Origin of the sequence: Pseudomonas sp. Irchel 3E13 (genome assembly GCF_900187455.1) — a bacterium.
GTDB lineage: Bacteria > Pseudomonadota > Gammaproteobacteria > Pseudomonadales > Pseudomonadaceae > Aquipseudomonas.
Map to the genome: position 1 here is coordinate 457,668 of NZ_FYDX01000001.1, position 55,994 is coordinate 513,661.

Below are 55,994 nucleotides of genomic sequence, written 5' to 3' on the forward strand. Positions count from 1 at the left end.
CGCCTGCCGGGCTACATGAACCTGCCTTCGGATGCGCAGACCGACCTCGCCACCTACCTCAAGCAGACCACGCCGAGCGCGGTGCTGCCCGACCAGGTCAACTACTACAAGAACACCCCGAAATTCTTCGTCAGCCTGATGAAGAGCTTCTGGGGAGACAAGGCGACCAAGGAAAACGACTGGGGCTTCGACTGGCTGCCGAAGTGGGATGACAGCTACGACGTCATCAACTTCACCAACCGCATGTACGAAGGCAAGGTCAACGGCTACATCGCCCAGGGCTTCAACCCGGTGGCGGCGTTCCCGGACAAGAACAAGGCCCAGGAAGCCCTGGCCAAGCTCAAGTTCCTGGTGATCATCGACCCGCTGGCGACCGAGACGTCGAGCTTCTGGAAGAACCACGGCGAAGAGCACAACGTCGACACTGCGGCGATCCAGACCGAAGTGTTCCGCCTGCCCTCCTCCTGCTTCGCCGAGGAAGACGGTTCGATCGTCAACTCCTCGCGCTGGCTGCAATGGCACTGGGCGGGCGCCGCGCCACCCGGCGAGGCCTGGCACGACGGCAAGATCCTCGGCCACCTGTTCATGAAGCTGCGCGAGCTCTACCTGAAGGAAGGCGGCGCCAACCCTGCGCCGCTGCTCAACATGGCCTGGGACTACGCCGACCCGCTGGACCCCAAGCCCGAGGAAGTGGCCAAGGAATCCAACGGCCGCGCGCTGGTCGACCTGTTCGACGACAAGGGCGCGCTGATCCTGCGCAAGGGCCAGTTGCTCAACGACTTCGGCCAACTGCGCGATGACGGCAGCACCGTGTGCTTCAACTGGATCTTCGCCGGCTGCTGGACCGAGCAAGGCAACCAGATGGCCCGTCGCGACAACACCGATTCCGGCCTGGGCAACACGCCGGGCTGGGCCTGGGCCTGGCCGCAAAACCGCCGCGTGCTGTACAACCGCGCCTCGGCCGACCCTGCCGGCAACCCGTGGGATCCGAAGCGCAAGCTGATCGGCTGGGACGGCACGCGCTGGAGCGGCGTCGATGTCCCGGACTTCGCCCCGACCATTGCCCCCGGCACTGGCACCTGCCCGTTCATCATGCTGCCCGAAGGCGTGGGCCGGCTGTTCTCGGTGGGCGCGCTCAACGACGGGCCGTTCCCCGAGCACTACGAGCCGACCGAAAGCCCGCTGGCGAGCAACCCGCTGCACCCGACCGTGACCTACAGCCCGACCGCGCGGATCTACGACCACGACCGCTCACGGATGGGCAAGCGCGAGCAGTTCCCATACGTCGCCACCACCTACTCGATCACCGAGTTGTTCCGGCACTGGACCAAGCACTCTCGCCTGAACGCGATCATCCAGCCCGAGCAGTTCGTCGAGATCGGCGAAAAGCTCGCGGCGGAAAAAGGCATCAAGCAGGGCGATCGGGTCAAGGTCAGCACCCAGCGCGGCTACATCAAGGCCAAGGCCGTGGTGACCAAGCGCATCCAGCGCCTGACCATCGACGGCCAGCCCGTGGACACCATCGGTATCCCCTGCCACTGGGGCTACGAAGGTGCGGCGCGCAAGGGTTTCCTGGCCAACACCCTGACCCCGGGCGTCGGCGACTCCAATACCCATACGCCGGAATACAAGGCGTTTCTCGTGAACGTGGAAAAGGTCTGAGGGAGCACTCATGTCATACCAATCCCAGGACATCATCAAACGCTCCGCCACCAGCGCGCTGACGCCGCCCCCCCAGGCGCGCAGTCACCAGGCCGAAGTGGCCAAGCTGATCGACGTGAGCATCTGCATCGGCTGCAAGGCCTGCCAGGTCGCGTGCAACGAGTGGAACGACCTGCGTGACGAGGTGGGCCACAACGTCGGCGTCTACGACAACCCCGCCGACCTGACGGCGGAAACCTGGACGCTGATGCGCTTCGACGAAGTCGAGAGCGAAAGCGGCAAGCTCGAATGGCTGATCCGCAAGGACGGCTGCATGCACTGCGCCGACCCCGGCTGCCTGAAAGCCTGCCCGCAACCGGGGGCGATCATCCAGTACGCCAACGGCATCGTCGACTTCCAGTCCGAGCATTGCATCGGCTGCGGCTACTGCATCGCCGGCTGCCCGTTCGACGTGCCGCGGATCAACAAGAAGGACAACAAGGCCTACAAGTGCACCCTGTGCGTGGATCGCGTGTCGGTCGGCCAGGAACCGGCCTGCGTCAAGACCTGCCCCACCGGCGCGATCAATTTCGGCAGCAAGGACGACATGAAGCACCTGGCCGCCGAGCGTGTCGAGGAGTTGCACGGTCGTGGCTTCGCCGGGGCCGGCCTGTATGACCCGCAAGGCGTCGGCGGCACCCACGTCATGTACGTGCTGCAACACGCCGACAAACCGCACCTGTACCACAAGCTGCCCACCGACCCGCGCATCAGCGGCGCGGTGCAAGGCTGGAAAGGCTGGCTCAAACCCGTGGCGGCGGCGGCCTTCTTCGCCACCCTGGCCGGGACCATCTTCCACTATGTCGGCGTCGGTCCCAATGAAGTGGACGAGGAAGAAAAACACGACGAGGAGACCCCCGCATGAACAAGGACAAACTGATCCTGCGCACGCGCTTCATCGAACGCGCGAGCCACTGGCTGATGGTGATCTGCTTCTTCACCGTGGCGCTGTCCGGGCTGTCGTGGTTCTTCCCGTCGCTCAACGGCCTCAACGCGGTGTTCGGCACGCCGCAGATGGCGCGCATCCTCCATCCGTTTTTCGGCGTGGTGGTGTTCGTGCTGCTGATGTTCCTGTTCGTGCGTTTCGTGCGCTACAACCTGCCCGAGGCCGAAGACCGCATCTGGTTCAAGAACCTGCCGCAGGTGCTGTCCGGCAAGCATGAGCCGGCGCTGCAGATCGGCAAGTACAACGCCGGTCAGAAGGTGCTGTTCTGGGGAATCATGGGGCTGATCAGCCTGCTGCTGCTCAGCGGCGTGGTGATCTGGCGGCCGTATTTCGCGCCGCTGTTCTCGATTCCGACGATCCGCATCGGCCTGCTGGTGCACGCCCTGGCCGGCATCGGTCTGATCCTGCTGGTGATCGGCCACGCGTACCTGGCGTTCTGGGTCAAGGGCTCGATCCGCGGCATGGTCACCGGCTACGTGTCCCATCGCTGGGCGAAAACCCACCATGACCGCTGGTATCGGCAGATCAGCAACAAGCAGAGCGGAAGCGGGAAAAACCCATGAGCAGTATCCAGATGACCCCGGTGGAACCGGTCAAGGCCGCGGTGGGCGAAATCCCGCCGGTGTTCCTGCCGCTCAACGCCGGGCGCTACACCGCGCGGGCCGCGCGCCTGCGCCAGTTGACTGAAGGCCACCCGATGGCCGACTACCTGGGCTTCGTGGCCGGGCTGGTGGAGGCGCAACAGCGAGTGCTGGAAACCTTGCCGCTGCCGCCCGCGCTGATCGACGCACTGCCCGACCGGCTTGGCCAGGACCATCCGCCGCTGGAGTGCAGCACCTTCCCGCGGGATGCTTACTGGCTGGCCGTGCTGCGGCAACTGGGCGAGCACCTGGAGCACCCGACCCTGCAAGGTCTGCTGCAACAGAATGCACTGAGCCTGGAAGCCGCCGCCGACGCCCTGCTCGCGGGCGACTACGAGCAGGTCGACAGCGGCCAGGCGTTGTTCCTCTGGAGCGCGTTGTCGCTGTACTTCAGCCAGTTGGCGGCGCATTTGCCGGCCAGCGGCAAGGCCCACGGCGAACAACGCCAGCACTGCCCGGTGTGCGCCAGCGCGCCGGTGGCCAGCAGCATCCTCACCGGCGCCCACTCCGGGCTGCGCTACCTGCATTGCGGCTTGTGCGAAAGCCGCTGGCACATGGTCCGGCTCAAATGCAGCAACTGCGAAGCGACCGGCGCGCTGGACTACTGGTCGCTGGACAGCGAGAAAGCGCCGGTAAAGGCCGAAAGCTGCGGCGAGTGCCAGAGCTACCTGAAAGTGTTCTACCCGGAACATGACAAAGACCTGGAAGTGCTCGCCGACGACCTGGCGTCGCTGGGGCTGGATGCCGAGGTGGAGCGTGAAGGGTTTGGGCGCAGTGGCGTGAGTCCTTTCTTGTTTCCGGGGTAACCCATCGCGAGCACGCTCGCCCTACCGTTTAGCACGCCTCCCGTAGGAGCGAGCTTGCTCGCGAAGCGCCGCACAAGCGGCGCCGCACCCCAGCGGCAACAATCGCCTGCCGCGCCTCACTCAATCTCCCCCCATCCATAAAACCCTCACCCTCGCCCATCAGGATGTCAGTTGACATCCAATCAGGATGACAACTAACATCCACCACCAGCAACACCCCCTCACTCCCACAGGAAGAGATCCATGAATCTCCAGTCTGTCTTCGATTACCGCAGCCCCTACGCGTACCTCGCCAACACCCGACTGCCGGGCCTGAATCATCCGGTCAGCTACTTCCCCGTCGATATCCTCGCCGTGATGAAACAGGTGAATAACCAGCCGTCCCCCGCCTGCCCGCCGAAAGCCCGTTATTCGGGGATCGATGCCGGGCGCTGGGCAACGCTTTATCAGGTGCCGTTCGCGCCCAACGGCGCGCTGTTCCAGGCGATGCGTGACGGCCAGTTCGACGGCGCGTGGCTGGTTCGCGCCGCGCTCGCCGCGACCGAGGCCGGGGTGTTCGACGTGTTGCACCCAGCGCTGTTCAAGGCCGTGTGGGCCGGCAATGACGATCTGGCGAGCGCTCCAGGCCGCACGGATTTCCTCCGCGCCCACGGCGTGGACGCGGATATCTGGCAACTCGCCGACAGCGCCGCGATCCGCGAGCAACTGGCCGCCAACAATGACGCCGCCGCACAACGCGGCGTGTTCGGTGTGCCGACCTTCTTCTCTAATGACGAGATGTTTTTCGGCAACGACCGCCTCGACTTCGTCCGCGCCGCCCTCCAACAAGCAACAGGAGCTTGACCATGACCACCCAGAAAACCGCCATCGTCACCGGCGTCGGCCCAGGCACCGGCGCGTCCATCGTTCGTCGCCTGGTGGCGGACGGCTACCAAGTGGCGATGATCGCCCGTGACGCCCAGCGCCTCGACGACCTGGCCCGTGAGCTGCCGGGCACCCACGCCTTCCCCGTCGACGTGACCGACACGCCGAAACTGGAGCAGACCCTGGAGCAGATCGAAGCCCGCCTCGGCCACGCCGATGTGCTGGTACACAACGCCGTGGGCGCCACCTTCGGCACCTTCATGGAGATCGATCCGCAGGCGCTCGAGGTCAATTTCCAGACCAACGTCCTCGCGCTGTTGCACCTTGCCCGCAAGCTCTCGCCGGCCATGGTCGAAAAAGGCCAGGGCGCGATCATCGTCACCGGCAACACCTCGGCGCTGCGCGGCAAAGGTCACTTCGCCGGCTTCGCCCCGACCAAGGCGGCACAGCGCATCCTCAGCGAGTCGATTGCCCGCGAGCTGGGCCCCAAAGGCGTGCACGTCGCCTATGTGGTCATCGACGCGGTGATCGACGTGGCCTGGACGCGCAAGCTGCACCCCACCGCGCCGGACAGTTTCTTCATCCAGCCGGCGGACATCGCCGCCGAAGTCGGCCACCTCATCCAACAACCGCGCAGTGCCTGGTCGTTCCTGACCGAAGTCCGCCCATACGGCGAGACCTGGTGAGGTAAACCGGGCGCCGGGGACGGGTGTTATCATCCCGCCCCCGGATCACGCTTGAAGGACAGCGACAATGGGCCATTCCCAAGCCAGCAAACAGACCACCCATGACCGCCTCGTCAGCATCGCGGCCGAACGCTTCTGCGAGCTGGGGATCGACGGCCTGAGTATCGCCAACCTGATGAAGGAAGCCGGCCTGACCCACGGCGGTTTCTACAAACACTTCGAATCCCGCGACCAACTGGTGGCCGAGGCGCTGGCGGCGGCGTTCCGCCGCTCGGAAGATCCGCAGGGCAGCCACCGAGCGAACTTCACCACGCTGGTCGACGAATACCTGAGCCCCGAACACCGCGACGGCGTCGGCACAGGCTGCGCGGTCGGCGCACTGGTCAGCGATATCGGCCGGGTGCAAGGCGAGGCGCGCGAGCTGTACACGCGCAAGCTGCGGGCGAATTTCAGCGGCATCGCCACGCTGCTGGGCGATGCCCAGGACACTGAAAAACGCGCGCAAGCGATCGTCGCCTTCAGCGCCATGGTCGGCGCCCTGGGGCTGGCACGCGGCGCGGCCGACGAGGCGCTGTCGCTGGAAATCCTCTCGACCGTGCAGCGCTTTCTGCTCGACAGCTTCGGCGGCGACAGAGAGGCACCCGCGCAGCCCACCTGACCGCGTCGTTTCCTACCCATCGCAACGGCACAATCCCACCGCCGCTCTACACTCATCTGACGATCCCAGCGCGGAGGGTGTGGCATGAGCAGCACTGAAGTCCTGATCATCGGAGCCGGTCCTACCGGGCTGGCATTGGCCCTGTGGTTGAGCAAGCTGGGCGTGAACATCCGCATCATCGACCAGGCCAGCGGCCCCGGCACCACCTCCCGGGCGCTGGCGGTGCAGGCGCGAACCCTGGAGCTGTACCGCCAGCTCGACCTCGCCGACGCGGTGGTCGAGCGCGGCCATCAGGTGCCGGCCGCCAATCTCTGGGTCAAGGGCCAGCAGGCCACACGCCTGTCGTTGCAGGACATCGGCGCCGGGCAGACGCCCTACCCGTTCCTCGAAATCTTCCCCCAGGACGAACACGAACGCCTGCTGATCGAGCGCCTGCAGGGCTTCGGTGTGCAGGTGCAGTGGCAGACCGAGTTGCTCGAACTGAACCAGGATGAGCAGCGGGTCCGCGCCCGCCTGCGCCTGGCCGACGGCCGCGAAGAAGACTGCGAAGCGCGTTACCTGGGCGGCTGCGACGGCGCCCGTTCGACAGTGCGCAAGGCGCTGGGCATCGGTTTTCCCGGCGGCACCTACGAGCAGGTGTTTTATGTCGCGGATGTGCAGGCGTCGGGGCCGGCGATCAATGGCGAGCTGCATGTGGACCTGGACGAAGCGGACTTTCTGGCAGTGTTCCCGCTGGCCGACAACGGGCGCGTGCGGTTGATCGGCACGGTGCGCGACGAGCGCGCCGAACAGCCTGAAGAGTTGCGTTTCGAAGACATCAGCCGCCGCGCCATCGAGCACATGCAAGTCACGGTCGAGCAGGTCAACTGGTTTTCCACCTACCGCGTCCATCACCGCGTCGCCCAGCAATTCCGCCGCCACAACGCCTTCCTGCTCGGCGATGCCGCCCATGTCCACAGCCCGGCCGGCGGCCAAGGCATGAACACCGGCATCGGCGACGCTATCAACCTGGCCTGGAAACTGGCCAGCGTGCTGCACGGCAAGGCCACCGAAGAACTGCTGGGGAGCTACGAGATCGAACGCAAGGCCTTCGCCGAGCGGTTGGTGGCGACCACCGACCAGGTCTTCAACTTCATCACCGCCGACAGCCGCCTGGCCACGCTGCTGCGCACCCGCTTCGCGCCGGCGCTGCTGTCGCGGTTGACCGCCATGGCCACGGTGCGCAACTTCATGTTCCGCACCGTCTCGCAGATCGGCCTGAACTACCGGCTGATGCCGCTGAGTTTCGGCAGCGCCGGCCATGTGCATGGCGGCGATCGCATGCCCTGGGTGAGCAACGAGACGACGGATAACTTCGCCGAACTGGCGCGGCCGTGCTGGCAAGTCCAGGTCTACGGCCTGGCCAGCAAGGACCTGGTGGGTTGGTGCGCCGCGCGGCAGATTCCCTTGCAGGTGTTCGCCTGGAGCCCGGCGCATGAAGCCGCCGGGCTGGCGCGCAACGCGCTGTATCTGTTGCGCCCGGACAGCTACGTGGCGCTGGCCGAGACGTCATCGTCCACCGCGGTGCTGGAGCGTTACTTCGCCGAGCGCTCGCTAAGGCCCTGCTGAGCCGGCGCGCCCGCCACGACGAAATAACGCCGGGTGGCATACAGGCACAGCAGCAGCCCGGCCACCGCCAGCGCGCCGCCGAACAGGCCGATATCGCCGAGAGCAACATGGGTCGCGACCATGCTGCCCAGCAGCGCGCCGCCGCCGATGCCGACGTTGTACAGCCCGGAAAACATCGCCATCGCCACGTCGGTGGCATCCGACGCCAACTTCAGCACTTTCGACTGCAACGCCAGGCTGAAACACATGATGCCCATGCCCCACAGCGCGCTCATCGCGCACAACAGCCATGGCACGCCGGCCAGCGGCAGCAGCATCAGCAGGCAGAAACCCAGCGCGGCGATCGAAGCGATCAGGAAGCCGTGGGGGAAACGCTCGCTGAAATGGCTGAACAGGATCGAACCGAACACCCCGGCGCCGCCGAACACCAGCAGCAGCACCGTGGTCATCTCGCCGCTCATGGCCGCCACCTGCTGGGTGAACGGCTCGATATAGCTGTAGGCGGTGAACTGCGCGGTAATCACCAGCACCACCAACGCATACACCGACATCAGCGCCGGACGCTTGAGCAGCACCGGCAGGCTGCGCAGCGAGCCGGAATTCTGGCTCGGCAGCAGCGGCAACGAGCGCAGCAGCCAGAGCAGGGTCAGCACGGACACCCCGGCGATACCGTAGAACGTCGTGCGCCAGCCCAGCGCCTCACCGACCACCCGTCCCAGCGGAATACCCAGCACCATCGCCAGCGTGGTGCCGGTGGCCAGCAGCCCCAGCGCCTTGGCCTGCTGGCCCGGCGGCGCGACGCGCACCGCCAGCGATGCGGTGATCGACCAGAACACCGCATGCGCCAGGGCAATCCCCACCCGGCTGACCAGCAACATGCCGAAGCTGGTGGCCAGGCCCGACATCACATGGCTGAGGATGAACAACACAAAGAGAAAGCCCAGCAGCCGGCGACGCTCGATATTGCGGGTCAGCAGCATCATTGGCAGCGACGTCAGCGACACCACCCAGGCATACACCGTGAGCATCAGCCCGACCTGGGCGCTGGGCATATCGAAACTGCGGCCGATATCGCTGAGCAGCGCGACCGGGACAAACTCGGTGGTATTGAAAATAAAGGCACCCAGGGCCAGCGCGAAAACGCTGAGCCAACTGCCGTTACGGGGTTCAACGGGGCTATTCATGCGGTGACTGGAACTCCTGGAAGCTGGGCAAAACACGGACGTGACAAAAGCACCCATGAACCGGTGGTTCGGGTGTGCCAAGCGGGCTTTGTAAGGAAAAGTGAATAGGCGGCAGTCTACGTGAGCCGAACCCGCGTCGCAAACGCTTGCGGTGCGATCCGTCAGTGGCGAGGGAAAACAGGCGTCAGAATCTCGTCAAAAAACCGCCATCACTTTCCGACCACCTGTAACGCAACCGAAACCCGCTAAACAGAGCGGTTAATAACAATTTACATAATTTGATACAACTACCCCGCTGGCTTTTTGACACGATGGCAAAACGCTGCGCTATACCATGAAAAAAGTTTCATCTTCGCCGCGTTCACTTGCCGGGCCACCGCCAACGCTGACTTGCCAGCACGCCGCCGTTGCCCGCATCGACACACCCGAACCGCCCTAGAGCAGGACAGGAGGCAACATGCGTGCACTGAACCACATCAAACGAAAAGGCCTGCGCCGGACCCTTGCCACCCTGTGGCAACGCTACGTGTTCTTTCACTGGGAACTGTTGTGGATGGAGCGCGACCTGACCACCCCGGTCGGCTCGCACAACCTCAAGGACCACCCGCCGGTAAACCTTGCGCTGATCACCGAAACCAACGCCGACGCCTTCGCCCGGCATTTCGGCGACCGCGTCGAGACCATGCGCGAGCTGGCCCGCGAAGGCCACACCGGGCACATGTACCTGGACCAGGCCGGCGACGCGATCGCGTTCATCTGGGCCAGCACCCGCGATTATCACGACCGGCATTACTACGGCTGCACCTTTCCCGTGGCACGGGGAGATTTCTTCGAATTCGGCGGCGAAATGATCCCGGCATTCTTCGGCAGCCGGCTGTCGGTGGATGCCCAGGTCAACCTGTGGAACGCCATGCAGGCCAAAGGCTGCACCCGGGTGGTGGATGTGGTGGAAACCCACAACGTGCCGGCGCTCAAGCTGCACCTGCGCATGGGCTACCACGAACAGGGACGCGTGGTGCACGTGTACGGACTATTCGGACGCTGGAAGCTGTTCCGAAATGCCCAATACAGCGGCTCGCGGCTGAAACCGCTGTGCGCACCGCGCTCGGCGCCGGTGCCGAAGGCGGAACTGGCCTGAGGGTGTTTTGCGACGGACAGATGATTTGAAATCACCTGTCCGCGGCCGGGATATCCCTTGTTCTCTGGCGGCGCACTGGCGCTAAATGGCAACCCTGAAGCCCTCACAGACAGCGTTGCTCTGACCGGCGCCATCGCCGGCAAGACCGGCTCCCACCCGCCAGCCCCGCAGCTCTGTGGGAGCTGCCTTGCCAGCGATAAGGCCCGCCGCCGCCCCGACACCCCAGCCCGGAGAGCCACTGATGCCCCTGGAAAAACCCGCTCAAGACTGGTGCAACGAACACCCCCTGCTCGCCGATTTGGTCGCCCTCAAGGAAAGCACCTGGTTCAACCCCGCCATCGCCCCGAGCGCCGAAGCGCTGGGCGACGTGCCGCTGACCCGTGCCGACATGGATGACGCCAGCGCACGTCTGCAACGTTTCGCAGCCTTTATCCAGTCCGCCTTTCCGCAGACCCGCGAAGCCGGCGGCCTGATCGAATCACCGCTGCATCCCCTGCCCGCCCTGCAAAAACTGTTGGGCGCGGATCAAGGCCAGCTCTGGCTGAAAGCCGATAACGAACTGCCGATCTCCGGCTCGATCAAGGCCCGCGGCGGCATTTACGAGGTGCTGGCCCATGCCGAGCGCCTGGCCTTGGCGGCCGGCTTCCTGCAACCGGGCGACGACTACGCGAAGCTCGACAGCGACGCCGCCCGGACCTTCTTCGGCCAGTACCGCATCGCCGTCGGCTCCACCGGCAACCTCGGCCTGTCGATCGGCATTATCAGCGCGCGGCTGGGCTTTCAGGCCACGGTGCACATGTCCGCCGACGCCCGGCAGTGGAAGAAGGACAAACTGCGCGCCCACGGCGTGACGGTGGTGGAGTACCCCACCGACTACAGCGTCGCCGTCGCCGAAGGCCGCCGCCAGGCCGAGGGCGATCCGTACTGCCACTTCGTCGATGACGAGAATTCCCATCAACTCTTCCTCGGCTATGCGGTGGCCGCCCTGCGCCTGCACGGCCAACTGCAACAGGCCGGGATCCGCGTCGATGTCGAGCACCCGTTGTTCGTCTACCTGCCGTGCGGTGTGGGCGGTGGTCCTGGCGGCGTGGCCTTCGGCCTCAAGCAAGTGTTCGGCGACGCCGTGCACTGCCTGTTCGCCGAGCCGACCCATTCGCCGTGCATGTTGCTGGGGGTGTACACCGGCCTGCATGACGCGGTGTCGGTGTACGACTTCGGCATCGACAACGTCACCGCCGCCGACGGCCTCGCGGTGGGCCGCCCTTCGGGCTTCGTCGGCCGGGCCATGCAGCGCCTGATCGACGGCTACTACACCGTCAGCGACGAAAACCTCTACCGCCTGCTGGCGCAACTCGACGCCTGCGAAGGCCGGCGCCTGGAACCCTCGGCCCTGGCCGGCGTGCCGGGCATCCTGCGGGTACTGCACGAGCAACAGGGTTACCGCGAGCGCCTCGGCCTGACCGCGCGTCATCTGGCCAACGCCACCCACCTGGTCTGGGGCACGGGCGGCAGCATGGTGCCGGAGGCCGAAATGGCCGCCTACCTCGCCACCGGCCGCCAGTACCTGGGCGCGCACTGATGCTCAACCTTCCGCCACGGCTGGCGACGCGACTGGGCAGCAGCCAGTTCGCCAACCTGCACACCTTCCTCGTCGCCGCCCGGCACTTGAGCTTCGCCTTGGCGGCCGAGGAACTGTGCCTGACCCCCAGCGCCGTGAGCCACCGCATCGCCCGGCTCGAACAGGCGCTGGAACTGCGCCTGTTCGAGCGCCTGACCCGACGCATCCGCCTGACCGCCGAGGGCGAACGGATCTTCACCATCCTCGATGACGCTATCGAAGCCCTGGACGCGGCCCTGCACAGCCGCGACGCGGACCTCAGCGGCCCGCTGGCGCTCTACGCCCGCCCGTCCATCGCCAATGACTGGCTGGTGCCGCGGCTGGCGGACTTCCACCGGCGTTACCCGCGCATCGCCCTGGATGTACGGGTCGGCAATGACCCGGTGGACTTCCGCACGCAGAACCTCGACCTCGCGCTGGTCTACGCCCGCGGCGAGACGGCCGGGCTGGTCAATCATCACCTGATGGACGAGGCCGTCACCCCGGTGTGCAGCCCGCGCTATGCCGAAGAGCACGGATTGCACGACGCCCCGCACAACCTGCGCCAGTGCACCTTGCTGCACGACGCGCTGGCCTGGGAACACGCGCCGTTCGATGCCGAATGGCGCCGCTGGGCCGAGGCCCGCGACCTGGCGCATTGCCTGCCGGGACGGCGCATGACCTTCGACCGTTCCGACCTCTGCGCCAATGCCGCGATCCATCACACCGGCATCGCCATGGGGCGCCAGCGTCTGGTGCAGCGTTATCTGGATGAGGGATTGCTGGTGACGCCTTTTGGTGGTTTTGCGCAGCCGGGGGCGTTGGGTTATTACCTGCTGCATCCGCCTTGCCGGGTGTTGCCGGCGCGGGTGGGGGCGTTGTTGGAGTGGTTGTTGGAGCAGGGTGGATAGCGCATCGCGACGGTTCGGCGCCCCGACAAGTTCGCTCCTACAGCCCCTGTAGGAGCGAGCTTGTCGGGGCGCCGAACCGTCGAGATAGGTCAACCTACACCCAAGGCATCTGATGCGTCACACAATGAATCCCCCCGCCACCCGCAGCAATCGCGTCGATCTCCACCTGCACGATGTCCCGGTCCGGGTACAGCCCCGACAACAATTCAAACGCCGCCCTGTCCGCCTCACGATCCCCAAACTGCGGCGCGATCACCGCGCCGTTGATGACGAAGTAGTTGATGTAACCCGCAGCGAAATCCGGGTTGTTGCGGCTGAACGGGCTCTTGCGCGGTTTCAGCGGTGGCGACACGGTGTGCACGGTGAGCTTGCGGCCCTCCGCATCCGTCGCGTTGCGCAGAATCTCCAGGTGCGCGCGGGTCACCTCGTGGTCATAAGACTCCGGGTCAGTGTCGAGGTTGGCGATCACCACGCCCGGGCTGACGAAGCGGGCATAAAAATCCACATGGGCATCGGTGATGTCCTTGCCGCGGATGCCCGGCAGCCAGATGATCTTGCGCAGGCCCAGGCAGGCTTTCAGTTCCGCTTCCACGTCGTCCCGGCTCCAGCCGGGGTTGCGGTTGCCGTTGACCCAGCAGCTCTCGGTCATGATCCCGGTGCCGTGGCCGTCCACTTCGATCCCGCCGCCCTCGCCCACCAGTTCGCTGCGCAGATGCCGCGCCCCGCTTTGCCCGGCCAATAACGCGGCGATCCGCGCGTCCTTGGAATGCCGTTGCTTGTTGCCCCAGCCGTTGAAGTTGAAGTCCAGCGCGGTCAGGCCGCCCTCCTCGGTGGTGAGAAAGTTGGCGCCGATGTCGCGCATCCAGATGTCATCCAGTTCGGTGACCAGGAACCGGGTGTTGTCGCTGCCACACAGTTCCTCGGCCAGTTCGCGCTCGTCTTCACGGCAGAGCACGGTCACCGGCTGGTAACGGGCGATGGCGCGGGCGATACGGCCGAGGGCCGCCTGCACATCGGCGGTGAAGTCTTCCCAGATCGCCTCCTGCGCACCAAAGGCGATGAAGGCGTGACGCTGGCGTTCGCCCTCGTCGGGCATGAACCAGTCGTCGTCTCCTGCGGCAAAGGCCCGCAACGGCAGCAAACCGCTGCTGGCGATCAGTCCCAGGCTGCTGGCCACGGAAACCTGCCGGATGAACTGGCGGCGTGTCGGCATTTCTTTGTCTCTCACTTCGAGTTGGGGGTACGTGGGGCTAACCGCCGCTGGCGGTCTTGAACTTGGTCCAGGTGCGCATCCGTGCACGCATCGCCGACTGGGCGATGTCCTTGCCGGGAATCAGGCGCTGGAAGGCCGCTTCATCAGGATAGATATCCGGGTTGTCGCGCATCGCCGGATCGACCTGCGGTCGCGCCTTGGCGCTGGAGGTCGGGTAGCCGGTGAAGTTGCTGATGGCCGCCATGTTGTCCGGGCGCATGACGAAGTTGATGAAGGCGTAGGCGTACTCCGGGTGTTTGGCATCCACCGGGATCGCCATGTTGTCCATCCACACCGTGGTGCCCTCGCGCGGGATGCGGTACTGGAAACGCACCGGCTTGCCGGCGGCATCGGCGGCGCGCTGGGCCTGGGTCATGTCGCCGCTGTAGCCTAGGGACAGGCACAGGTTGCCGTTGACCAGGTCGGTGACCGGCTGCGGCTGGAACTTGCGGATATACGGTCGCAGCTTCAGCAGCAGTTCGCTGGCCGCGGCCAGGTCTTCCGGTTTGGCGCTGCGCGGCTCGCGGCCCAGGTAATTGAGCACCACCGCCAGCACTTCGTCGGGCGAATCGATGATGGAAATCCCGCAGTCGGCGAACTTCGCCGCCAGCTCCGGCTTGAACAGCAGATCGAGGCTGTTCACCGGCGCGTCGGCGAGGCGCTGGCGGACCATCTCCTCGTTGTAGGTCAGGCCGATGGTGCCCCAGGTGTAGGGCACGGTGGCGCTGGCGGAATGAGGATAGTGCTTGCGCAGTTGCTGCAGGCCCGGCTCGATATCCGCCAGCGCGGTGATCCGCGCAGGGTCGAGGGCCTGCAGGCTGCCGGCGCGCATCAGTCGCTCGGCCACGGTGTCGCCGGGGAAGATCAGGTCGTAACCACTGCCGGCGGTCATCAGCTTGGCCTCCAGCACCTCGCTGCCGTCCATCACATCGTAGATCACCTTGATCCCGGTTTCGGCGGTGAAGCGCGACAGGGTGTCTTCGGCAAAGTAGTCGGCCCAGTTGTACAGACGCAGGGTCTTGCCCGGGTCGTCAGCCTGGGCATTGCCCAGTGTCAGGCCGAGGAGCGCGGCGCACAGCCAGTGGCGGTTCATCGCGCACCTCCGTTGCCCCAAACGCTGTTCTGGCTGCCGTCCAGGCCCAGCAACGTCCCATACATTTCCGGGCGGCGGTCGCGGAAGATGCCCCAGGTCAGGCGTTCGTCGCGCATCGCGGCGAGGTCGAGGGTCTGCACCACGACACCGGGCGTCTGGCGATCGGCTTCGGCCAACAGCTTGCCCTTGTGATCGCAGATAAACGACGAGCCGTAGAAATCCATGTGCAGTTCCGCGTCGCCCGTCGCCACTTCGCGCCCGACCCGGTTGGCCGCCACCACCGGCAGCAGGTTGGCCGCCGCGTGGCCGCGCATGGTCATCTGCCAGTGGTCGCGGGAGTCCAGCGCGGTGGCGCCGGGCTCGGAGCCGATGGCGGTGGGAAACAGCAGCACCTCGGCACCCATCAGCGCCAGGCAACGCGCCGTTTCGGGAAACCACTGGTCCCAGCAGATGCCGACGCCGAGACGGCCGAAAGCGGTGTCCCAGACGCGGAAGCCAGTATCGCCGGGGCTGAAATATTCCTTCTCCTGATAGCCGACAGCGTTGGGAATATGGGTCTTGCGGTAGACCCCCAGCAGGCGGCCATCGGCATCGGCCACGCTCAGCGAATTGAAGAACGCGTTGCCGGCCTTCTCGAACCAGCTCAACGGCAGCACCACCCCAAGCTCGCGGGCCAGCGCGGCGAAGCGCTGGAGCACGCGGCTGTCGCGGTACTCCTCGGCCAGGGCGAGGTGCTTGTGGTCCTGCTCGATGCAGAAATACGGCGTGGCGAACAGCTCCTGCAACAGGATGACCTGCGCGCCTTGCGCAGCGGCTTCGCGGACCCGTTGTTCGGCGCGGTCGAGGTTGTCCTGCAGGTTCCAGGTGCAGTGCATCTGGGTGGTGGCGACGGTCAACAGGCTCATGGTTTCACCCCCGGCACCGGCCACGCCGGCTGCTGCTGGGTGATGCAGTGCACCCCGCCGCCGCCGTGGGCCAGGTGGTTGATCTGCACCGGCACCACTTCGCGCCCCGGGAATGCGGCGGCCAGTACCTGGGCGGCTTCGCGGTCGGCGTCGATACCGTAGGCCGGCATGATGATCGCGCCGTTGGCGATGTAGAAATTGGTGTACGAGGCGCAGAACACCTCGGCCTTCGGATCCACCGCGGCGCTGGCTTCGTACAGTTCGATCAGTTCGAACGAGCGGCCTTTGGCATCCCGCGCCAGTTCCAGGGCGCGGCGGTTTTCCCGCACCACTTCGGCGTACACCGAATCCTGCTCGCGGGTCGCGTCCACCAGCAGCACGCCGGGGCGGGCAAAGGCGCAGACGCCATCGACATGACCGTCAGTCATGTCGCCAGTGACGTACTCGGGGTCGCCCGGCAGCCAGATAGTCTTGGTGATCCCCAGCAGGCGGCTGAAGATCTCTTCCATCTCGGCCTTGCTCACCCCAGGGTTACGGTTGGGGTTGAGCAGCACCGACTCGGTGGTGATCAGGGTGCCTTCGCCATCGACATGAATGGCGCCGCCTTCGTTGGCCAGCGGCGTGCCGAAACAGTCCAGGCCGAGCGGGTTGAGCACGCGCCGGGCGAGGCTTTCGTCGAGGTCATGGGCCGACTTGCCGCCCCAGGCATTGAAGCGCCAACTGACCCCGGCCACGCCGTGTGTCGGGTGGCAGACGAAGCTTGGCCCGGAATCCCGGCACCAACTGTCGTTGACCGCGTGCTCGATCAGCTCGACGTTAGGTCCGCAGAGATCGGCGGCGCTGGCCCGGCCACTCGGATCCACCACCAGCTTCACCGGTTCGAAACGGGCAATGGCATTGGCGACCCGGGCGAAATCCGCCTGCACATCGGCCAGGGTCACACCCCAGATGCCTTCCCACAGAGCCTGGTTGTGCGGCCAGACCATCCAGGTCGCCGCATGGGGGGCCCACTCCGCGGGCATCGTCCAGCCGCTCGTTCCAACGCCATTGCACAGCATGTCTGTCACCTTTCAGTTAAGTATTTTTTATGACTGAAATCCGCTGAGTGCGGAATGGAGTTCATGCTATGGCTTCAACTACGGCGCAACAAACGATAGATTTAGCGCACAACTGATTAGCCGAGCTTATCGATAATGCTGAAACACTGGCCCCCGCTGAACGCCCTGCGCGGCTTCGAAGCCGCTGCCCGCCTCGGCAGCTTCCACAAGGCCGCGGACGAACTGCACCTCACCCAGTCGGCGATCAGTCAACAGATCCGCAGCCTGGAAACCTTCCTCGAACAACCGCTGTTCTTCCGCACCGGCCGCAGCGTCAGCCTGACCGATGCCGGCCACGACCTGCTCAGCACCACCCAGGCGCTGCTGCAGGACCTGTCGGTGGGCATCCGCCGGCTGGAGCAATACCGCAAACCCAACCAACTGGTGGTCAACACCACCCCGGCCTTCGCCCGCCACTGGCTGCTGCCGCGCCTCGGTGACTTCCATCGCCAGCACCCGGAAGTGGACCTGTGGCTGTTCACCACCTTCGAAGCGCCGGACATGGCCACCCAGACCATCGACCTGAGCCTGCGCGATGACCTCGAACCGCAGGTGGAATGCAGCTATCAGCCGCTGTTCGACGACCGGCTGTATCCGGCCTGCCACCCTGACCTGATCGACCAGCCGCCCGCGCAGCGCACCACCCTGCATGGCGAGCGCAACATGGACTGGAGCCGCTGGCAGGTACTGGGCGGCGAGGATGTCGGCCAGCGCGGCAACGGCCTGAACTTCTCCGATCCGGGGTTGCTGCTGGATGCCGCCTGCGAGGGTCATGGGATCGCCCTGGTCAGCCAGTTGCTGGCGGCGCGGGCGCGGGAAAAAGGCTTGCTGCAAGCGCTGAGCGAACGCAGCGTGGCCGGCGCGACCTGGGCGTGCCTGATTCATCAGGACAGCGAAAAAAGCGCGATGACCCGGGCGTTCAGCCAGTGGTTGAGGGAGGCGATTCAGCCCTGACTCATGGGTACCGCGATCAACAGGATCGCAGTGCCGTGCGCCGCGATGGCCGCGAAGATGCCGTAGCGCATCCGCAGCAGTGCGCACAGCAGCCCCTCGATCAAGGTGAACGCAAGAATCGGCCAGCCCACTTGCGTGACGCTCAAGGCCAGGAACGCGTGGCAGGCGGCGAAAGCCACGGCGCTGCCGAGGGCGGCGCGCAGGGCGCTGGTGTGCTGCTCGAGGTGGCCTTGCAGCATCCCGCGAAACAGCACTTCTTCCAGCGCGTTGCCGCCGTAGGCCAGCACCAGCAGGCCGCCAAACCAGAGGCCGCTGACGTCGAATCCGTTGCCTTGATACAGCCGCAGCGGCAGGCCGATAGCGAGGCCGGCCAGCAGGCCGAGGAACAACCCGAGGCCAACATTGCCCCTGCGCCAGACCAACAGCGCCCACAACTCCGGCGCCACTCGCGCCAGCAAAGCGATCAGCGCCAGTGACAGCAGGCCCAGCGCGGCCAGCACCAGCGGGTTGGCGATGAAGGCGATCTGGACCTGATCCGACAGCGACCACAGGCCTTGCGGCGTCATTGCGTCGCGAAGCAGTACGAAGGTCAGCAGCAGGACAAGGATGCGCATGCCGGCCTGGTGCTTTGGCGTTAGCCAGAACCACAGGGCGCAGAGCAGGAAACCGGGCGTGAGGTAGAGCAGGTAGGCGCTGAGGCGGGAAAGTCCTTCTTCGAGCATTGCGCGGGGGTCCGTGGGCGGCGGTGGGGTGGGCAGTTTAGATGAGGTTTGTGGGGGTTAGGAAAGGTGTTTGGGTGGGAGAGATATTGGGCAAAGACCATGAGTGCCTGTCAGAGGATTCGGTCATGGCCACCAGGTGCTAGTCGACAGATCTCTAGCGTCCTTGAGATCGAGCGCCGCCCGCGCGGCGCATCGCGAGCAAGCTCGCTCCTACATTTGTTGCAACGTGCCATGGCCTATGAGAGTTAGGCCGCCAGCCCTTGGTGTTTCGCGATAGATCGCGTGGAGGCTGTTGAGGCCGACTCGATATCGCGTCGTACAAACAAGGCGGTAAACCATGGCCTGACAGACATAGGCACGTTGCAACAAATGTAGGAGCGAGCTTGTCGGGGCGCCGAACCGTCGCGATGCGCCGCGCGGGCGGCGCTCGGTCTCAAGAACGCGAGAAACTTGTCGGCTAGCACCTGCCGGCCATGACCAGATCCTCTGCCAAGCGCCCTCTCTCCGATCACTCCCCCCCAGCCAACGCCACCCCCGCCAAATACCCAAAGGTCATCCCCGGCCCAAGAGTGATCCCACCACTCGGGTAATACCCGCCCATGATGCTGTTCATATCATTGCCCACAGCATGCAGCCCCAGAATCACCGCACCGGCGCCATCCAGCACCCGCGCCTGTTCATCCGTCTTCAACCCGGCAAAAGTCCCAAGGCTGCCCGGCACCAGTCGCACCGCATAGAACGGCCCACTGAGCGCCCGCAACGAAGGATTGGGCAGGTTCGATGGATCACCCGAAGCACGGTTATACGCCGATTGTCCGCGGCCGAATTCAGGATCATGCCCCGCCCGCGCATGCTGGTTGAAACGCTCGACCGTAGCCTGCAACTGCGCTGCATCGATACCGCAGCGCTGCGCCAGTTCGACAAGGTCGCGGCCTTTGACGAGGTAGCCGCAGCGCCGGTAATACCCGGTCGGAAACGGAAACGGTTTGGCCCAGCCAATGCCGAAGCGGCGCTGCGCCTGGTGGTCGCAAATCATCCAGGCCTCGGGCGCCTGTCCGGCCGGGGTGCGGGCGAACAGGTCGTTCATGAAGTCGTGGTAGCAGTCGGCTTCGTTGGTGAATCGTCGGCCATCAGCCCCCACGGCGATAAAGCCGGGCTTGCCCCGGTCGATCAGATGCGGGAAACGTCCGGGCGGCCCTTTGCGCCGTGGCACCAGCGATACCGGTGCCCAGGCGGCGTCGTGGGCAAGGTCGTCGGCCATCAGGCCGCCCACTTGTTCGCCAAGGCGCAGGCCGTCGCCGCTGTTGCTCAAGGGCGCCGCGCAGTGATGATCATGACCAAGGCGTTGTTGCAGGCGCTGAGGGTCATGGGCGAAACCGCCACAGGCGAGAACCACGCCACGCCGCGCGCGCACCTCGCACGCCACGCCCCCACGCTGCAACACCGCCCCGCTCACCCGGCCACCCTCGCGCAGCAGGCGCAGTGCCGGGCTGTCGGTGAGCAATTGCACGTGCAGGTCCAGCGCGCTCTTCAGCAGGCGCGCCACCAGCGCATTGCCGTTGACCAGGTGCATGCCGCGCCGATAGCGCAGCAGGTCAGCGCCATGTCGCAGCAGGCGCTTGCCCACATGCCACGCGGCTTTCGCCGAACGCCGGGCATTGAAGAACGCGCTCATATCGGCGCCGCCCGCAATGCCCATGCCGAACAGGCTGACGATATCCAGCGGCGGGCGCAGCGTGTCGATCCACGCCCCGAGCGCTCGCCCATCGAACGGCTGCGCACACAAGGAACGCCCGCCCTTCGCCGCGCCGTCACCGTCGCGCATGTCCGGCATTGTGCTGCCGGAGTAGAACTGCACGGCGGTGTGACGCTGGAAGAACTCGACCATTTCCGGGCCACGGCGCAGGTAGACCTGCTGCTGCGCGGTCAATGCTTCGCCGCGCACCTGCTCCAGCAGATAACGCTCGGCCCCCTGCTCCGCTTCAACCGTGCCTTCGGCCAGCGCCAGCGGATTGCGCGGCACCCACAACCAGCCGCCAGACCAAGCGCTGGTGCCGCCGAGCAGCGCGGTTTTTTCCGCGACGATCACTTTCAGTCCGCAGTGCGCCGCGGTAACCGCCGCCGCCAGGCCCGAAGCCCCGGAACCGATCACCAGCACGTCGCATTCAAGCTGTTGCATTGCGTATTGCCTTTGTTGAGGCGAGGCCGGCTCGCGGGGTCACTTCAGGGGCGAGAAACCGGTCGGGCGCATCAGCCGCGATTCCAGCTTGAGCACCGCGCCGAGTTCTTTGTTCTTGCGACCGAACTCGGCCCAGCGCGGGTCGGCGGCCATGCTGGCGCGGCGGGCGGCGCGGTCGTCGAGGCTCTCGTAGGCCCAGATGTGCACGACCTGGTTGGCCTCGCCGAATTCAGTGGTGAAGAACCCCACCAGGTTGCCCAGGTGTTCGCTCTGCACCGCCAGCGCATCGCTCTGGTACAGGGCCAGCCAGTCGGCCATACGGGTCGGGCTCAGGGTGTAGGTGCGCAGTTCGTAGTACATGGTTATTGCTCCAGGACAGGTGAGGGAAGAGTCGCCAGCCGCTCGGCGGCATGGCAGGCAGCGAGCCAGCCGAAGGTCAGGCCGGGGCCGATGGTGATGCCGGGGCCGGGATAGGTGCCGTCCATCAGCGAGTTCATGTCGTTGCCAGCGGCATACAGGCCGGGGATCGGCGCGCCGCTGGCGTCCAGCACCCGCGCCTGGCCATCGGTGGCCAGGCCGCGGGCCGAGCCGAGGTCGCCGGTGTGCAGGCGGACCGCGTACCACGGCGCCTTGAGCAGCGGTGCGTTGCACGGGTTGGGCTGGTGGTCGGGGTCGCCCATGTAGCGGTTGTAGCTGTTGCCGCCCTTGCCGAATTCGCGGTCGAGGCCGTCGCGGGCATCACGGTTGTAGCGTTCCAGGGTGCGGCGCAGGCCTTGGGGGTCGACGCCAATGAGCGTGGCCAACTGCTCGGCCGTGTCGGCGCGGTAGAGGTAGCCGGCGTCGATCAGCGCGCGGTTGTCCACCGGCTTTGGCCGGGCCAGGCCGAGGCCGTATTTGTTCAGGGCATCGGCATCGCAGATCAGCCAGCACGGTGTGTTGCCGGTGGCAAACATGGTCTGGACGAAGTGGTGATAGGAGTTGGATTCATTGACGAAGCGCTCGCCGGCCCGGTTGACCGCAATCACACCGGGCTTGGCGCGATCGGTCACCAGGTGCGGAAAACGCTCGCGCACGCCGTTCTTGTGCAGCACCTCGGAGACCGGTGCCCAGAAGAAGTTGGCGGCGAGCTTCTCGCCCGCCACCGCGCCGGCCGCCTGACCCAGGCGCAGGCCGTCGCCGACGTTGGTCTCCGGCGACATCGTCAAATGCGCTGCATCGCTGTGCGGACGCTGCGCCGCCGCATCCGGCCCCGCAGCAAAACCACCTGTGGCGCAGACCACGCCGCCACGGGACAGCACCCGCTGCTGGCGACCGTCGCGGCTGATCACTGCACCGACCACGCTGCCGTGCTCGACGATCAGCGACTCGGTGCGGCTGTTCAGCCACACCTGCACGCCATCGGCGAACGCACTGGTCGCCAGCCGGGCGATCAGTGCGTTGCCGGTGGTCAGCCGCGTGCCGCGCGGATGACTCAGGCGGTCGATGGCGTAGCGGCCCATGAGTTTCAGGCAGTGCAACAACGAACGCGGCGAGCGGCGGAAGCTCAGGAAATGCTGGATATCGACGCGGTTGACCATCATCCCGCCGAACAGCAGCATGCCCGCCGGCGGCATCTTCAGATCCTTGAAGTGCGCGCCGAGGCGACGGCCATCGTATTCAAGCATTTCCAGAGCGCGGCCGCGGTCGGTGCCGCCCTCTTCGTCGGGGTAGTAATCCGGCGACAGCGGGCGCAGCGCGTACTTGAGTTCGGTATGGGCTTCGAGCCAGCGCAGCGCTTCATGGCCGTGACGGATATAGGCGTCCACCAGCGCGGCGTTGTAGCCGGGGCCGATGGTTTTTTGCAGGTAGCGGCGCATGGCTTCCGGGCTGTCTTCGATGCCCGCGGCGCGGGCCTGGTCGGTGCCGTGCAGCCACACCGCGCCACCGGAAATCGCCGAGGTGCCGCCGAACTGCGCGGCCTTTTCCACCAGCACGACCTTCAGGCCCTTGCGTGCGGCAGTCGCGGCGGCGGCGAAACCGGCGGCGCCACTGCCGAGCACGATCAGGTCGACAAGCGCATCGCCGTCAGCGGGAAAACGGGTTGCCGTATTCATCGCCCGCCCCTCACAACTGCAAGGGCGTGACGCCCATGAAATGGCCGAGATTGCCGAGCTGGGCGAAGGCCATCTGCGGCCCGGTCTGGATGCGGCAACCGCGTGCGCGGGCGGCGGCCAGCAACGGCGTGATTTCCGGCGAAGTGACCACGTCGGCGACCAGGGTCGAGGCCTGCAGCCCGTCCAGTTGCGCCGCGGGCAACGGCAGTTCATCGGTGCCGCCCATGCCGGCCGGGGTGGCGTTGACCAACAGGTCGAAGCCGGCGAGCGTGTCGTAACCGATGTCGATGCGGACCTCGCCGAACGCCTTGCGCAGCAGCGCGGCCAGCGTCTCGCAGCGCGACAGGCTGGCATCGCTGAGCACCAATGATGCCACCCCGGCCTGGCACAGCGACCAGGCGATGGCGCTGCCGACACCCCCGGCACCGATCACCAGCGCCCGCTTGCCGCGGGCCTGGAAACCGTTGAGGCAGGCGGCGTTGAGAAAGCCCTCGCCATCGACGTTGTCGCCCAACAGACGCCCATCGGCCTGGCGACGGATGACGTTCACCGAGCCCAGCGCGCCGGCGCGCTCGCTGACCTCATCGAGACGCCCGGCCAGCACCTGCTTGTACGGCACGGTCACCACCACGCCGCGCAGGTTCTGCCAGCCGCGCAGGGTGTCGATAAAGGCGTCGAGGGCGTCCTCGCGGATATCGATGGGCAGCATCGCCAGGTTCCGGCTGTTGTCCTGGAACCAGCGGTTGAAGTTTTCCGGGGATTTGACCTGGGTGATGGGCGACCCGACGATCGCCACCAGTTCCGTGGATCCGTGCAGCATGCTGACCTCCAGAGGGTCCGTTTTGTTGTGCGCCAAGGGTGCGTCCTGGCGCCGCACCGGCCAATCGCGGCGATCGGCTTTCTGGTTGTTATTCGCAGCGTGACTGCGATAATCGCACTCTTCGTCGATATTCCCCGGAATCGCCATGGCCCACCCCACCATCCACCCGCGCGACCTGATCGCCGGCCTGCAAAAAGGTCTGGCGCTGATGCAACTGTTCAGCGTCGATCAGCCGAAACTCACCGTGCCCCAGGCCGCCGCGCTGTCGGGCATGACCCAGAGCGCCGCGCGGCGCTTTTTGCTGACGTTGGTGCATGAAGCGTTCATCGAGACCGATGGCCGCCATTACTGGCTGACCCCCAAGGCGCTGCGCATCGGCCAGGCCTACGTCGATTCGGCGCAACTGCCGCGCATGCTGCGCCCGGTGGTGGAACAGGTGGCGCGGACCTCCCAGGAGCACGTCTCGGTGGGCACCCGCGACGGCGACGAGATGGTGCATATCGTCCGCAGCCGCTACAGCCACGTCGCCTCGCTGTCGATCCGCCCAGGTTCGCGGGTGCCGATGTACTGCACCGCCAGCGGCCGGCTGTGGCTGGCGGCGTTGGGCGCCGAGGCGCTGGATGCCTATTTCGCCCGCACTCAATTACGGGCGTTGACGCCCTACACCTGCGTTGACGAGCAGGCATTGCGCGAGGAATTGCGGGTTATTGCGCGCCAAGGCTACGCCGAGGTGGATCAGGAATTCGAAGTGGGCATGCGCGTGCTTGGTGTGCCGCTGCAGGACCGGCACGGCGTGCTGCGCTCGACGCTGGCGATCACCAGCCATGCGTCGCGGATCAGCGTCGAAGACATGAGGAAACGGTTTTTGACACCGTTGTATGAGGCGCAGGCGTTGTTGCGGCCGGTGCTGGAGTGAAGCAAACCCGCTGATTGTAGGAGCGAGCTTGCTCGCGAAGGCCCGCAAGACAGCTCAAAAAGCCGGCTGATCTCACCGGCCCACACCACCTGGACCTGGGCCTATGGAACGCGAGATTCGGGTGTTTTTGAGGACGCTATCGCTGGCAAGCCAGCTTCCACAGGATTGGTGGCAGCCGCAGAACCTGGCTTGCCAGCGACGGCGCTTGGGCCGGGGTGCGAGCTTCATCAAGCGCTTAGCCCGTTTCTCCAGCCCATAAAAAAACCGCCGCGCTCCGGAAACCCGGACCGCGGCGGTTCTTCATCAACAGCGAAACAGCGACGAACCCTTAGACCGCCAGGGCGCGCTCACGCAGTTCGATGTTGAGGATGCGATCGTTCTCGCTGTAGTCGACCGGGCAGTCGATCACGTGCACGCCCGGGGTCTTGATGCAGTGCTCCAGCAGCGGCAGCAGGCCTTCGGCGCTTTCCACGCGGTGGCCGTTGGCACCGTAGGCTTCGGCGTATTTGACGAAGTCCGGGTTGCCGTAGTCCAGGCCGAAATCGGTGAAGCCCATGTTGGCCTGCTTCCAGCGGATCATGCCGTAGCCGTCGTCACGCAGGATCACCACGGTGACGTGCATGCCCAGGCGTACCGCGGTTTCCAGTTCCTGGCTGTTCATCATGAAGCCGCCGTCGCCACACACCGCGATCACCGGACGGTCCGGGTACACCAGGTGCGAAGCCATGGCCGACGGCAGGCCGGCGCCCATGGTCGCCAGGGCGTTGTCCAGCAGCACGGTGTTGGGCTTGTGCGCCTTGTAGTTGCGGGCGAACCAGATTTTGTAGATGCCGTTGTCCAGGGCAACGATGCCTTCGGACGGCAGGGCGCGACGGATGTCGGCGACCAGGCGCTGCGGGTAGACCGGGAAGCGGTCGTCGTCCTTGCCTTCGGCGATCTGCAGTTCGTTGGCTTCGCGGATCGCCAGCAGGCGGGTGAAGTCCCAGTGCGAGGTGTCGCCCAGGCCTTCGGCGATCTGCCAGACGGCGTTGGCGATGTCGCCGATCACTTCGATCTGCGGGAAGTACACGGCATCGACTTCGGCGGAGCGGAAGTTGATGTGGATGACCTCGGTGCCGCCACGGACCATGAAGAACGGCGGCTTCTCGATCACGTCGTGGCCGATGTTGATGATCAGGTCGGCCGCTTCCACCGCGCGGTGCACGAAGTCACCGGAGGACAGCGCGGCGTTGCCGAGGAAGCGCGGATCGCGCTCGTCGACCACGCCTTTACCCAGTTGGGTGGTGACGAACGGGATGCCGGTCTGGTCGATCAGTTGCTTGAGGACCTTGGCGGTCATCTTGCGGTTGGCGCCAGCGCCGATGACCAGGATCGGGCTGCGGGCGGTGCGCAGCTTGTCGATCGCGGCGTCGATGGCGACGTGCTCGGCCAGCGGGCGACGGTGCAGGCTCGGCGGGATCGGCATGGCGTCGGTCTGCTCGGCGGCGATGTCTTCCGGCAGTTCCAGGTGCACCGCGCCCGGTTTCTCTTCCTCGGCCAGACGGAAGGCTTCACGCATGCGCGAAGGAATGTTGTCGGCGGAAGCGAGCTGGTGGGTGTACTTGGTGATGGGGTCCATCATTCCGCACACGTCGATGATCTGGAAACGGCCCTGCTTGGATTTCTTGATCGGCTTCTGGCCGGTAATCATCAGCATCGGCATGCCGCCCAGGTAGGCGTAGGCGCCGGCGGTCACCAGGTTGGTCGCGCCAGGGCCGAGGGTCGCCAGGCTGACGCCGGTCTTGCCGGTCAGGCGGCCATAGGTCGCGGCCATGAAGCCCGCGGACTGCTCGTGGCGGGTCAGAACCAGCTTGATCTTCGACTTGCGCAGGGATTCCAGCAGGTCGAGGTTTTCCTCACCGGGAATGCCGAACACATACTCGACACCTTCGTTTTCCAGGCATTGCACAACGACATCGGCGGCCTTGGCCATCTTGCTTGCTACCTCAAGTGGGATTGCACGGGATCAAAACAATCGCTCAGCATGCGAATGCACGACGAACGTAGCCTTGACGCCGGCAACGCTCGATGGAGTCACGCACGAAAGCGGGCGCGATTGTCGCACCTTTTCAGACATGTCGTGCAACACACTCGCCGGTAATCGCACAGATCAGCCGCCAAACACGATCCCGGTCCGCGCCGCCGCATTGCGGATATGTTCCTGCATCGCCTTCTGCGCCGCGCTCGCTGAATGGCGGCTCAGGGCGCGAAGGATCTTGCGGTGTTCCTGCCAGGTCTCCATCGCCCGCTCCGGGCGGATGAACGGCAGCTTCTGGCTCTCGGCGAAGATTGCTTCGCTGGCGGTGACGATGTGCAGCATTGCCCGGTTGCCGCTGGCTTCGAGCAGGCGCCGGTGGAAGGCGAAGTCCAGCTTCGCCGCCGCCTCGAAGTGGCCGGCACGCAATTGCTCGCGCATGGCTTCGACGTTCACCGCAAGTTCATCCAGGTCGTCGGTGGTCAGGGCATTGGCCGCCTGCCCCGCGGCGAAGCCTTCGAGCACATAGCGCAACTGGAACGTGTCCGCCGCGCCGATCTGCTGGGCGAACGGCCAGGAAAACCACGACGATTCCGACGCCTGTTCGCTCTTGGCGCCCTGCACGAACACGCCCTTGCCCGGCTGCACGCTGACCACGCCCAAAGCACTCAGCGACGACAAGGCTTCACGCAATGACGCGCGGCTCACCCCCAGCCGTTCGGCCAGGTCGCGCTGCGAGGGCAAGGCATCGCCGGGCTGGTAGTCGCCCTCGCGGATCAGCCGCTGGATGGCCTGCAAGGCCTGCTCGGGAACGGCACTGCGGGTAGGAATGTCGAGCATGTGTTCAGACCGGTCAGAACGAAGAATGCGCTGTTTTACGTCCTTTTCCCTGTACCACGCAAGTTTGGCCCCATCCTGGCGCAAGCCCGTAAACATTGCCTTTTCTCGGGGCAAAATGCGTTTGCGTGGCGGTCGCCGGCGGGCCAACTGTTCAGACCAGTAATACCGCGCAGAACCGGGCTTCCAGGAAATTTTTCAAGATTTTTCCGCGCATGGCACGCCGGCTGCAATGGGCTCGAAACGATTCAGCCCATTGATCCGCCCCGAGGTACTGACCATGAGTAAACTGCGCACCCTTCTGCTGGCCACCCTCCTCTGCGGCAGCGCCGTCGGCGCCCAGGCCGATGTGCTGGGCGACATCGCCCAGCGCGGCGTCCTGAAAGTCGCCGTACCCCAGGACTTCCCACCGTTCGGCTCGGTCGGCCCCGACCTCAAGCCGCGCGGCCTGGACATCGACACCGCGCAACTGCTGGCCGACAAGCTCGGCGTGAAGCTGGCCCTGACCCCGGTCAACAGCACCAACCGCATCCCCTTCCTCACCACCGGCAAGGTCGACCTGGTGATCTCCAGCCTCGGCAAGAACCCCGAGCGCGAGAAGGTCGTGGACTTCTCCAAACCCTACGCGCCCTTCTACCTCGCCGTGTTCGGCCCGCAAGACAGCAGCGTCGACAACGTCGAGGCACTGGCCGGCAAGACCATCAGCGTCACCCGCGGCGCCATCGAGGATATGGAACTGAGCGCCGTGGCCCCGCAAGGCACCACCATCAAGCGCTTCGAGGACAACAACTCGACCATCGCCGCCTACCTCTCCGGCCAGGTCGACCTGATCGCCAGCGGCAGCGTGGTGATGTCCGCAATCGCCGAGAAGAACCCGAAGAAAGTCCCGGTGCTCAAGGTCAAGCTCAAGGACTCCCCGGTCTACGTCGGCATGGCCAAGGAACAGCCGGCGCTGCTGGAGAAGGTCAACGGCATCCTCGCCGAAGCCGTCGCCGACGGCAGCCTCAACCGCAACGCCGAGAAATGGCTGAAACAGCCGCTGCCCGCCGATTTCCAGTGAGCCCCTGCGCATGGCCTATCAATTCGATTTCGCCGCGGTACTGGCCCAGGGTGACCTGCTGCTCAAGGGCGCGGCGTTCACCCTGGAGCTGACGCTGATTGGCACCGTGTTCGGCGTTGCCCTGGGCATCGTCGGCGCGGCGGTCCGCGCCTGGAACCTGCGACCGTTCAACTGGCTGTTCGCGGTGTATGTGGAACTGATCCGCAACACCCCGTTCATCGTCCAGTTGTTCTTCATCTTCTTCGGCCTGCCGGCCCTCGGCGTGCGCATGAGCGAATGGCAGGCCGCGGTGCTGGCGATGGTGATCAACCTCGGTGCCTATTCCACCGAGATCATCCGCGCCGGCATCCAGGCGATCCCGCGCGGGCAACTGGAAGCGGCGGCGGCCCTGGCCATGAGTCGCTTCGAGACGTTCCGCTACGTGATCCTGCGCCCGGCCCTGGCCAAGGTCTGGCCTGCGCTGTCGAGCCAGGTCGTGATCGTCATGCTCGGCTCGGCGGTGTGTTCGCAGATCGCCACCGAGGAGTTGTCGTTCGCCGCCAACTTCATTCAGTCGCGCAACTTCCGCGCCTTCGAAACCTACCTGCTGACCACCCTGATCTACCTGCTGATGGCCATCGGCGTGCGGCAGTTGCTCAACCTGCTGGGCCGCCGCCTGATCGTGAGGAGAGGCTGATGGATTTCACTCTGTGGGACATCGTGCGCAACCTGCTCACCGGTTTGCAGTGGACCCTGCTGTTGTCGCTGGTGGCCTTTGTCTGTGGCGGCGCGGTCGGGCTGCTGATGCTGGTCGGGCGGATTTCGCAGAACACCACGCTGCGGGTGCTGAGCCGCGGCTATATCGAGCTGTTCCAGGGCACGCCGCTGCTGATGCAACTGTTCATGGTGTTTTTCGGCATCGCCCTGTTCGGCATCGATGTCTCGGCCTGGGTGGCCGCGGCGGTGGCGCTGACCTTGTTCACCAGCGCCTTTCTCGCCGAGATCTGGCGCGGCTGCGTGGAGTCGATTCCCCGTGGCCAGTGGGAAGCCAGTTCGAGCCTGGCGCTGAGCCGTTACGAGCAACTGCGCTATGTGATCCTGCCGCAAGCGCTGCGCATTGGCGTGGCGCCGACCGTGGGCTTCTCGGTGCAGGTGGTCAAGGGCACCGCGGTGACGTCGATCATCGGCTTCACCGAGCTGACCAAGACCGGCGGCATGCTGGCCAACGCCACCTTCGAACCCTTCCTGATCTACGGCCTGGTGTCCCTGGGCTACTTCATTCTGTGTTTTCCACTGTCGCTGGGTGCCCGTTACCTGGAAAGGAGGCTGCATGCCGCTGGTTAGAGTGTCTGCGTTGCACAAGTATTACGGGAACAACCACGTGCTCAAGGGCGTCGACCTGAGCATCGAACAGGGCGAGGTAGTGGCGATCATCGGCCGCAGCGGCTCGGGCAAGAGCACATTGCTGCGTACTTTGAATGGCCTCGAATCGATCAACGACGGGGTGATCGAAGTGGACGGCGAATACCTCGACGCCGCGCGCGCCGACCTGCGTTCGCTGCGGCAGAAAGTCGGGATGATCTTCCAGCAGTTCAACCTGTTCCCGCACCTGAGCGTTGGCGAAAACGTCATGCTCGCGCCGCAACTGGTGAAGAAAACCTCCAACGCCGACGCACGCACGCTGGCGCAACAGATGCTGGACCGCGTCGGCCTGGGCAATCGCTTCGACGCCTACCCCGACCAGTTGTCCGGCGGCCAGCAGCAACGGGTGGCGATCGCCCGGGCGCTGGCGATGTCGCCGAAGGTGCTGCTGTGTGACGAAATCACCTCGGCGCTTGATCCGGAACTGGTCAGCGAAGTGCTCAGCGTGGTGCGTGAACTGGCCCGCGAAGGCATGACCCTGGTGATGGTCACCCACGAAATGCGCTTCGCCCGCGAGGTCGGCGACAAGCTGGTGTTCATGCACCAGGGCAAGGTGCACGAGATGGGCGATCCGAAAGTGCTGTTTGACGCGCCGCAAACGCCGGAGCTGGCGAACTTCATTGGCAGCGTTGCCTGACCTGATATCCCGTGAACGACAACGGGCTTGCCGTATCCGCGACAAGCCCGCTGGAAGAACCGCCGAATGCGCTTACTTGGCGGTCAGCGCCGCGTAGCTGTTCATCAGGTTGCGGTAGTTGGGGATGCGCTGGGACAGCAGGTTGCCCAGGCCCTCGATATCGTTGCGCCAGTCGCGGTGCAGCTCACAGGCCACCGAGAACCAGTTCATCATCTGCGCGCCGGCCGCGGTCATGCGCGCCCAGGCCGCTTGCTGCACGGTTTCGTTGAAGGTGCCGGAAGCGTCGGTCACCACGAACACGTCGAAGCCCTCGGCCAGCGCCGACAGGGTCGGGAACGCCACGCAGACATCAGTCACCACGCCGGCAATGATCAGTTGCTTGCGCCCGGTGGCCTTGATCGCCTGGACGAAATCGTCGTTGTCCCAGGCGTTGATCTGGCCAGGGCGGGCAATGTACGGCGCGTCCGGGAACAGCGCTTTCAGCTCGGGTACCAGCGGGCCGTTGGGGCCCTGTTCGAAGCTGGTGGTGAGGATGGTCGGCAAGCCGAAGAACTTCGCCAGGTCCCCCAGGGCCAGGACGTTGTTCTTGAACTCGTTGGGCGAGAAGTCCTGCACCAGGGAAATCAAACCTGTCTGGTGATCCACCAGCAATACCACGGCATCGTCTTTGTTCAGGCGTTTGTAGTTGGCGCTCATTACATGACTCCCAGGGGTTGAATGACGCGGGATGGCGCGGGCTTGAAGCCCGCGCCGAGGTGAGATCAGAAGGCGAAGCAGGAGCAGCCGAACGCGCCCCAGAAGCCCTGGAAGTCGCTGACCGGCACGTTGGACAGGCGCGCCCGTTCATGGCCGTGGGCATGCACGCCGCACGGGCCGCTGCACTGGTGCACCTGCGCCTGCAACGGCGAGGCCGGACGCCAGTGACCCGGCACCTTGACCACCGGCGACCAGTCCGGCAGCACCGGAATGTCCAGCGGGCCGTGGTTGCGGAAGTCGTCGGCGCCGAACACCACCTTGCCGCCGACCACGGTCAGCACCGACTCGATCCACTTGATGGCTTCTTCATCGACGCTGAAGTAGTCGGCGCTGAGCACTGCGACGTCCGCCAACTGGCCGACCTTGATCTGGCCCTTCTTGCCCTGCTCCGAGGAGAACCAGGCGCTGCCGTGGGTGAACAGCTCCAGCGCGGTGAGGCGCGACAGCCCTTCCTCATGCAAAGCCAGGCCGCCGACGGTGCGACCGCTGACCATCCAGTACAGCGAGGTCCACGGGTTGTAACTGGAAACCCGGGTAGCGTCGGTGCCGGCGCCGACCGGCACGCCTTCGGCAAGCATGCGCTTGATTGGCGGGGTCGCTTCGGCGGCCTTGGCGCCGTAGCGCTCGACGAAGTATTCGCCCTGGAACGCCATGCGGTCCTGGATCGCGATGCCGCCGCCCAGCGCCCGCACCCGCTCGATATTGCGCGGGGTGATGGTTTCGGCGTGGTCGAAGAACCACGGCAAGCCGTTGAACGGAATGTCGCGGTTGACCTTCTCGAACACATCGAGCATGCGGCTGATGGATTCGTCATAAGTGGCGTGCAGGCGGAACGGCCAGCGCTGCTCAACCAGGTGGCGCACCACCGGTTCAAGGTCCTGCTCCATGCTCGGCGCCAGGTCCGGGCGCGGTTCGAGGAAGTCCTCGAAGTCGGCAGCGGAGAACACCAGCATCTCGCCGGCGCCATTGTGGCGCAGCATGTCGTCGCCCTGGTGCAGCTTGACGCTGCTGGTCCAGTTCTTGAAATCGGCCAGTTCGTCCTTGGGTTTCTGAGTGAACAGGTTGTAGGCGATGCGCACCGTCAACTGGTCTTGTTTGGCCAGTTGCTCGATCACCTCGTAGTCGTCAGGGTAATTCTGGAAACCGCCGCCGGCATCGATGGCGCTGGTCAGGCCGAGGCGGTTGAGTTCACGCATGAACTGGCGGGTCGAGTTGACCTGATATTCCAACGGCAGCTTCGGCCCCTTGGACAGGGTCGAGTAGAGAATCATCGCGTTGGGCCGCGCCACCAGCATGCCGGTGGGCTCGCCCTTGCTGTCGCGGACAATCTCGCCGCCCGGCGGGTTGGGCGTGTCGCGGGTGTAGCCGGCGACACGCAACGCGGCGCGGTTGAGCAAGGCGCGGTCATACAGGTGAAGGACGAACACCGGGGTGTCGGGCGCGGCCTGGTTCAGCTCTTCCAGGGTCGGCATGCGTTTTTCGGCGAACTGGAATTCGTTCCAGCCACCGACCACCCGCACCCATTGCGGGGTCGGGGTGCGCTCGGCCTGGTCCTTGAGCATGCGCAGGGCGTCGGCCAGCGACGGCACGCCTTCCCAGCGCAGTTCGAGGTTGTAGTTGAGGCCGCCACGGATCAGGTGCAGGTGCGAGTCGTTGAGGCCGGGGATCACGCAGCGGCCCTTGAGGTCGATGACCTGGGTGCCGGTGCTGCGCGCGGCCATGGCCTGGGCATCGCTGCCCACGGCGATGAAACGCCCGTCCTTGATCGCGACTGCGGTGGCTTGCGGATTTTCCCGGTCCACGGTGTGGAACTGGCCGTTGAACAGAATCAGGTCGGCATTCATTGCAGGTCCTTGGTCAGAAGTGAGTGAGGCGAAGGACAACCGCGGCAGCAGCGTCGCGGCGGCGGTCAGGAGAGAGCCGGCGGCCAGCAGGCGGCGGCGGGCCGGGTCGGTGTGGTCATCGCGGTCAGTCATGGCCGCACTCCTCGTCACCGTCGGTCGCGACGGTGTGGCGTTCACCGGGCCGCACTGCGGATGATTCAGTCATGTCGGACTCCCCTGGCGCTTGATCCCGTTGATTCTTGGGCGTGAGGCGATCATGGACGAGTTAATCGTTGTTAATTATTCCCCTGCGCGGCGTAGTGTTTTTCCCCCGACTGCGGGCAGGCGCCCGCAAACAGGGCCTGCACCGTGCAGAGCTGTACAAGCGTAGACCGCGTACCGAGGCGCACCGGCGACGCCGCCATTGCGTTGCTGCCCGAACCTGCCCAACATGCGCCAAAGCCACGCGGCAGAGCCCTTTCGGGGCCGCCGCCGGTAGTCGGAACAGCGTCAGGAGCACGATGTGAGCAACAACAGCGAACAGGCCATTCAGTTCGGCCCTTACCGGGTGTTTCCCGGCCAGCGCCTGATCGTCGAGAACGAACGGCCGTTGCGCCTCGGCCGGCGCGCCATGGACATCCTCCTCGCGCTGCTGGCGCGGCCCGGCGAAGTGCTGGGCAAACAGCAACTGATGGCGCTGGTCTGGCCCGACACGGTAGTCGAGGACATCAGCCTGCGCGTGCACATCGCCGCCTTGCGCAAGGCCCTCGGCGACGGCCAGGGCGGGCAGCGCTACATCGTCACCGTGGCCCAGCGCGGCTACAGCTTCGTCGCGCCGCTGACGCTAAAGACCCCGCCGCCGCTGTCGCCCGACCGGGTCAACGCCGCGCACAACCTGCCCCTGCGGCGCACTCGGCCAATCGGCCGCCAGGTGCTGGTCAATCAACTGCTCGATCAACTGTCGCAGCAACGCCTGCTGACCCTCGCCGGCCCCGGTGGCATCGGCAAGACCACCGTGGCGCTGCGGGTCGCCGAGCAACTGCTCGGGCACTACCGCGACGGCGTTCGCCTGCTCGACCTGAGCCCGCTGAGCAGCCCGTCGATGATCGTCAGCAACCTCGCCGGCGTATTCGGTCTGGCCCTGCCCGACCAGGCGCCGCTGGACGCCCTGTGCAATTACCTGAGCGAACGTCAGGTGCTGCTGGTGATCGACAACGCCGAGCATCTGGTGGACTCGGTCGCCAGCCTTTGCGAACACCTGCTGCGCTGCGCCCCGCGCTTGCAGATCCTGGTGACCAGCCGCGAGAGCCTGCGTGCCGAAGGTGAATGGCTGCAGCGCCTCGACGCGCTGGAATGCCCGCCGGCCGACGCCCTGCTCGACCCCGCCGAAGCGCTGCGCTACAGCGCCGTGCAACTGTTCGTCGAACGGGCCATCGCCAGCCAGGACAGCTTCGAACTCGACACCACCAACCTGACCACGGTGCTCGCTATCTGCCGTCAGCTCGACGGCATTCCGCTGGCCCTGGAACTGGCCGCGGCGCAACTGGCGACCCTCGACCTCGACGGTCTGCTCGGCGATCTGCGCAAACACCTGGCCCAGCCGCAGATTGACGCGGCCCCGCAGCACCTGCTCGGCGCCACGCTGGACTGGAGCTTTCAGTTGCTCAACGACAGCGAGCGCACCTGCCTGCGCCGGCTCAGCGTGTTTCGCGGCGGCTTCACCCTGGCCTCGGCGCTGGCCCTGGTCACCGACGAACGCCTCGGCCGCGAGCAGGTGCTGGATGCGCTGAGCCAGTTGGTGACCAAGTCGCTGCTCAATGTCGATGTCGGTGATGAAGAGGTGTTCTACCGCCTGCTCGACACCACCCGCAGCTACGCCATGGCCAGGTTGCAACAGGCCGGCGAGTTGCCGGCGGCGCTCAAGCGCCATGCCGAGCGCTATCTGGTGATCATGCAGCAGGCCGAACGCGAGTGGCCGCAGACCAGCGCCGAGCAGTGGCTGGAGCGCTATTCGCGGGCCCTCGACGATCTGCGCGCGGCGCTGGAATGGGGTTTCGCCAGCAGCGACGCGGGCCTGCTCGGCGCCCGGCTGACCGCCGCGTCGGCACCGTTGTGGCAGGAACTGTCGCTGCTCTCGGAGCATGGCCGGCATATCCGCAAGGCGCTGTTGCACCTGGACGCCGACGCCCATCCCGCCGCACACCTGCACATCAACCTCAAGCTGGCGATGGGCACCTTCAGCTACCACGACCATGGCGGCAACCAGGAAACCCTCGACGCCTTCGGCAGCGCCCGCGAACTCGCCGAGCGCCACGGCGACATGCCCGGCCAGTTGCGGGCGATCTCCGGGCATATGGCGGTCAACCTGAGCCGGGGCGAATACCAGCAAGCGCTGCACCTGAGCCGCGACTTCGACCAGCGCGGCCTCAGCCACGACCCGCAACTGGCCCTCAGCGCCCAGCGCCTGCGCGGGCTTGGCCTGCACTTCAGCGGCGATCAGGCCGGCGCCCGCACCGAGGCCGCCGACGCGCTGCAACGCATGGCCCACAGCGGCCGCCTCAACCGCTTCACCCAAGGTTTCGGTGTGCAATATGACCAGAGCGTCGCCGCCCTCACCCTGCTGGCGCGCATTCTCTGGCTGCAGGGGCTGGCGGAACAGGCCGCGTGCACCGCCGAGCAGGCGCTGGACCTGGCGCGCCAGATCAACCATGGCACCACGCTGTGCTACACCCTCGCCCTCAGCGGCTGCGTCATTCCCTGGTACAACGGCGACGCGGAACAAGCCCGGGAGCGCGTGGCGCTGCTTCGCGAGCAGTCCATCCGCCATTCCGTGGGTCTATTCCAGGACTGGGCCGAGCACTACGCCCGGGCACTCGATGGCGAACCCGGCAAGCCGGCCACCGGCTTGATCGGCGACCTGCTGGCGACGCAGCTGCCAGGGCGGGTCGATACCGCGCTGCTGGAAAGAGCACACAACGGCGACGCCGGCTGGGCCGGCCCTGCCCTGCTCTGCTCACGGGCCGAGCAGCTTATGGTGGCGGGCGCGAATGCTCGTCAGGAAGCCGAAGTCCTGTTGCTCAAGGCCCTCGGCATCGCCCGCAAACAACAGGCGCTGGCCTGGGAACTGCGCAGCGCCAGCGCCCTGGCGCAGCTCTGGCTGGAAGACGGCCGACCGCTGCCCGCCCGGCAGTTACTGGCGCCGGTGCTTGCCCGTTTCAGCGAAGGGTTCGCCACGCCGCAGGTGCTGCGGGCGCGCCAGTTGCTGGAGCAACTGCCCGCCCGTGAACAACCACGCAGCCGCTACGAAAGCACTCAGGCCGGCTGAAGCAGCGCGCCGTCCTCGACGCTCTGGCGCAAGTACCAACCGGTGCTGTTCAGCACCCGGTAACGCAGCGGCGCGTAATGCACCGCCAGCAGCGATTTGGCGGCCAGTCGCTCCACCGCCCGCACGGCGGGCAGCGGGCCGATGCCGTCGGCGGCGACATGGGCGACCGCCTGTTCCAGGCTGAATGGCCGGCTCAGTTGCGCGAGGCTGCGCAAGACCTGCTGCTCGATCGCCGGCAGGCGCTGGAAACTCCAGTCCAGCGCCGCCTTCAGCGATTGATGCCGGGCCTGGGCGGTGCGCCGTCCCCGATTGAGCACCTGCAGACCTTCACTCAACTGCGCACGCAAGCCGACCAGGGCGAACACATCGATCTGCGCCGCCGCCAGCTCCAACGCCAGCGGCAACCCGTCGAGCTGCCGGCAGATTTCCCAGACCGCCTTGAGGTCCTGCGGGCGCAGGACGAAATCCGCCTGCCGGGCCTGGGCGCACCTGACGAACAAGCGCACCGCGGCATAGCTCATGAACTGCTCCACGCTGTGCGCGTCGCTGCTGGGCGGGACCGCCAGCGGTGCCACGGGTAACAGGGTTTCACCGCGAATGCGCAACGGCTCGCGACTGACCGCCAGAATCGTCACCCCCGGCGCCAGCGCCAGCAGCGCTTCGGCCAGCCGGCGACTGCCCTGCGGCATCGCCTCGCAGTGATCCAGCACCAGCAGCAGTTGCCGATTCAATAGGTAGCCCGGTAAACCCGCCAGCGGACACTCGTCACAAGGCGCCAGGCCCTGATCACGCAGCAGGCCGGTGACCGCCTCGCGTGGGCATTGCGCCTCGGCGAAGTCGATCAGCCAGGCACCGTCGCGCCAACGCGGCGTCTGCGTTTCGGCGGCGCTCAGGGCCAGGGCGCTCTTGCCCACGCCGACCGGGCCACTGAGCGTCACCAGCCGGCGTTGCGACAGCAACAGGCCGAGCGCCGCCAACTCCTCATCGCGTCCGATGATCCGGCTCAGGCGGGTTGGCAGGTTGTGGGTCGTCGCAGATGCGGATGCGGCAACGCCTTCGCGCTGTACCGGCGCGACGAACGCGTAGCCCTGGCCGGGCACGTTGGCGATGAAACGCTGGTCATCGCCCAACACCCGACGCAGCGCGGCGATGTGTACCCGCAGATTGATGTCCTCGACCACCGTGTCCGGCCAGACCCGCGCCAGCAGCGTCGGCTTGTCTACCAGCGAACCGGCCTGTTCCAGCAGCACCAGGAGAATGTCCAGAGCCCGGCCACCGATGGGTAGCCGACGCTCGTCGGCGAGCATCAAGCGCTGTCCCGAGTGCACGGTATAGCGACCGAAGCGCAGCACCTCATCGTTGTTGGAAACCCTGGCGAGTGCGCCCAAACCATCCACCTCCTGCCGCTGAAAGACCTGATAGGGAATAGTGGCAGGGCAAGCTTTCAGGACAACCGTGCGAAGGGGTGCCAGGCGGCCAAAAGAGTGTCGGGGACGGACAACAACGGTGAATCAGGCTCTTCATGCAGAGCCAAGTGGAGCAGCCGCAGCAGCAGGCAGCTAGCACTAGACCATGGCGATCTACCAGTCCTTTAAGCTATCCTGCGCGACCAAATTAATTCAAATTGTAAGGGATTACGATGAAACACCTGCGCCAGCTATTGGCGGCAGTGTTGCTCTGCGCAACCACGTTGCCCGCCATCGCCGCCAGCACTCCCGCGTCTGCGCCAACCGCCAGCGAACAACCGCAGCAGACCGCCGAACAGTGGCTGGCCACGCTCAAGCCACAGCACGGCAACATCACCCTGCCCAGCGGCATCGCCAGCCTGCAACTCAACAACGAGTTCTACTACCTGTCGCCAGACGACACCGAGCGCCTGCTGACCGAAGCCTGGGGCAACCCACGGGGCTTCAAGACCCTCGGCATGATCATCCCGACCGCCGTCAGCCCACTGGCGGCAAACGGCTGGGGCGTGATCATCAGCTACAAGAACGACGGCCACATTTCCGACGATGACGCCGCCAAGATCGACTACGCCGACCTGCTCAAGCAGATGAAGGCCGATGACGAGGAAGACAACAAGGAGCGTCGCAAGGAAGGCTATGCCGGCCTGACACTGCTGGGCTGGGCCGAGCCGCCGAGCTACGACCAGGCTACCCACAAGATGTACTGGGCACGAGAGTTGAAGGCCGACGACGCCGAGCAGACCACGCTGAACTACAGCATCCGCGTGCTGGGCCGCGAAGGCGTGCTGGAACTCAACGCCGTGGCAGCGATGGCTGACCTGCAGACAATCAAGCAGGAAACGCCGAAGATCCTCGCCTTCACCAACTTCACCGACGGCAACCGCTACGCCGACTACGACGCCAAGACCGACAAGCTGGCGCCCTACGGCCTGGCCGCCCTGGTCGCCGGTGGCATCGCCGCCAAGGCGGGTCTGTTCGCCAAGATCGGTGTTGCCTTGTTGGCGTTCAAGAAGTTCATCATCCTCGGCCTGGTGGCCATCGCCGGCGTCCTCGGCAAGCTGTTCAAGCGCAAGCAATCCTGATTCTGGTCTGGCTCAGCCTTGATGGGCGGGTCACCTACAACGAACGTGCCTAAGGAGAGAGTTGCTCGCGATACTCCGCCGGGGTCACGCCCAATCGCTCGCTGAAGACCTGCCGCATATAGCGGACGCTGCCGAATCCGCTGCGGTAGGCGACGGTCTTCAAGAGCAGGTCGCTGCTTTCCAGCAACTCGCGCGCGCGGTCGATGCGGGCGTTCTGCAGGAAGACCATGGGCGTCATGTTCACTTCGCGCAGAAACACCCGGGAGAAATGCCGCGGGCTCATGGCCGCCAGCGCCGCCATGCGCGGGATGCCGAACGGCTCTTCCAGGTGCTCCAGCACATGGTTCTGCACGCGGGTGATTGGGGTTTCTTCCTTGGCCACGGCGCCGGCCAGCGGACTGAAACGCGCCTGGCCGCCCTGGCGTTTCATGACCACCAGCAGCACCTTGGCCACGTCCTGGGCGACTTTCTTGCCGTGATCCTCGGCCACCACCGCCAGCGCCAGGTCGATGCCGGCGGTGACGCCGCCGGAGGTGATCAACTGGCGGTCACGCACGTAGATCTGGTCCGTTTCTACCTGCGCCGTGGGAAAGGCGCGGATCAGGCGTTCGGTGTAGTGCCAATGGGTGGTGACCCGGTAGCCATCCAGCAGCCCGGCATGGCCGAGGATGAACGAGCCGGTGCAGATCGAGCCGTAGCACCGCGAGCGCCCGGCGACGCCTTGCAGCCACAGGCTCAGCGGCGGGCAGATTTCGTTGTAGGCGCCGGGACCGCCAGGCACCAGCAGCAAGTCCCAGCCGGCATCGTCGGGGTCGATGACCCGGTCCGGCAACAGGCTGACGCCATTGGACGCCCGTATCGCCCCCGGCACCGCGCCGAGGGTGGTCAGCCGGTAATGGTCCTCGGCCTTCAGATAGCGGTTGGCGATGGAAAACACTTCCATCGGGCCTGCCATGTCGAGCAGGAGGAAGTCGGGAAACAGCACCATGGCCACATTTTTCATCGAGTCGGGTCACCGCAAGTCCAGGTAAATAACGCGCGGCACATTATTACCGCCCCTACTCCGTGATCGGAATGTCCTGACGCATTGTCCACTTCAACGGGACAGTAATTCCATTTCCAGCTACTTATTGCGCCGCTCAGTAACCATTAATCTTCTCCCATCGAATCGACGGTTGCTCCAGCAGCCGCCACCTCACAAGGAGAACCACCATGCTTACCCTGCGCAAAGCTTCCGATCGTGGCCTGGCCAATCATGGCTGGCTGAAATCGTTCCACACCTTCTCGTTCGCCCAATACCGCAACCCGGACGAGCAAGGCTTCTCCGACCTGCTGGTGATCAACGATGACCGCGTCAGCGCCGGCAAAGGCTTCGGCCAGCACCCGCACCGCGATATGGAGATCTTCTCCTACGTGCTGGAAGGCGCGCTGGAACACAAAGACAGCATGGGCACAGGTTCCGTGATCCGCCCTGGCGATGTGCAACTGATGAGCGCCGGCCGCGGCGTGACCCACAGCGAGTTCAACCATTCGCACGACGAGTCGGTGCACTTCCTGCAAATCTGGATCGTGCCAGCGGTCGGCGGTGCCGAACCGCGTTATCAGCAAGCCAACTTCAGCGCTGAGGACAAACGCGGCCGGCTGAAACTGATCATCTCGCCGGACGGCAAGGACGGCTCGCTGGAAATCCGCCAGGACGCCCGGATCTACGCCGGCCTGTTCGACGCCGATGAAAGCGCCAGCCTCAAGCTGCCCGCCGGTCGCAACGCCTACGTCCATGTGGCCCGCGGCAGTGTCGAGCTCAACGGCGTGGCCTTGCAGGAAGGCGACGGCGTGCGCTTGCGCCAGGAGCAACTGATCGAGCTGAGCCACGGCGTCGATGCCGAAGTGCTGGTGTTCGACCTGCGCCCTCACGAACTGCCGGGCATGGCCTGAACCGCAGCGAGCCCTGAAATCAGGGCTCGTAGCCTTCCACGATAATCACCTCGGCTTTCGCCACTCCCTGGCGAAAGCCGCAGGCTTCCTGATACTGCGCCGAGCGGTAGCACGCCACCGCCTGATCGTAGGATTCGAATTCAATCACCACGCTGCGCTGCGGCGTGGCCCGCCCTTCCATCGCCTCACTGCGCCCGCCACGGGCCAGCAGCTTGCCACCAAACGCGGCGAAGGCCGCCGGGGCGCGCTGGGTATATTGCTGATACTGCTGCGGGTCGGTCACATCGACGTGGGCAATCCAATAGGCCTTCATCGCTCAGGCTCCTCAACGGGGGAAATTCGTATTATGGTATACCATAATTTCCACCGAACCACAGTGAGCGCGCAGCATGGCTTTCAACAGCATCGAAGAGATTCTCGACGACTACCGCCAGGGCAAGATGGTCCTGCTGGTGGACGACGAAGACCGTGAAAACGAAGGCGACCTGCTGATCGCCGCCGAGCGGTGCGACGCCGCCGCCATCAGCTTCATGGCCCGCGAGGCGCGTGGCCTGATCTGCCTGACCTTGAGTGACGAACACTGCCAGCGCCTGGGCCTGGAGCAGATGGTGCCGGCCAATGGCAGTGCCTTCAGCACCGCCTTTACCGTGTCGATCGAAGCGGCGCGCGGCGTCACCACCGGCATTTCCGCCGCCGACCGCGCCTGTACCGTCGCCGCCGCCGTGGCGCCGAATGCCACGGCGGACGACCTCGTCCAGCCGGGCCACATCTTCCCCCTGCGCGCCCGCGAAGGCGGCGTGCTGACCCGCGCCGGCCATACCGAAGCCGGCTGCGACCTGGCGCGGCTGGCCGGCTACTCCCCGGCCTCGGTGATCGTCGAAGTGCTCAACGACGACGGCACCATGGCCCGCCGCCCCGACCTGGAAGTCTTCGCCGCCCGCCACGGCATCAGGATCGGCACCATCGCCGATCTGATCCACTACCGCCTGAGTACCGAGCAGACCGTCAAGCGCATCGGCGAACGCGAGCTGCCGACGGTGCACGGCACCTTCCGCCTGGTGACCTATGAGGACCGTATCGAAGGCGGCGTGCACATGGCGATGGTCATGGGTGACATCCGCCGCGACCAGCCGACGCTGGTGCGGGTGCACGTGATCGACCCGTTGCGCGATCTGGTCGGCGCCGAATATGCCGGGCCGGCCAACTGGACGCTGTGGGCGGCCTTGCAGAAAGTCGCCGCCGAAGGCACCGGCGTGGTCGTGGTGCTGGCCAACCATGAATCGTCCCAGGCCCTGCTGGAACGCGTGCCGCACCTGACCCAGCCGCCTCGGCCGTATCAGCGCGGGCAGTCGAAGACCTATTCGGAAGTGGGCACCGGGGCACAGATTCTGCAGGACCTGGGGGTCGGCAAACTGCGTCACCTGGGGCCGCCGCTGAAATATGCCGGGCTGACCGGGTATGACCTGGAGGTGGTGCAGAGCATTCCGTTCGAGCCGGGGTTGGTGGGCTGACCTTCGGGGCCTGATCGCTGCGGTTCGGCGCCCCGGAGTGATAGCCGGTAACCCCACACCTCTTGCCAAAAGTTTGGAATACCATAATATGATATCCCGTAGACCTTAAAACCTGCAGGCCGGCACCTACAATCACAAACGGCCACTCACACTTTGTAAAAGCTGCTCCCCGAACTGATTGGCGGGCGACAGAAAGCCCGCCTCGAATAACAAAAGCAACGAGGGCGTAACCATGCTGTTTAGCAAACGTGTAACCGCAGTGCTGTCCATCAGCCTGCTGACCCTGGCCTGTCAGGCCACCCAGGCCGCCGACAGCCTGAACTTCGTCAGTTGGGGCGGCACCACCCAGGACGCGCAAAAAGCCGCCTGGGCCGAGCCCTTCAGCAAGAGCAGCAACATCAAGGTCGTGCAGGACGGCCCCACCGACTACGGCAAACTCAAAGCCATGGTCGAAAGCGGCAATGTGCAGTGGGACGTGGTCGACGTCGAAGCCGACTTCGCCCTGCGCGCCGCCAGCGAAGGCCTGCTCGAACCCCTCGATTTCAACACCATCCAGCGTGATCGCATCGACCCGCGCTTCGTTTCCGACCACGGCGTAGGCTCCTTCTTCTTCTCCTTCGTCCTCGGCTACAACGAGGGCAAGCTGGGCGCCAACAAGCCGGTGGACTGGAGCGCGCTGTTCGACACCAAGACCTACCCCGGCAAACGCGCCCTGTACAAATGGCCAAGCCCCGGCGTACTGGAACTGGCCCTGCTGGCGGACGGCGTCCCCGCCGACAAGCTCTATCCACTGGACCTGGACCGCGCCTTCAAGAAACTCGACACCATCAAGAAAGACATCGTCTGGTGGGGCGGCGGCGCGCAGTCGCAGCAACTGCTGGCCTCCGGCGAAGCGACCCTCGGCCAGTTCTGGAACGGCCGCGTCTACGCCCTGCAACAGGACGGCGCGCCAGTGGGCGTGAGCTGGAAGCAAAACCTGGTCATGGCGGACTTCCTCGTGGTGCCCAAAGGCGCCAAGAACAAGGACGCGGCCATGAAGTTCATCGCCAATGCCGCCAGCGCCAAGGGCCAGGCCGAGTTCGCCAACCAGACCGCCTACGCCCCGGTGAACCTGGACAGCGTCAGCCTGCTCAAGCCTGAACTCGCACCGAACCTGCCCACCGCCTACGCTCAAGATCAGGTCACCCTGGATTTCGCCTACTGGGCGAAGAACGGTCCAGCCATCGCGACCCGCTGGAATGAGTGGCTGGTCAAATGAAAGTCGCCATCAACGCCTTGCAAACCGCGTCCGCTGCCGGTGGCGGCGGCGCCAAGGGAGCGGCCATGAACCCCACGCCGTCGCTGCGCCAACGCTGGCGCGGCAGCCGCAACCTGCTGCCGGCCTTGCTGTTTCTCGGATTGTTCTTCTTCGCGCCACTGATCGGCCTGCTGCTGCGCGGCGTGCTGGAACCGGTGCCGGGGCTGGGCAACTACGAGCAACTGTTCGCCAACTCGGCCTACGCCCGGGTGCTGTTCAACACCTTTTCGGTGGCCGGCCTGGTCACCCTGATCAGCGTGTTGCTGGGCTTCCCGCTGGCCTGGGCGATCACCCTGGTGCCGCGTGGCTGGGGCCGCTGGCTGCTGAACATCGTGCTGCTGTCGATGTGGACCAGCCTGCTCGCCCGCACCTATTCCTGGCTGGTGCTGCTGCAGGCCTCGGGGGTGATCAACAAGGCGTTGATGGCAATGGGCATCATCGATGCCCCGCTGGAAATGGTGCATAACCTCACCGGCGTGGTGATCGGCATGAGCTACATCATGATTCCGTTCATCGTCCTGCCGCTGCAGGCGACCATGCAGGCCATCGACCCGATGGTCCTGCAGGCCGGCTCGATCTGCGGCGCGAGCCCGTGGACCAACTTCTTCAAGGTGTTCCTGCCGCTGTGCCGTTCCGGGCTGTTTTCCGGCGCCTTGATGGTGTTCGTGATGTCCCTCGGTTACTACGTGACCCCGGCCCTGCTCGGCGGCGCGCAGAACATGATGCTGCCGGAATTCATCGTTCAGCAGGTGCAGTCGTTCCTCAACTGGGGCCTGGCCAGCGCCGCCGCGGCGCTGCTGATCGCGATCACCCTGGTGCTGTTCTATTTCTACCTGAAGCTGCAACCGGAATCCCCGGTCGGCAACAGCAACGCGAGGTAAGCGACCATGCTCCTGACCCCCAATGCCATGAGCCGGCGCCTGCGTTTCGGGCTCTACACCACCACCGGGCTGATCGCGCTGTTCCTGCTGCTGCCGATCGTGTTCATTGTCCTGCTGTCGTTCGGCTCCTCGCAGTGGCTGGTGTTCCCGCCGCCGGGCTGGACGCTGAAGTGGTACGGCCAGTTCTTTTCCAATGCCGAATGGATGGACGCCGCGTTCGCCAGCCTCAAGGTGGCGCTGCTGACCACGGTGGTCGCCGTGGCCCTGGGCCTGCCCACCGCCTTCGCCCTGGTGCGCGGGCGTTTCCCCGGCCGCGAAATGCTCTACGGCCTGTTCACCCTGCCGATGATCGTGCCGCTGGTGATCATCGCCGTGGCGGTGTACGCGCTGTTCCTGAAACTGGGCTACACCGGCACGCTGTTTTCCTTCGTGGTCAGCCACGTCATCGTCGCCCTGCCGTTCACCATCATTTCCATCATCAACTCGCTGAAGCTGTTCGATCAGTCGATCGAGGACGCCGCGGTGATCTGCGGCGCCTCGCGCCTGCAAGCGATCGTCAAGGTGACCTTCCCCGGAATCCGCCCGGGGATGATCGCCGGCGGCCTGTTCGCCTTCCTGGTCTCGTGGGACGAGGTGGTGCTCAGCGTGATGATGGCCAGCCCGAACCTGCAAACCCTTCCCGTGAAAATGTGGACCACCCTGCGCCAGGACCTGACGCCCGTGATCGCCGTCGCCTCGACGCTGCTGATCGGCCTGTCGGTATTGGTCATGGTGATCGCCGCCGCCCTGCGCCGGCGCAACGAAGTCAGCGCCTGAGCGCCCGGAGAGAACAACCATGAGTGCAGTCATCAACGATGCCGCCCAGGCCAAGACCCTCGTCAGCCTGCGCAACCTGAACAAGCACTACGGCGACTTCGCCGCGGTGGACAACATCAGCCTCGACATCCAGGACGGCGAATTCCTCACCTTCCTCGGCTCCAGCGGCTCGGGCAAGAGCACCACGCTGTCGATGCTGGCAGGTTTCGAGACGCCGAGCAGCGGCGAGATCCTGGTCAACGGCCAGTCGCTGGTCAACGTGCCGCCTCACAAACGCGATATCGGCATGGTGTTCCAGCGTTACTCGCTGTTCCCGCACCTGTCGGTGCGCGACAACATCGCCTTCCCCCTGGCGATCCGCAAGCGCAGCGCCGCCGAGCGTGACAAGCAAGTGGACGCCATGCTCAAGCTGGTGCAACTGGACAAATTCGCCCACCGCCGCCCGGCGCAACTGTCCGGTGGCCAGCAGCAGCGCGTGGCCATCGCCCGGGCGCTGGTGTACGAACCGCGCATCCTGCTGATGGACGAACCCCTCGGCGCGCTGGACAAAAAACTGCGTGAAGACTTGCAGGACGAACTGCGTCAACTGCACCGTCGGCTCGGCATCACCATCGTCTACGTGACCCACGACCAGGAAGAAGCCATGCGCCTGTCCCAGCGCATCGCCATCTTCAGCCACGGCAAGATCGTCGGCCTCGGCACCGGCTACGACCTCTACCAGAACCCGCCGAATGCGTTCGTCGCCTCGTTCCTGGGCAACTCCAACTTCCTCCGGGTGAAGGCTCAGGGCAACGGCGCGGCCAGTTTCGAAGGCCAGCCGGTGGCGATGCGCCTGACCCCGGGCCTGGCGGTAGGCCAGGACGTGCTACTGATGGTCCGCCCGGAAAAAGCCCTGGCCCTGAGCCGCGAACAGGCCGCAACCGAGGCGCTGCCGGCAGGTTGGAACGAAGTCACGGCAAAGGTTGGCGAAGTGCTGTTCCTCGGCGAAAGCCAGACCTGCAGCGTGGTGACTACAGGCGGCACTGCCATGACCGTGAAAGCGCTGTCGGCGGCAGGCATGTCGATGAAACCGGGGGATGAAGTGAAAGTGCGCTGGGCGGTGGCGGATGCCTGTGTGTACACCGAGTGGCAGGAGAGTGATTTGAACAAGGCGGCGGGGGCGCATTGATGCCCTGATCGCTGAACACAAAAATCCCGGCGCATGGCCGGGATTTTTATTGGTTAAAGCAGGCCCAAAGACCTCAGGCTGGCGCCGAAGTCCGGATCAGGTGATCGAATGCCGCCAGCGACGCCTTGGCCCCCTCACCCACCGCAATCACGATCTGCTTGTACGGCACGGTGGTCACGTCACCCGCGGCGAACACGCCCGGCAGGTTGGTCTGGCCACGGGCATCGACGATGATCTCGCCGCGCGGGGTCAGCTCCAGCGTGCCTTTGAGCCAGTCGGTGTTTGGCAGCAAACCGATCTGCACGAAGATCCCCTCCAGCGCCAGGTCGTGCACGGCGTCGGTGGTGCGGTCCTTGTAGCGCAGGCCGTTGACCTTCTGGCCGTCACCGAGCACTTCGGTGGTCAGCGCGCTGGTGATGACCTTGACGTTCGGCAGGCTGTGCAGCTTGCGTTGCAACACGGCGTCGGCACGCAACTGGCTGTCGAACTCGATCAGCGTTACCTGGGCGACGATACCCGCCAGGTCGATGGCCGCTTCCACACCGGAGTTACCACCGCCGATCACCGCCACGCGCTTGCCCTTGAACAGCGGGCCGTCGCAGTGCGGGCAGTAAGCCACGCCACGGCTGCGGTATTCCTTCTCGCCCGGCACGTTCATTTCGCGCCAGCGAGCGCCGGTGGCGAGGATCACGGTCTTGGCTTTCAACGTCGCGCCGCTGGCCATGCGCACTTGATGCAGGCCGCCATCGGTGGCCGGCACCAGAGCGTCGGCGCGCTGCAGGTTCATGATGTCGACATCGTACTGCTTGACGTGTTCTTCCAGCGCCGTGGCCAGTTTCGGCCCTTCGGTTTCCTGCACCGAGATGAAGTTCTCGATCGCCATGGTGTCCAGCACCTGGCCGCCGAAACGCTCGGCGGCGACGCCGGTACGGATGCCTTTGCGCGCGGCATAGATAGCCGCCGCGGCACCGGCCGGACCACCGCCGATCACCAGCACGTCGAAGGCGTCCTTGGCATTGAGCTTCTCGGCCTGACGCGCATCGGAGCCGGTGTCGAGCTTGGCGACGATCTCTTCAAGGCCCATGCGGCCCTGACCGAAGACTTCGCCGTTGAGATAAACGCTCGGCACCGCCATCACCTGGCGCAACTCGACTTCCGCCTGGAACAGCGCGCCGTCGATCGCCACGTGGCGCACGTTGGGGTTGAGCACCGCCATCAGGTTCAGCGCCTGGACCACATCCGGGCAGTTCTGGCAGGACAACGAGAAGTAGGTTTCGAAATTGAATTCGCCTTCCAGCCCGGCGATCTGCTCGATCAGCTCGGCGCTGGCCTTGGAGGGATGGCCGCCGACTTGCAGCAGCGCCAGTACCAACGAGGTGAATTCGTGGCCCATGGGGATGCCGGCGAAACGCAGGCTGATCTCACCGCCAGGGCGATTGAGCGAGAACGACGGGCGACGGGCGTCGGTGCCGTCCTCGCGCAGGGTAATGAGGTTCGACAGGCTGGCGACTTCGCTCAGCAGGTCGTGGAGTTCGCGGGACTTCGCGCCGTCATCGAGGGAGGCGACGATCTCGATCGGCTGAGTGACCCGTTCCAGGTAGGCTTTCAACTGAGTTTTAAGCGTGGCGTCCAACATACGGGCGATTCCTTTTCAAACGGTAGAAATAACAACGCCCGGGCGAAAGCGCCCGGGCGTTTTGCGGGGCGGTACAGCGACTAGGTGCGGAGGACCGCCCTCGGCTTTTTCACGGTCTTAGATCTTGCCGACCAGGTCCAGCGATGGTGCCAGGGTGGCTTCGCCTTCTTTCCACTTGGCCGGGCAGACTTCGCCTGGGTGAGCGGCGACGTATTGGGCAGCCTTGACTTTGCGCAGCAGCTCGCTGGCGTCACGGCCCACACCACCGTCGTTCAGTTCGACGATCTTGATCTGGCCTTCTGGGTTGATGACGAAGGTGCCACGGTCAGCCAGACCGGCTTCTTCGATCAGCACGTCGAAGTTGCGCGAGATGACGTGGGTCGGGTCACCGATCAGCGGGTACTGGATCTTGCTGATGGTGTCCGAGGTGTCGTGCCAGGCTTTGTGGGTGAAGTGGGTGTCGGTGGACACGCCGTAGATCTCGACGCCCAGTTTCTGGAACTCGGCGTAGTTGTCGGCCAGGTCACCCAGCTCGGTCGGGCAGACGAAAGTGAAGTCGGCTGGGTAGAAGAACACAACGGACCATTTGCCTTTCAGATCCGCTTCGGAGACCTGAACGAAGTTGCCGTTGTGGTAAGCAGTTGCGTTGAACGGTTTAACCTGGCTGTTGATGATAGGCATCGGATGTTTCTCCTTCAGGGTTTGTAAAAACTTGATGGACAGATCCTAGCCAATAGACCCGGTTAATGCTCATTGGCAAAAGTCATGCTGGCGATTGGTTTTGGCTATAACAGGTGGGTATTAATAGAAGGGATTGGTTCATCGCGAGCAAGCTCGCTCCTACAGGTCGGTGTTGCACCGCTGTAGGACCGAGCTTGCTCGCGAAAACGCCTCACTCAGCGCGTCACAGTCCGCATCGTCACAAACTCTTCCGCCGCCGTCGGGTGCACGCCGATGGTGTCGTCGAATTGCTGCTTGGTCGCCCCGGCCTTGAGGGCGATGCCCAGGCCCTGAACAATCTCGCCGGCCTCCGGCCCGACCATGTGGCAACCCAGCACGCGGTCAGTTTCGGCATCGACCACCAGCTTCATCAGGGTCTTTTCCTGCACGTCGGTCAGGGTCAGCTTCATCGGCCGGAAACGGCTTTCGAAGATCTTCACCTGGTGTCCGGCTTCCAGTGCCTGCTCCTCGGTCAGGCCGACGGTGCCGATCGGTGGCTGGCTGAACACGGCGGTGGGGATGTTGCGGTAGTCCACCGGGCGGTATTCCTCCGGTTTGAACAGCCTCCGCGCCACCGCCATGCCTTCGGCCAGGGCGACGGGCGTCAGTTGCACGCGACCGATCACGTCACCGATGGCCATGATCGACGATTCGTCGGTCTGGTATTCATCGTTGACCCGCACGAAGCCACGCTTGTCCAGTTGCACCTCGGTGTTTTCCAGGCCGAGGTTGTCCAGCATCGGCCGGCGCCCGGTGGCGTAGAACACGCAGTCGGTAATCAGCTCGCGGCCATCCTTGAGAGTCGCCTTCAAGCTGCCGTCCGGCTGCTGGTCGATGCGCTGGATGTCGGCGTTGAACTGCAGGTCGAGGCCGCGCTTCTCCAGTTCTTCCTTGAGGTGGGTGCGCACCGAGCCGTCGAAACCGCGCAGGAACAGGTCGCCGCGGTACAGCAAGGTGGTGTCGGCGCCCAGGCCCTGGAATATGCCGGCGAACTCGACGGCGATATAGCCACCGCCCACCACCAGCACGCGCTTGGGCAGGTCTTTGAGGAAGAAGGCTTCGTTGGAACTGATCGCCAGTTCGCGGCCGGGGATGTCCGGCACCTGCGGCCAGCCGCCAGTGGCGATGAGGATGTGGCCGGCGCTGTAGCGCTTGCCTTCGACTTCCACTTCATGCGGCCCGGTGATCCGCGCATGACCTTCGAGCAAGGTCACGCCGCTGTTGACCAGCAGGTTGCGGTAGATGCCATTGAGCCGCGCAATTTCGCGATTCTTGTTGGCGATCAGTTGCGACCAGTCGAACTGCGCGTCTTCCAGCGACCAGCCAAACCCCGAAGCCTGCTCGAAGTCGTCGGCGAAGTGCGCGCCGTACACCAGCAGCTTTTTCGGCACGCAGCCGACGTTGACGCAGGTACCGCCCAGGTAGCGGCTTTCGGCAACCGCCACTTTCGCCCCGTAGCCCGCGGCAAAACGCGAGGCCCGTACACCGCCGGAACCGGCGCCAATCACAAACAGATCAAAATCGTAGGCCATATCAGTCTCCTCGGCAGTTCGCCAGCATAACGCCGGCGATGGCCATAAACAAAAAAGCCACCCGAAGGTGGCTTTTTTCGTACAGGTGAGCGCTACCGGATCAGTAGGCTTTGCCAGTCTTGTAGAAGTTCTCGAAGCAGAAGTTGGTCGCGTCGATGTAGCCTTCAGCGCCACCGCAGTCGAAACGACGGCCTTTGAATTTATAGGCCATGACGCAGCCGTTCTGCGCCTGCTTCATCAGTGCGTCGGTGATCTGGATTTCACCGCCCTTGCCTGGCTCGGTCTGTTCGATCAGGTCGAAGATGTCCGGGGTCAGGATGTAGCGACCAATGATCGCCAGGTTCGACGGCGCGTCTTCCGGCTTCGGCTTCTCGACCATGCTGTGCACGCGGTAGATGTCGTCGCGGATCATTTCGCCGGCGATCACGCCGTACTTGTGGGTTTCCTGCGGATCGACTTCCTGGATGGCGACGATCGAGCAGCGGAACTGCTTGTACAGCTTGACCATCTGGGTCAGCACGCCATCGTTGTCCAGGTTGACGCACAGGTCGTCCGCCAGGACCACGGCGAACGGCTCGTCACCGATCAGCGGGCGGCCGGTCAGGATGGCGTGGCCCAGGCCTTTCATTTCGGTCTGACGGGTGTAGGAGAAGGAGCACTCGTCCAGCAGACGACGGATGCCGACCAGGTATTTTTCCTTGTCGGTGCCCTTGATCTGGTTTTCCAGCTCGTAGCTGATGTCGAAGTGGTCTTCCAGGGCGCGCTTGCCGCGGCCGGTAACGATGGAGATTTCAGTCAGGCCGGCTTCGAGGGCTTCCTCGACGCCGTACTGGATCAGTGGCTTGTTTACCACCGGCAGCATTTCCTTGGGCATGGCTTTGGTGGCTGGCAGGAAGCGAGTGCCGTAGCCGGCTGCCGGGAACAAGCATTTCTTGATCATATAAGTCCTTAACGAAGGGCTGTGCGTGCGAAATTCGGCGCAGTCTAATCAGGCGGCGAGCACCTTACAATGCCCCACCCGACGGCAACCGTTGCCATCATAGAGAAAACCGGCGGGAGATAGTTCCCGCACGCTGCAAATATTGCTCCGACGCCTGTAATCCGGCGCCTGACGCTGACAGAAAGACGCCGCTTCCAGTGTCGGAAGCGGCGCCCTGGCCATCATTGTGCGACCGCCTCGGCGGTCGCGTCGGTCACTTCCCGGTGCCCTGCCCGATCAGCACGCCCTCGACGGTCTGGCCGTAGAGGTTGACGCCATCATTGGCATGGAACTTGAGCCGGGTTTTCTCCACCGAACCCTCGACCAGACGCGGGTCCTGCGGGCGTTCATGCTTGTTGATGTAGGCCGCCACGTCCCAGGCCTGCTGATCGCTCAGGCTGCCCGGCTTGCCCAGCGGCATGTTGTACTTGATGAAGGATGCCGCCGTATTGATCCGGTGCATGCCTGCGCCCCAATTGTAGGAGTCTTTTCCCCACAAGGGCGGCATCACGTAGTCATTGGCGATTTTCTGCCCCTCACCCTGATCGCCGTGGCAAATGGAACATTGCTCCTTGTAGAGCTTCTCGCCACGCGCGATGTCGTAGCCCTGGGCCGGCTGCGCCACATCCGGGTAGCCGCGGCCAGGAGGCTCGACACCGATCGGCGCCTTGGTCGACAGCCAGTACGAATACACCGACAACGCCGTGATCTCCTTGCTGTCAGCCGCGGGCGCCTTGCCGTTCATGCTGAACTGGAAGCAGCCCTGGATGCGCTCGGCGTAGGTGTTGACCTTGTCGTTTTTCTTGCGATAGGCCGGGTACATCGGGTACGCGCCCCACAACGGTGCCGAGTGCGCCATGCGGCCCTGATCCAGGTGGCAGTTGCTGCACTTCATGCCATTGCCGACGTAGTCCGGGGCCAGGCGCTTGGTGTCAACGAACAGCGCATAACCGTCGCGGACCATCTTGCCGAAGGCGTTGTCAGGCAGTTCGCTTTGTGCGGGAGGAACGAAGAATGGCGTCTTGCTTGCCGCCGGCACTTTCAGTTGCGACTGGTCTTCCATGGCAACCTGCGCGGCATGAGCCGAACCCAGCGAGAGGGCCAGTGCGGAAAAAATGAATGCTTTCATGGCTTGACCCCCTGTCCGCCGGCGAAATAGTCGGCGATGGCCTTGATCTCTTCATCGGTCATGGCCTTGGCCACGCCGACCATCAACTGGTTGGGATCGTTGTGTCGGCTGCCGTCGCGCCAGGCGTTGAGCTGCGCGGTCAGGTAAGCCGCCGGCTGGTGTGACAGCGGCGGGAAGTGCTCGCCGACACCGACACCGCCCGGGCCATGGCATTGCACGCAACCGGGGATCTGCCGGTCCCAGTCGCCGTACAGCGCCAGTTGTTCCACCGGGCTGCTGGCCATCTGCTGACGGCGCACCTCCGGTGTTGCCGGTGCCGGCATGGCCGCCAGGGACTTGCTCACGGCGGCGATTTCTTCGTCGGCGAGGGCCTTGGCCAGCGGTTCCATGATCGGGTTCTTGCGGGTGCCGTCGCGGAAGTCCTGCAACTGCTTGCTCAGGTAACCGGCCGGCAAGCCCGCCAATCGCGGAAAGCCGGCGGCTGCCATGCCCAGGCCATCCGGGCCGTGACAGCTCTGGCAGGCCATGGCAGCGGGGTTCTGGCCTCCTTGGGTAAAGACTTTCTGGCCCTGGTCGGCATGGGCTGCCGAGAGGGAAAACAACAACAGGCTACTGATCAGGATTCGATCCAGTGGAATCATCACGGAGCTCCATCTTCTGGTTATATGCTTAGACTTAAAAAATATAAGCCTATGGATAGTAGGTCTATCCTTTCGCCACTACAACGGCGAAATGCACCGAAAAGGAGCATCCAGCTCAGTGAATCGATTAATCACCAGGGATGAAAACGACCCGTTGAAGCGTGGGGTACAGGGACTCAGCCAGAAATGCAGCGCGTCGCCGCGTTCTTTACATCGGAAAGGCGCAGGGGGAAGTTGTTCAAGCGCTCGTGCAGCTTGATGCCGCTGCCGCTGGAGCGTTCGCTGATGTCCAACACCGCCGCGGGCGATTCAGACAATTTCTGCGGCACGATCACCCGGATCGAATTCTTGTCGCGGGTCACTTGCAGCGGACCGCGGCTGTCCTTGAGCCTTTCCTGCACGCACAGCAGATAGTGCTCTGGCGACTTGCCGGAAATCACATCCAGGGTTTCAGGGCTCTGTTCCAACTCGGCCACACTGGCACATCCGGTCAGCGTCAACGCCAAGGCAGGTACAAACCATTTCATTGAATCCCATCTCCCAAATAAAAACACTTCGACCACTATTAGGCCGTTTTGCTCCCTGCATTGACAGTTTTCTCATCAAGACTGTGATGAAGTCCTACATTCGGCTGACATCTGTTATCGTTTCGCACTGCCGAAATATCCCCTTGCGGAGCCGTAACATGAAATTCGTACACCAGCGCGAACACCTGAATGAAGACGATATTGTCGTCATCGAATGTTCCCAGCGCTGCAATATCCGTCTGATGAACGACGCCAACTTTCGCAGTTTCAAGAATGGCGGCCGACACACCTATCATGGCGGCGCTTTCGACCATTTCCCGGCGAAAATCACGGTGCCAAGTACCGGTTTCTGGAATATCACCCTCGATACCGTCAGCCCTCGGGCAATTTCGGTAACGCGCAAACCGACGTTTACCTACAAGATCAAGTTCATTCGCCGCTCGTCGTCGCAACTGAGATAAGTCCCATGACCGCAACCATCAAATACGTCATCAAGTACAAGCTCGACGGCGAGCGCCGCTGGGACTTCGCCCAGTTGCCGGACAACTCGCAGGAACAGGCGCGGGAAGCGCTGCGCAAAATCCACGGCGACGACGCCGACAAGATCACCGAGATCCAGGTCAGCAAGGCACTCTGAGGCCCGCTGATCGCAGAAGGGAGAGCACCGCTGATGCGCCAATGGCCGGACCGCCGCATTGTTGATCTGCTCGGCATCGAGCTGCCGATCCTGCAAGCGCCCATGGCCGGTGCCACCGGTTCGGCCATGGCGATTGCCGTGAGCAATGCCGGTGGCCTGGGTGCCCTGCCGTGCGCCATGCTCAGCGCCGAGCAGATCCGCCAGGAGCTGGAGGCGTTCAGCCAGGCCAGCCGGGGTCCGATCAATGTGAACTTCTTCTGCCACACCCCGCCGCAAGCCGATGCCGAGAAGGCCGAGCGCTGGAAACAGGCGCTCAAGCCTTACTACGACGAAGTCGGCGCCGATTTCGAGGCGCCGACGCCGGTTTCCAGCCGCGCGCCCTTCGACGACACCGCCTGCGCGCTGGTCGAGCAGTTCAAGCCAGCGGTGGTCAGCTTTCACTTCGGCCTGCCCGAGCCGCGCCTGCTGGCGCGGGTCAAGGCCAGCGGCGCCAAGGTGTTGTCCAGCGCCACCACCGTCGCCGAGGCGCTGTGGCTGGAGCAACACGGCTGCGACGCGATCATCGCCATGGGCTTCGAGGCCGGCGGCCATCGCGGGATGTTTCTCAGCGATGACCTGAACAGCCAGGTCGGCACCCTGGCCCTCGTCCCGCAGATTGCCGACGCGGTGCGCCTGCCGGTGATCGCCGCCGGCGGGATCGGTGATGCCCGCGGGATCGCTGCGGCGTTCACCCTGGGCGCCTCGGCGGTGCAACTGGGCACTGCGTACCTGTTCTGCCCCGAGGCGAAGATTTCCCCGGCCCATCGCCGCGCGCTGCACACCGCGCGGGAAAGCGACACGGCGCTGACCAATCTGTTCACCGGTCGTCCGGCCCGTGGTATCAGCACGCGGATCATGCGCGAGCTGGGCCCGATCAGCGCCCTCGCCCCGGCCTTCCCCCTCGCAGGCGGTGCACTGGCGCCGATTCGCGCGATCAGCGAACCGCAAGGCAACAGCGACTTCAGTAACCTTTGGTCCGGTCAGGCGCTGCGTCTTGGCGTCGAACTGCCCGCCGAACAATTGACCCGCAAACTGGCGGACGAAGCTCTCGCATTGATTGGTCGCTAAAAACAGGACTTTCCGTATACAAGACAATCGCTATATATTCGCCTATATAGCGATTGGCCTTTACTCACCCACGGAGCTGTTTCATGCGTAAGTGTGCACCTCGTCTTGCCCTGACTACTTTGTTCGCCTTCATGACCCTCAACAGCGCCTGGGCCGATGACGTCCAGGTCGCCGTCGCGGCGAACTTCACCGCGCCGATCCAGGCGATTGCCAAGGACTTCGAAAAAGACACCGGCCACAAACTGGTTGCCGCCTACGGCGCTACCGGACAGTTCTACGCGCAGATCAAGAACGGCGCGCCGTTCG

Annotated in this window: 53 protein-coding genes (2 of these 53 cut by a window edge); 29 read left to right on the forward strand and 24 right to left on the reverse strand. The window is 64.8% G+C overall.

Features of this window, described 5'->3' with window-relative positions; translation table 11 throughout:
- The 8 genes from fdnG to CKW37_RS01975 form a co-directional block, all read left to right on the forward strand.
- On the forward strand, positions 1–1,662 hold the 3' portion of the coding sequence (gene fdnG, locus CKW37_RS01940) for a formate dehydrogenase-N subunit alpha (RefSeq protein WP_095153744.1). Its footprint begins 1,389 nt before the window's first position; 1,662 of the gene's 3,051 nt are visible here — the last part of the coding sequence; its start codon lies beyond the left edge, outside the window; it ends in the stop codon at positions 1,660–1,662.
- A 10-nt stretch (positions 1,663–1,672) separates the two neighbouring features.
- Positions 1,673–2,566: a formate dehydrogenase subunit beta gene (gene fdxH / locus CKW37_RS01945; RefSeq protein WP_095153745.1), complete on the forward strand. Its 894-nt coding sequence runs from the start codon at positions 1,673–1,675 to the stop codon at positions 2,564–2,566.
- Positions 2,563–3,210 carry a formate dehydrogenase subunit gamma gene (locus tag CKW37_RS01950; RefSeq protein ID WP_095153746.1) on the forward strand — a complete coding sequence of 216 codons (648 nt, stop codon included), beginning with the start codon at positions 2,563–2,565 and terminating at the stop codon, positions 3,208–3,210. Before fdxH ends, CKW37_RS01950 begins: the two co-directional genes overlap by 4 nt.
- The gene (gene fdhE, locus CKW37_RS01955) at positions 3,207–4,094 is read left to right on the forward strand and encodes a formate dehydrogenase accessory protein FdhE (protein WP_095153747.1); all 888 of its coding nucleotides are present in this window, start codon (positions 3,207–3,209) and stop codon (positions 4,092–4,094) included. Before CKW37_RS01950 ends, fdhE begins: the two co-directional genes overlap by 4 nt.
- 243 nt (positions 4,095–4,337) lie before the next feature.
- Positions 4,338–4,937: a 2-hydroxychromene-2-carboxylate isomerase gene (locus tag CKW37_RS01960; RefSeq protein ID WP_095153748.1), complete on the forward strand. Its 600-nt coding sequence runs from the start codon at positions 4,338–4,340 to the stop codon at positions 4,935–4,937.
- Positions 4,938–4,939: 2 nt separating this feature from the next.
- Positions 4,940–5,644: an SDR family NAD(P)-dependent oxidoreductase gene (locus CKW37_RS01965; RefSeq protein ID WP_095153749.1), complete on the forward strand. Its 705-nt coding sequence runs from the start codon at positions 4,940–4,942 to the stop codon at positions 5,642–5,644.
- 67 nt (positions 5,645–5,711) lie between these two features.
- On the forward strand, positions 5,712–6,302 hold the full coding sequence (locus CKW37_RS01970; protein ID WP_095153750.1) for a TetR/AcrR family transcriptional regulator: 591 nt from the start codon (positions 5,712–5,714) through the stop codon (positions 6,300–6,302).
- An 84-nt stretch (positions 6,303–6,386) separates the two neighbouring features.
- Positions 6,387–7,910: an FAD-dependent monooxygenase gene (locus CKW37_RS01975; protein ID WP_095153751.1), complete on the forward strand. Its 1,524-nt coding sequence runs from the start codon at positions 6,387–6,389 to the stop codon at positions 7,908–7,910.
- Here the strand turns inward: CKW37_RS01975 and CKW37_RS01980 are convergent.
- Complete coding sequence (locus CKW37_RS01980; protein WP_095153752.1) at positions 7,877–9,094, reverse strand: sugar transporter; 1,218 nt, start codon at positions 9,092–9,094, stop codon at positions 7,877–7,879. The two genes, CKW37_RS01975 and CKW37_RS01980, sit on opposite strands and share 34 nt — an antisense overlap.
- A 457-nt stretch (positions 9,095–9,551) precedes the next feature.
- On the opposite strand from CKW37_RS01980, the gene CKW37_RS01985 reads away from it, so the two are divergent.
- The 3 genes from CKW37_RS01985 to dsdC all read left to right on the forward strand — a co-directional run bounded on the left by CKW37_RS01985 (position 9,552) and on the right by dsdC (position 12,740).
- A complete protein-coding gene (locus tag CKW37_RS01985) occupies positions 9,552–10,232 on the forward strand; it encodes an N-acetyltransferase (protein WP_095153753.1) in 681 nt (226 codons plus the stop codon).
- 241 nt (positions 10,233–10,473) lie between these two features.
- A complete protein-coding gene (gene dsdA, locus CKW37_RS01990) occupies positions 10,474–11,811 on the forward strand; it encodes a D-serine ammonia-lyase (RefSeq protein ID WP_095153754.1) in 1,338 nt (445 codons plus the stop codon).
- A complete protein-coding gene (gene dsdC, locus CKW37_RS01995) occupies positions 11,811–12,740 on the forward strand; it encodes a DNA-binding transcriptional regulator DsdC (RefSeq protein WP_095153755.1) in 930 nt (309 codons plus the stop codon). The genes dsdA and dsdC overlap by 1 nt, the downstream gene beginning before the upstream one ends.
- 94 nt (positions 12,741–12,834) lie before the next feature.
- On the opposite strand, the gene CKW37_RS02000 is transcribed toward dsdC, so the two are convergent.
- Genes CKW37_RS02000 through CKW37_RS02015 form a run of 4 tightly spaced genes read right to left on the reverse strand, consistent with a single transcriptional unit; the run spans position 12,835 to position 17,048 of the window.
- Positions 12,835–13,953 carry an agmatine/peptidylarginine deiminase gene (locus tag CKW37_RS02000; RefSeq protein WP_095153756.1) on the reverse strand — a complete coding sequence of 373 codons (1,119 nt, stop codon included), beginning with the start codon at positions 13,951–13,953 and terminating at the stop codon, positions 12,835–12,837.
- 37 nt (positions 13,954–13,990) lie between these two features.
- Positions 13,991–15,085, reverse strand: a complete 1,095-nt coding sequence (locus tag CKW37_RS02005) for an extracellular solute-binding protein (RefSeq protein WP_095153757.1) — start codon at positions 15,083–15,085, stop codon at positions 13,991–13,993.
- Positions 15,082–15,990, reverse strand: coding sequence for an N-carbamoylputrescine amidase (aguB, locus tag CKW37_RS02010; RefSeq protein WP_095153845.1), 909 nt, complete (start codon positions 15,988–15,990; stop codon positions 15,082–15,084). The genes CKW37_RS02005 and aguB overlap by 4 nt, the downstream gene beginning before the upstream one ends.
- Positions 15,987–17,048 (reverse strand): agmatine/peptidylarginine deiminase, encoded by a 1,062-nt coding sequence (locus CKW37_RS02015; RefSeq protein WP_095153758.1) that lies wholly within the window; start codon positions 17,046–17,048, stop codon positions 15,987–15,989. Before CKW37_RS02015 ends, aguB begins: the two co-directional genes overlap by 4 nt.
- Before the next feature lie 135 nt (positions 17,049–17,183).
- Here CKW37_RS02015 and CKW37_RS02020 point away from each other — a divergent pair, with 135 nt between their 5' ends.
- Positions 17,184–18,041 (forward strand): LysR substrate-binding domain-containing protein, encoded by an 858-nt coding sequence (locus CKW37_RS02020; protein ID WP_095153759.1) that lies wholly within the window; start codon positions 17,184–17,186, stop codon positions 18,039–18,041.
- Here CKW37_RS02020 and CKW37_RS02025 read toward each other — a convergent pair.
- From CKW37_RS02025 to CKW37_RS02045, 5 genes are all read right to left on the reverse strand, one after another.
- Positions 18,032–18,763, reverse strand: coding sequence for a CPBP family intramembrane glutamic endopeptidase (locus tag CKW37_RS02025; RefSeq protein ID WP_095153760.1), 732 nt, complete (start codon positions 18,761–18,763; stop codon positions 18,032–18,034). The two genes, CKW37_RS02020 and CKW37_RS02025, sit on opposite strands and share 10 nt — an antisense overlap.
- A 508-nt stretch (positions 18,764–19,271) precedes the next feature.
- Positions 19,272–20,942 carry an FAD-dependent oxidoreductase gene (locus tag CKW37_RS02030; RefSeq protein ID WP_095153761.1) on the reverse strand — a complete coding sequence of 557 codons (1,671 nt, stop codon included), beginning with the start codon at positions 20,940–20,942 and terminating at the stop codon, positions 19,272–19,274.
- Between the two features lie 39 nt (positions 20,943–20,981).
- Positions 20,982–21,302, reverse strand: a complete 321-nt coding sequence (locus CKW37_RS02035) for an NIPSNAP family protein (RefSeq protein WP_095153762.1) — start codon at positions 21,300–21,302, stop codon at positions 20,982–20,984.
- 2 nt (positions 21,303–21,304) lie between these two features.
- Entirely contained in the window at positions 21,305–23,035 is a 1,731-nt protein-coding gene (locus CKW37_RS02040) for an FAD-dependent oxidoreductase (RefSeq protein WP_095153763.1), read from the reverse strand.
- Between the two features lie 10 nt (positions 23,036–23,045).
- A complete protein-coding gene (locus CKW37_RS02045; protein ID WP_095153846.1) occupies positions 23,046–23,855 on the reverse strand; it encodes a shikimate dehydrogenase in 810 nt (269 codons plus the stop codon).
- A gap of 145 nt (positions 23,856–24,000) precedes the next feature.
- Between CKW37_RS02045 and CKW37_RS02050 the strand changes: the two genes are divergently transcribed.
- Positions 24,001–24,771 (forward strand): IclR family transcriptional regulator C-terminal domain-containing protein, encoded by a 771-nt coding sequence (locus CKW37_RS02050; protein ID WP_095153764.1) that lies wholly within the window; start codon positions 24,001–24,003, stop codon positions 24,769–24,771.
- Positions 24,772–25,099: 328 nt separating this feature from the next.
- Here the strand turns inward: CKW37_RS02050 and CKW37_RS02055 are convergent, their stop codons facing one another.
- On the reverse strand, positions 25,100–26,743 hold the full coding sequence (locus tag CKW37_RS02055; protein ID WP_095153765.1) for an acetolactate synthase large subunit: 1,644 nt from the start codon (positions 26,741–26,743) through the stop codon (positions 25,100–25,102).
- 177 nt (positions 26,744–26,920) lie between these two features.
- Positions 26,921–27,625, reverse strand: coding sequence for a FadR/GntR family transcriptional regulator (locus tag CKW37_RS02060; RefSeq protein WP_095153766.1), 705 nt, complete (start codon positions 27,623–27,625; stop codon positions 26,921–26,923).
- A gap of 277 nt (positions 27,626–27,902) precedes the next feature.
- Between CKW37_RS02060 and CKW37_RS02065 the strand changes: the two genes are divergently transcribed.
- Genes CKW37_RS02065 through CKW37_RS02080 form a run of 4 tightly spaced genes read left to right on the forward strand, consistent with a single transcriptional unit; the run spans position 27,903 to position 30,720 of the window.
- Positions 27,903–28,682 (forward strand): transporter substrate-binding domain-containing protein, encoded by a 780-nt coding sequence (locus tag CKW37_RS02065; RefSeq protein ID WP_095153847.1) that lies wholly within the window; start codon positions 27,903–27,905, stop codon positions 28,680–28,682.
- 10 nt (positions 28,683–28,692) lie between these two features.
- Positions 28,693–29,358 (forward strand): amino acid ABC transporter permease, encoded by a 666-nt coding sequence (locus CKW37_RS02070; RefSeq protein ID WP_095153767.1) that lies wholly within the window; start codon positions 28,693–28,695, stop codon positions 29,356–29,358.
- Entirely contained in the window at positions 29,355–30,005 is a 651-nt protein-coding gene (locus CKW37_RS02075; protein WP_177454391.1) for an amino acid ABC transporter permease, read from the forward strand. The genes CKW37_RS02070 and CKW37_RS02075 overlap by 4 nt, the downstream gene beginning before the upstream one ends.
- Entirely contained in the window at positions 29,992–30,720 is a 729-nt protein-coding gene (locus tag CKW37_RS02080; protein WP_095153769.1) for an amino acid ABC transporter ATP-binding protein, read from the forward strand. The genes CKW37_RS02075 and CKW37_RS02080 overlap by 14 nt, the downstream gene beginning before the upstream one ends.
- A 72-nt stretch (positions 30,721–30,792) precedes the next feature.
- Here CKW37_RS02080 and ycaC read toward each other — a convergent pair whose 3' ends face one another.
- Positions 30,793–31,416 (reverse strand): isochorismate family cysteine hydrolase YcaC, encoded by a 624-nt coding sequence (gene ycaC / locus CKW37_RS02085; RefSeq protein WP_095153770.1) that lies wholly within the window; start codon positions 31,414–31,416, stop codon positions 30,793–30,795.
- Positions 31,417–31,481: 65 nt separating this feature from the next.
- Entirely contained in the window at positions 31,482–33,320 is a 1,839-nt protein-coding gene (locus CKW37_RS02090) for an amidohydrolase (RefSeq protein ID WP_095153848.1), read from the reverse strand.
- A 502-nt stretch (positions 33,321–33,822) separates the two neighbouring features.
- On the opposite strand from CKW37_RS02090, the gene CKW37_RS02095 reads away from it, so the two are divergent.
- Entirely contained in the window at positions 33,823–36,624 is a 2,802-nt protein-coding gene (locus tag CKW37_RS02095; RefSeq protein WP_095153771.1) for a winged helix-turn-helix domain-containing protein, read from the forward strand.
- On the opposite strand, the gene CKW37_RS02100 is transcribed toward CKW37_RS02095, so the two are convergent.
- Positions 36,612–38,012, reverse strand: a complete 1,401-nt coding sequence (locus tag CKW37_RS02100) for a winged helix-turn-helix domain-containing protein (protein ID WP_095153772.1) — start codon at positions 38,010–38,012, stop codon at positions 36,612–36,614. The two genes, CKW37_RS02095 and CKW37_RS02100, sit on opposite strands and share 13 nt — an antisense overlap.
- A 251-nt stretch (positions 38,013–38,263) precedes the next feature.
- Here CKW37_RS02100 and CKW37_RS02105 point away from each other — a divergent pair, with 251 nt between their 5' ends.
- Positions 38,264–39,172, forward strand: a complete 909-nt coding sequence (locus tag CKW37_RS02105; RefSeq protein ID WP_095153773.1) for a DUF2167 domain-containing protein — start codon at positions 38,264–38,266, stop codon at positions 39,170–39,172.
- Positions 39,173–39,221: 49 nt separating this feature from the next.
- Here the strand turns inward: CKW37_RS02105 and CKW37_RS02110 are convergent, their stop codons facing one another.
- The gene (locus CKW37_RS02110; protein WP_095153774.1) at positions 39,222–40,175 is read right to left on the reverse strand and encodes a GlxA family transcriptional regulator; all 954 of its coding nucleotides are present in this window, start codon (positions 40,173–40,175) and stop codon (positions 39,222–39,224) included.
- A 209-nt stretch (positions 40,176–40,384) separates the two neighbouring features.
- Here CKW37_RS02110 and CKW37_RS02115 point away from each other — a divergent pair, with 209 nt between their 5' ends.
- Positions 40,385–41,107, forward strand: a complete 723-nt coding sequence (locus CKW37_RS02115) for a pirin family protein (protein WP_095153775.1) — start codon at positions 40,385–40,387, stop codon at positions 41,105–41,107.
- A gap of 19 nt (positions 41,108–41,126) precedes the next feature.
- Here CKW37_RS02115 and CKW37_RS02120 read toward each other — a convergent pair whose 3' ends face one another.
- A complete protein-coding gene (locus tag CKW37_RS02120) occupies positions 41,127–41,420 on the reverse strand; it encodes a DUF1330 domain-containing protein (RefSeq protein WP_095153776.1) in 294 nt (97 codons plus the stop codon).
- A gap of 76 nt (positions 41,421–41,496) precedes the next feature.
- Between CKW37_RS02120 and ribBA the strand changes: the two genes are divergently transcribed.
- The 5 genes from ribBA (at position 41,497) to CKW37_RS02145 (ending at position 46,780) form a co-directional block, all read left to right on the forward strand.
- On the forward strand, positions 41,497–42,618 hold the full coding sequence (gene ribBA, locus CKW37_RS02125; RefSeq protein WP_095153777.1) for a bifunctional 3,4-dihydroxy-2-butanone-4-phosphate synthase/GTP cyclohydrolase II: 1,122 nt from the start codon (positions 41,497–41,499) through the stop codon (positions 42,616–42,618).
- Between the two features lie 232 nt (positions 42,619–42,850).
- The gene (locus CKW37_RS02130; RefSeq protein ID WP_095153778.1) at positions 42,851–43,876 is read left to right on the forward strand and encodes an ABC transporter substrate-binding protein; all 1,026 of its coding nucleotides are present in this window, start codon (positions 42,851–42,853) and stop codon (positions 43,874–43,876) included.
- Entirely contained in the window at positions 43,873–44,796 is a 924-nt protein-coding gene (locus tag CKW37_RS02135; protein ID WP_095153779.1) for an ABC transporter permease, read from the forward strand. Before CKW37_RS02130 ends, CKW37_RS02135 begins: the two co-directional genes overlap by 4 nt.
- Positions 44,797–44,802: 6 nt before the next feature.
- Positions 44,803–45,612, forward strand: coding sequence for an ABC transporter permease (locus CKW37_RS02140; protein WP_095153780.1), 810 nt, complete (start codon positions 44,803–44,805; stop codon positions 45,610–45,612).
- A gap of 19 nt (positions 45,613–45,631) precedes the next feature.
- Positions 45,632–46,780 (forward strand): ABC transporter ATP-binding protein, encoded by a 1,149-nt coding sequence (locus CKW37_RS02145; protein WP_095153781.1) that lies wholly within the window; start codon positions 45,632–45,634, stop codon positions 46,778–46,780.
- Between the two features lie 73 nt (positions 46,781–46,853).
- Here the strand turns inward: CKW37_RS02145 and ahpF are convergent, their stop codons facing one another.
- The 7 genes from ahpF to CKW37_RS02180 all read right to left on the reverse strand — a co-directional run bounded on the left by ahpF (position 46,854) and on the right by CKW37_RS02180 (position 53,944).
- A complete protein-coding gene (ahpF, locus tag CKW37_RS02150) occupies positions 46,854–48,416 on the reverse strand; it encodes an alkyl hydroperoxide reductase subunit F (protein WP_095153782.1) in 1,563 nt (520 codons plus the stop codon).
- A gap of 117 nt (positions 48,417–48,533) precedes the next feature.
- A complete protein-coding gene (gene ahpC / locus CKW37_RS02155) occupies positions 48,534–49,097 on the reverse strand; it encodes an alkyl hydroperoxide reductase subunit C (RefSeq protein WP_095153783.1) in 564 nt (187 codons plus the stop codon).
- A 215-nt stretch (positions 49,098–49,312) separates the two neighbouring features.
- Complete coding sequence (gorA, locus tag CKW37_RS02160) at positions 49,313–50,668, reverse strand: glutathione-disulfide reductase (protein WP_095153784.1); 1,356 nt, start codon at positions 50,666–50,668, stop codon at positions 49,313–49,315.
- A 100-nt stretch (positions 50,669–50,768) separates the two neighbouring features.
- Positions 50,769–51,608 carry a UTP--glucose-1-phosphate uridylyltransferase GalU gene (gene galU, locus CKW37_RS02165; protein ID WP_095153785.1) on the reverse strand — a complete coding sequence of 280 codons (840 nt, stop codon included), beginning with the start codon at positions 51,606–51,608 and terminating at the stop codon, positions 50,769–50,771.
- Between the two features lie 253 nt (positions 51,609–51,861).
- Positions 51,862–52,776, reverse strand: a complete 915-nt coding sequence (locus CKW37_RS02170) for a c-type cytochrome (protein ID WP_095153786.1) — start codon at positions 52,774–52,776, stop codon at positions 51,862–51,864.
- Positions 52,773–53,417, reverse strand: coding sequence for a cytochrome c (locus CKW37_RS02175; protein ID WP_095153787.1), 645 nt, complete (start codon positions 53,415–53,417; stop codon positions 52,773–52,775). The genes CKW37_RS02170 and CKW37_RS02175 overlap by 4 nt, the downstream gene beginning before the upstream one ends.
- Before the next feature lie 176 nt (positions 53,418–53,593).
- Positions 53,594–53,944: a hypothetical protein gene (locus CKW37_RS02180; RefSeq protein ID WP_095153788.1), complete on the reverse strand. Its 351-nt coding sequence runs from the start codon at positions 53,942–53,944 to the stop codon at positions 53,594–53,596.
- A gap of 158 nt (positions 53,945–54,102) precedes the next feature.
- Between CKW37_RS02180 and CKW37_RS02185 the strand changes: the two genes are divergently transcribed.
- The 4 genes from CKW37_RS02185 to modA all read left to right on the forward strand — a co-directional run.
- Entirely contained in the window at positions 54,103–54,405 is a 303-nt protein-coding gene (locus CKW37_RS02185) for a DUF1883 domain-containing protein (protein WP_095153789.1), read from the forward strand.
- Between the two features lie 5 nt (positions 54,406–54,410).
- Positions 54,411–54,581, forward strand: a complete 171-nt coding sequence (locus CKW37_RS32910; protein WP_095153790.1) for a hypothetical protein — start codon at positions 54,411–54,413, stop codon at positions 54,579–54,581.
- Positions 54,582–54,614: 33 nt separating this feature from the next.
- Positions 54,615–55,688, forward strand: coding sequence for a nitronate monooxygenase family protein (locus CKW37_RS02195; protein ID WP_095153791.1), 1,074 nt, complete (start codon positions 54,615–54,617; stop codon positions 55,686–55,688).
- Positions 55,689–55,771: 83 nt separating this feature from the next.
- On the forward strand, positions 55,772–55,994 hold the beginning of the coding sequence (gene modA / locus CKW37_RS02200) for a molybdate ABC transporter substrate-binding protein (protein ID WP_095153792.1). 536 nt of this gene lie beyond the right edge of the window; only the first 223 of its 759 coding nucleotides appear in the window; it begins with the start codon at positions 55,772–55,774; the stop codon falls past the right edge of the window.

Excerpts from the sequence above, each read along its gene's own strand:
- fdxH (WP_095153745.1), top strand. The coding sequence starts at position 1,673 with ATGTCATACCAATCCCAGGACATCATCAAACGCTCCGCCACCAGCGCG.
- CKW37_RS01950 (WP_095153746.1), top strand. The coding sequence starts at position 2,563 with ATGAACAAGGACAAACTGATCCTGCGCACGCGCTTCATCGAACGCGCG.
- fdhE (WP_095153747.1), top strand. The coding sequence starts at position 3,207 with ATGAGCAGTATCCAGATGACCCCGGTGGAACCGGTCAAGGCCGCGGTG.
- CKW37_RS01960 (WP_095153748.1), top strand. The coding sequence starts at position 4,338 with ATGAATCTCCAGTCTGTCTTCGATTACCGCAGCCCCTACGCGTACCTC.
- CKW37_RS01965 (WP_095153749.1), top strand. The coding sequence starts at position 4,940 with ATGACCACCCAGAAAACCGCCATCGTCACCGGCGTCGGCCCAGGCACC.
- CKW37_RS01970 (WP_095153750.1), top strand. The coding sequence starts at position 5,712 with ATGGGCCATTCCCAAGCCAGCAAACAGACCACCCATGACCGCCTCGTC.
- CKW37_RS01975 (WP_095153751.1), top strand. The coding sequence starts at position 6,387 with ATGAGCAGCACTGAAGTCCTGATCATCGGAGCCGGTCCTACCGGGCTG.
- CKW37_RS01980 (WP_095153752.1), bottom strand. The coding sequence starts at position 9,094 with ATGAATAGCCCCGTTGAACCCCGTAACGGCAGTTGGCTCAGCGTTTTC.
- CKW37_RS01985 (WP_095153753.1), top strand. The coding sequence starts at position 9,552 with ATGCGTGCACTGAACCACATCAAACGAAAAGGCCTGCGCCGGACCCTT.
- dsdA (WP_095153754.1), top strand. The coding sequence starts at position 10,474 with ATGCCCCTGGAAAAACCCGCTCAAGACTGGTGCAACGAACACCCCCTG.
- dsdC (WP_095153755.1), top strand. The coding sequence starts at position 11,811 with ATGCTCAACCTTCCGCCACGGCTGGCGACGCGACTGGGCAGCAGCCAG.
- CKW37_RS02000 (WP_095153756.1), bottom strand. The coding sequence starts at position 13,953 with ATGCCGACACGCCGCCAGTTCATCCGGCAGGTTTCCGTGGCCAGCAGC.
- CKW37_RS02005 (WP_095153757.1), bottom strand. The coding sequence starts at position 15,085 with ATGAACCGCCACTGGCTGTGCGCCGCGCTCCTCGGCCTGACACTGGGC.
- aguB (WP_095153845.1), bottom strand. The coding sequence starts at position 15,990 with ATGAGCCTGTTGACCGTCGCCACCACCCAGATGCACTGCACCTGGAAC.
- CKW37_RS02015 (WP_095153758.1), bottom strand. The coding sequence starts at position 17,048 with ATGCTGTGCAATGGCGTTGGAACGAGCGGCTGGACGATGCCCGCGGAG.
- CKW37_RS02020 (WP_095153759.1), top strand. The coding sequence starts at position 17,184 with ATGCTGAAACACTGGCCCCCGCTGAACGCCCTGCGCGGCTTCGAAGCC.
- CKW37_RS02025 (WP_095153760.1), bottom strand. The coding sequence starts at position 18,763 with ATGCTCGAAGAAGGACTTTCCCGCCTCAGCGCCTACCTGCTCTACCTC.
- CKW37_RS02030 (WP_095153761.1), bottom strand. The coding sequence starts at position 20,942 with ATGCAACAGCTTGAATGCGACGTGCTGGTGATCGGTTCCGGGGCTTCG.
- CKW37_RS02035 (WP_095153762.1), bottom strand. The coding sequence starts at position 21,302 with ATGTACTACGAACTGCGCACCTACACCCTGAGCCCGACCCGTATGGCC.
- CKW37_RS02040 (WP_095153763.1), bottom strand. The coding sequence starts at position 23,035 with ATGAATACGGCAACCCGTTTTCCCGCTGACGGCGATGCGCTTGTCGAC.
- CKW37_RS02045 (WP_095153846.1), bottom strand. The coding sequence starts at position 23,855 with ATGCTGCACGGATCCACGGAACTGGTGGCGATCGTCGGGTCGCCCATC.
- CKW37_RS02050 (WP_095153764.1), top strand. The coding sequence starts at position 24,001 with ATGGCCCACCCCACCATCCACCCGCGCGACCTGATCGCCGGCCTGCAA.
- CKW37_RS02055 (WP_095153765.1), bottom strand. The coding sequence starts at position 26,743 with ATGGCCAAGGCCGCCGATGTCGTTGTGCAATGCCTGGAAAACGAAGGT.
- CKW37_RS02060 (WP_095153766.1), bottom strand. The coding sequence starts at position 27,625 with ATGCTCGACATTCCTACCCGCAGTGCCGTTCCCGAGCAGGCCTTGCAG.
- CKW37_RS02065 (WP_095153847.1), top strand. The coding sequence starts at position 27,903 with ATGAGTAAACTGCGCACCCTTCTGCTGGCCACCCTCCTCTGCGGCAGC.
- CKW37_RS02070 (WP_095153767.1), top strand. The coding sequence starts at position 28,693 with ATGGCCTATCAATTCGATTTCGCCGCGGTACTGGCCCAGGGTGACCTG.
- CKW37_RS02080 (WP_095153769.1), top strand. The coding sequence starts at position 29,992 with ATGCCGCTGGTTAGAGTGTCTGCGTTGCACAAGTATTACGGGAACAAC.
- ycaC (WP_095153770.1), bottom strand. The coding sequence starts at position 31,416 with ATGAGCGCCAACTACAAACGCCTGAACAAAGACGATGCCGTGGTATTG.
- CKW37_RS02090 (WP_095153848.1), bottom strand. The coding sequence starts at position 33,320 with ATGAATGCCGACCTGATTCTGTTCAACGGCCAGTTCCACACCGTGGAC.
- CKW37_RS02105 (WP_095153773.1), top strand. The coding sequence starts at position 38,264 with ATGAAACACCTGCGCCAGCTATTGGCGGCAGTGTTGCTCTGCGCAACC.
- CKW37_RS02110 (WP_095153774.1), bottom strand. The coding sequence starts at position 40,175 with ATGAAAAATGTGGCCATGGTGCTGTTTCCCGACTTCCTCCTGCTCGAC.
- CKW37_RS02115 (WP_095153775.1), top strand. The coding sequence starts at position 40,385 with ATGCTTACCCTGCGCAAAGCTTCCGATCGTGGCCTGGCCAATCATGGC.
- CKW37_RS02120 (WP_095153776.1), bottom strand. The coding sequence starts at position 41,420 with ATGAAGGCCTATTGGATTGCCCACGTCGATGTGACCGACCCGCAGCAG.
- ribBA (WP_095153777.1), top strand. The coding sequence starts at position 41,497 with ATGGCTTTCAACAGCATCGAAGAGATTCTCGACGACTACCGCCAGGGC.
- CKW37_RS02130 (WP_095153778.1), top strand. The coding sequence starts at position 42,851 with ATGCTGTTTAGCAAACGTGTAACCGCAGTGCTGTCCATCAGCCTGCTG.
- CKW37_RS02135 (WP_095153779.1), top strand. The coding sequence starts at position 43,873 with ATGAAAGTCGCCATCAACGCCTTGCAAACCGCGTCCGCTGCCGGTGGC.
- CKW37_RS02140 (WP_095153780.1), top strand. The coding sequence starts at position 44,803 with ATGCTCCTGACCCCCAATGCCATGAGCCGGCGCCTGCGTTTCGGGCTC.
- CKW37_RS02145 (WP_095153781.1), top strand. The coding sequence starts at position 45,632 with ATGAGTGCAGTCATCAACGATGCCGCCCAGGCCAAGACCCTCGTCAGC.
- ahpF (WP_095153782.1), bottom strand. The coding sequence starts at position 48,416 with ATGTTGGACGCCACGCTTAAAACTCAGTTGAAAGCCTACCTGGAACGG.
- ahpC (WP_095153783.1), bottom strand. The coding sequence starts at position 49,097 with ATGCCTATCATCAACAGCCAGGTTAAACCGTTCAACGCAACTGCTTAC.
- gorA (WP_095153784.1), bottom strand. The coding sequence starts at position 50,668 with ATGGCCTACGATTTTGATCTGTTTGTGATTGGCGCCGGTTCCGGCGGT.
- galU (WP_095153785.1), bottom strand. The coding sequence starts at position 51,608 with ATGATCAAGAAATGCTTGTTCCCGGCAGCCGGCTACGGCACTCGCTTC.
- CKW37_RS02170 (WP_095153786.1), bottom strand. The coding sequence starts at position 52,776 with ATGAAAGCATTCATTTTTTCCGCACTGGCCCTCTCGCTGGGTTCGGCT.
- CKW37_RS02175 (WP_095153787.1), bottom strand. The coding sequence starts at position 53,417 with ATGATTCCACTGGATCGAATCCTGATCAGTAGCCTGTTGTTGTTTTCC.
- CKW37_RS02180 (WP_095153788.1), bottom strand. The coding sequence starts at position 53,944 with ATGAAATGGTTTGTACCTGCCTTGGCGTTGACGCTGACCGGATGTGCC.
- CKW37_RS02185 (WP_095153789.1), top strand. The coding sequence starts at position 54,103 with ATGAAATTCGTACACCAGCGCGAACACCTGAATGAAGACGATATTGTC.
- CKW37_RS32910 (WP_095153790.1), top strand. The coding sequence starts at position 54,411 with ATGACCGCAACCATCAAATACGTCATCAAGTACAAGCTCGACGGCGAG.
- CKW37_RS02195 (WP_095153791.1), top strand. The coding sequence starts at position 54,615 with ATGCGCCAATGGCCGGACCGCCGCATTGTTGATCTGCTCGGCATCGAG.